This window comes from uncultured Flavobacterium sp. (assembly GCF_963922255.1).
Lineage (GTDB): Bacteria > Bacteroidota > Bacteroidia > Flavobacteriales > Flavobacteriaceae > Flavobacterium.
In genome coordinates, this window is the sequence record NZ_CAWUIC010000001.1 from 1 (window position 1) to 57,671 (window position 57,671).

At 30.4% G+C, this 57,671-nt stretch carries 46 protein-coding genes and 1 tRNA gene (1 of these 47 running past the window's edge); 25 read left to right on the top strand and 22 right to left on the bottom strand.

All coding sequences use genetic code 11. From position 1 onward, the window contains the following. Position 1 precedes the first annotated feature (1 nt). From AABJ49_RS00005 to AABJ49_RS00020, 4 genes are all read left to right on the top strand, one after another. Positions 2-73 (top strand) — tRNA-Glu (locus AABJ49_RS00005). A gap of 154 nt (positions 74-227) precedes the next feature. Then, positions 228-479 (top strand): 30S ribosomal protein S20, encoded by a 252-nt coding sequence (gene rpsT / locus AABJ49_RS00010; RefSeq protein WP_338374877.1) that lies wholly within the window; start codon positions 228-230, stop codon positions 477-479. Between the two features lie 150 nt (positions 480-629). Further along, positions 630-2,426: a translational GTPase TypA gene (gene typA, locus AABJ49_RS00015; RefSeq protein ID WP_338374880.1), complete on the top strand. Its 1,797-nt coding sequence runs from the start codon at positions 630-632 to the stop codon at positions 2,424-2,426. Between the two features lie 82 nt (positions 2,427-2,508). After that, positions 2,509-3,528, top strand: coding sequence for a quinone-dependent dihydroorotate dehydrogenase (locus AABJ49_RS00020; RefSeq protein WP_338374882.1), 1,020 nt, complete (start codon positions 2,509-2,511; stop codon positions 3,526-3,528). Between the two features lie 40 nt (positions 3,529-3,568). Here AABJ49_RS00020 and AABJ49_RS00025 read toward each other — a convergent pair whose 3' ends face one another. Genes AABJ49_RS00025 through AABJ49_RS00035 form a run of 3 tightly spaced genes read right to left on the bottom strand, consistent with a single transcriptional unit; the run spans position 3,569 to position 5,433 of the window. Next, entirely contained in the window at positions 3,569-4,060 is a 492-nt protein-coding gene (locus AABJ49_RS00025; RefSeq protein WP_338374883.1) for a hypothetical protein, read from the bottom strand. Between the two features lie 48 nt (positions 4,061-4,108). Continuing rightward, a complete protein-coding gene (locus AABJ49_RS00030) occupies positions 4,109-4,825 on the bottom strand; it encodes a DUF3307 domain-containing protein (RefSeq protein ID WP_338374885.1) in 717 nt (238 codons plus the stop codon). Then, positions 4,822-5,433, bottom strand: a complete 612-nt coding sequence (locus AABJ49_RS00035) for a hypothetical protein (RefSeq protein WP_338374886.1) — start codon at positions 5,431-5,433, stop codon at positions 4,822-4,824. Before AABJ49_RS00035 ends, AABJ49_RS00030 begins: the two co-directional genes overlap by 4 nt. A gap of 199 nt (positions 5,434-5,632) precedes the next feature. On the opposite strand from AABJ49_RS00035, the gene AABJ49_RS00040 reads away from it, so the two are divergent. From AABJ49_RS00040 to AABJ49_RS00060, 5 genes are all read left to right on the top strand, one after another. Then, the gene (locus tag AABJ49_RS00040; protein ID WP_338374888.1) at positions 5,633-6,499 is read left to right on the top strand and encodes a hydroxymethylglutaryl-CoA lyase; all 867 of its coding nucleotides are present in this window, start codon (positions 5,633-5,635) and stop codon (positions 6,497-6,499) included. A gap of 143 nt (positions 6,500-6,642) precedes the next feature. Next, complete coding sequence (gene guaB / locus AABJ49_RS00045; RefSeq protein WP_338374890.1) at positions 6,643-8,115, top strand: IMP dehydrogenase; 1,473 nt, start codon at positions 6,643-6,645, stop codon at positions 8,113-8,115. Between the two features lie 165 nt (positions 8,116-8,280). Then, complete coding sequence (locus tag AABJ49_RS00050; RefSeq protein ID WP_338374891.1) at positions 8,281-10,068, top strand: ABC transporter transmembrane domain-containing protein; 1,788 nt, start codon at positions 8,281-8,283, stop codon at positions 10,066-10,068. 241 nt (positions 10,069-10,309) lie between these two features. After that, positions 10,310-11,098: a HipA family kinase gene (locus tag AABJ49_RS00055; protein WP_338374893.1), complete on the top strand. Its 789-nt coding sequence runs from the start codon at positions 10,310-10,312 to the stop codon at positions 11,096-11,098. Beyond that, entirely contained in the window at positions 11,095-11,967 is an 873-nt protein-coding gene (locus AABJ49_RS00060) for a DUF3037 domain-containing protein (RefSeq protein WP_338374895.1), read from the top strand. Before AABJ49_RS00055 ends, AABJ49_RS00060 begins: the two co-directional genes overlap by 4 nt. Before the next feature lie 153 nt (positions 11,968-12,120). Here the strand turns inward: AABJ49_RS00060 and AABJ49_RS00065 are convergent, their stop codons facing one another. The 8 genes from AABJ49_RS00065 to AABJ49_RS00100 all read right to left on the bottom strand — a co-directional run bounded on the left by AABJ49_RS00065 (position 12,121) and on the right by AABJ49_RS00100 (position 22,070). Beyond that, positions 12,121-13,572 (bottom strand): NAD(P)/FAD-dependent oxidoreductase, encoded by a 1,452-nt coding sequence (locus AABJ49_RS00065; RefSeq protein WP_338374897.1) that lies wholly within the window; start codon positions 13,570-13,572, stop codon positions 12,121-12,123. A gap of 170 nt (positions 13,573-13,742) precedes the next feature. Continuing rightward, complete coding sequence (locus tag AABJ49_RS00070) at positions 13,743-15,587, bottom strand: cystathionine beta-synthase (protein ID WP_338374899.1); 1,845 nt, start codon at positions 15,585-15,587, stop codon at positions 13,743-13,745. A 127-nt stretch (positions 15,588-15,714) separates the two neighbouring features. Continuing rightward, the gene (locus AABJ49_RS00075; RefSeq protein ID WP_338374900.1) at positions 15,715-17,946 is read right to left on the bottom strand and encodes a cation:proton antiporter; all 2,232 of its coding nucleotides are present in this window, start codon (positions 17,944-17,946) and stop codon (positions 15,715-15,717) included. A gap of 129 nt (positions 17,947-18,075) precedes the next feature. Continuing rightward, positions 18,076-19,422 (bottom strand): adenylosuccinate lyase, encoded by a 1,347-nt coding sequence (gene purB / locus AABJ49_RS00080; protein WP_338374902.1) that lies wholly within the window; start codon positions 19,420-19,422, stop codon positions 18,076-18,078. Between the two features lie 99 nt (positions 19,423-19,521). Then, on the bottom strand, positions 19,522-19,917 hold the full coding sequence (locus AABJ49_RS00085) for a hypothetical protein (protein WP_338374903.1): 396 nt from the start codon (positions 19,915-19,917) through the stop codon (positions 19,522-19,524). Positions 19,918-19,962: 45 nt separating this feature from the next. Then, positions 19,963-20,652, bottom strand: a complete 690-nt coding sequence (locus AABJ49_RS00090; RefSeq protein ID WP_338374905.1) for an NAD-dependent deacylase — start codon at positions 20,650-20,652, stop codon at positions 19,963-19,965. A gap of 112 nt (positions 20,653-20,764) precedes the next feature. Then, positions 20,765-21,547, bottom strand: coding sequence for an anti-sigma factor (locus AABJ49_RS00095; RefSeq protein ID WP_338374908.1), 783 nt, complete (start codon positions 21,545-21,547; stop codon positions 20,765-20,767). Further along, positions 21,540-22,070 carry an RNA polymerase sigma factor gene (locus AABJ49_RS00100; RefSeq protein ID WP_338374910.1) on the bottom strand — a complete coding sequence of 177 codons (531 nt, stop codon included), beginning with the start codon at positions 22,068-22,070 and terminating at the stop codon, positions 21,540-21,542. The genes AABJ49_RS00095 and AABJ49_RS00100 overlap by 8 nt, the downstream gene beginning before the upstream one ends. A 165-nt stretch (positions 22,071-22,235) precedes the next feature. Here AABJ49_RS00100 and AABJ49_RS00105 point away from each other — a divergent pair, with 165 nt between their 5' ends. The 5 genes from AABJ49_RS00105 (at position 22,236) to AABJ49_RS00125 (ending at position 27,854) form a co-directional block, all read left to right on the top strand. Next, positions 22,236-22,883 (top strand): DUF4331 family protein, encoded by a 648-nt coding sequence (locus AABJ49_RS00105; protein ID WP_338374912.1) that lies wholly within the window; start codon positions 22,236-22,238, stop codon positions 22,881-22,883. Positions 22,884-22,911: 28 nt separating this feature from the next. Then, positions 22,912-23,466: a DUF4331 family protein gene (locus tag AABJ49_RS00110; RefSeq protein ID WP_338374915.1), complete on the top strand. Its 555-nt coding sequence runs from the start codon at positions 22,912-22,914 to the stop codon at positions 23,464-23,466. Between the two features lie 84 nt (positions 23,467-23,550). Next, on the top strand, positions 23,551-24,855 hold the full coding sequence (locus tag AABJ49_RS00115; RefSeq protein WP_338374917.1) for a hypothetical protein: 1,305 nt from the start codon (positions 23,551-23,553) through the stop codon (positions 24,853-24,855). A 9-nt stretch (positions 24,856-24,864) separates the two neighbouring features. Then, positions 24,865-27,075: a TonB-dependent receptor plug domain-containing protein gene (locus AABJ49_RS00120; RefSeq protein ID WP_338374918.1), complete on the top strand. Its 2,211-nt coding sequence runs from the start codon at positions 24,865-24,867 to the stop codon at positions 27,073-27,075. 122 nt (positions 27,076-27,197) lie between these two features. Then, positions 27,198-27,854 carry an RNA methyltransferase gene (locus AABJ49_RS00125; protein WP_338374919.1) on the top strand — a complete coding sequence of 219 codons (657 nt, stop codon included), beginning with the start codon at positions 27,198-27,200 and terminating at the stop codon, positions 27,852-27,854. On the opposite strand, the gene AABJ49_RS00130 is transcribed toward AABJ49_RS00125, so the two are convergent. Both AABJ49_RS00130 and AABJ49_RS00135 read right to left on the bottom strand, forming a co-directional pair. Next, positions 27,849-28,628: a carboxypeptidase-like regulatory domain-containing protein gene (locus tag AABJ49_RS00130; protein WP_338374920.1), complete on the bottom strand. Its 780-nt coding sequence runs from the start codon at positions 28,626-28,628 to the stop codon at positions 27,849-27,851. The two genes, AABJ49_RS00125 and AABJ49_RS00130, sit on opposite strands and share 6 nt — an antisense overlap. Positions 28,629-28,699: 71 nt before the next feature. After that, positions 28,700-30,568, bottom strand: coding sequence for a DEAD/DEAH box helicase (locus AABJ49_RS00135; protein ID WP_338374921.1), 1,869 nt, complete (start codon positions 30,566-30,568; stop codon positions 28,700-28,702). Positions 30,569-30,737: 169 nt separating this feature from the next. Between AABJ49_RS00135 and AABJ49_RS00140 the strand changes: the two genes are divergently transcribed. Beyond that, positions 30,738-31,343 (top strand): trimeric intracellular cation channel family protein, encoded by a 606-nt coding sequence (locus tag AABJ49_RS00140; protein ID WP_338374923.1) that lies wholly within the window; start codon positions 30,738-30,740, stop codon positions 31,341-31,343. Here AABJ49_RS00140 and AABJ49_RS00145 read toward each other — a convergent pair. Beyond that, the gene (locus tag AABJ49_RS00145; protein ID WP_338374925.1) at positions 31,340-31,915 is read right to left on the bottom strand and encodes a non-canonical purine NTP diphosphatase; all 576 of its coding nucleotides are present in this window, start codon (positions 31,913-31,915) and stop codon (positions 31,340-31,342) included. The genes AABJ49_RS00140 and AABJ49_RS00145 overlap by 4 nt on opposite strands. Before the next feature lie 398 nt (positions 31,916-32,313). On the opposite strand from AABJ49_RS00145, the gene AABJ49_RS00150 reads away from it, so the two are divergent. Both AABJ49_RS00150 and AABJ49_RS00155 read left to right on the top strand, forming a co-directional pair. After that, on the top strand, positions 32,314-33,570 hold the full coding sequence (locus AABJ49_RS00150) for a pyridoxal phosphate-dependent aminotransferase family protein (RefSeq protein ID WP_338374928.1): 1,257 nt from the start codon (positions 32,314-32,316) through the stop codon (positions 33,568-33,570). Between the two features lie 156 nt (positions 33,571-33,726). After that, positions 33,727-34,944, top strand: coding sequence for a hypothetical protein (locus AABJ49_RS00155; protein WP_338374930.1), 1,218 nt, complete (start codon positions 33,727-33,729; stop codon positions 34,942-34,944). Positions 34,945-34,998: 54 nt separating this feature from the next. Here the strand turns inward: AABJ49_RS00155 and AABJ49_RS00160 are convergent, their stop codons facing one another. Both AABJ49_RS00160 and AABJ49_RS00165 read right to left on the bottom strand, forming a co-directional pair. After that, positions 34,999-36,117, bottom strand: a complete 1,119-nt coding sequence (locus AABJ49_RS00160; protein ID WP_338374933.1) for a GTP cyclohydrolase — start codon at positions 36,115-36,117, stop codon at positions 34,999-35,001. 15 nt (positions 36,118-36,132) lie between these two features. Beyond that, complete coding sequence (locus tag AABJ49_RS00165) at positions 36,133-37,146, bottom strand: transporter (RefSeq protein WP_338374935.1); 1,014 nt, start codon at positions 37,144-37,146, stop codon at positions 36,133-36,135. A gap of 88 nt (positions 37,147-37,234) precedes the next feature. Between AABJ49_RS00165 and AABJ49_RS00170 the strand changes: the two genes are divergently transcribed. The 4 genes from AABJ49_RS00170 to AABJ49_RS00185 all read left to right on the top strand — a co-directional run bounded on the left by AABJ49_RS00170 (position 37,235) and on the right by AABJ49_RS00185 (position 42,868). Next, entirely contained in the window at positions 37,235-37,498 is a 264-nt protein-coding gene (locus tag AABJ49_RS00170) for a DUF4834 domain-containing protein (protein WP_338374937.1), read from the top strand. An 85-nt stretch (positions 37,499-37,583) separates the two neighbouring features. Further along, positions 37,584-40,046, top strand: coding sequence for a YfhO family protein (locus tag AABJ49_RS00175; protein ID WP_338374939.1), 2,463 nt, complete (start codon positions 37,584-37,586; stop codon positions 40,044-40,046). A gap of 58 nt (positions 40,047-40,104) precedes the next feature. Further along, positions 40,105-41,403, top strand: a complete 1,299-nt coding sequence (locus tag AABJ49_RS00180; protein WP_338374941.1) for a glycosyltransferase family 4 protein — start codon at positions 40,105-40,107, stop codon at positions 41,401-41,403. 1 nt (position 41,404) lies between these two features. Beyond that, positions 41,405-42,868 carry an oligosaccharide flippase family protein gene (locus tag AABJ49_RS00185; RefSeq protein WP_338374942.1) on the top strand — a complete coding sequence of 488 codons (1,464 nt, stop codon included), beginning with the start codon at positions 41,405-41,407 and terminating at the stop codon, positions 42,866-42,868. 42 nt (positions 42,869-42,910) lie between these two features. On the opposite strand, the gene AABJ49_RS00190 is transcribed toward AABJ49_RS00185, so the two are convergent. From AABJ49_RS00190 to uvrA, 6 genes are all read right to left on the bottom strand, one after another. Then, entirely contained in the window at positions 42,911-43,165 is a 255-nt protein-coding gene (locus tag AABJ49_RS00190; protein ID WP_338374944.1) for a type II toxin-antitoxin system RelE/ParE family toxin, read from the bottom strand. Next, positions 43,153-43,386 (bottom strand): hypothetical protein, encoded by a 234-nt coding sequence (locus AABJ49_RS00195; RefSeq protein ID WP_338374947.1) that lies wholly within the window; start codon positions 43,384-43,386, stop codon positions 43,153-43,155. The genes AABJ49_RS00190 and AABJ49_RS00195 overlap by 13 nt, the downstream gene beginning before the upstream one ends. 110 nt (positions 43,387-43,496) lie before the next feature. After that, positions 43,497-44,183 carry a hypothetical protein gene (locus AABJ49_RS00200; RefSeq protein ID WP_338374948.1) on the bottom strand — a complete coding sequence of 229 codons (687 nt, stop codon included), beginning with the start codon at positions 44,181-44,183 and terminating at the stop codon, positions 43,497-43,499. Positions 44,184-44,372: 189 nt separating this feature from the next. Then, on the bottom strand, positions 44,373-44,672 hold the full coding sequence (locus AABJ49_RS00205) for a type II toxin-antitoxin system RelE/ParE family toxin (protein ID WP_338374949.1): 300 nt from the start codon (positions 44,670-44,672) through the stop codon (positions 44,373-44,375). Further along, positions 44,662-44,898 carry a hypothetical protein gene (locus AABJ49_RS00210; RefSeq protein WP_338374950.1) on the bottom strand — a complete coding sequence of 79 codons (237 nt, stop codon included), beginning with the start codon at positions 44,896-44,898 and terminating at the stop codon, positions 44,662-44,664. The genes AABJ49_RS00205 and AABJ49_RS00210 overlap by 11 nt, the downstream gene beginning before the upstream one ends. Before the next feature lie 92 nt (positions 44,899-44,990). Next, complete coding sequence (uvrA, locus tag AABJ49_RS00215) at positions 44,991-47,783, bottom strand: excinuclease ABC subunit UvrA (protein WP_338374953.1); 2,793 nt, start codon at positions 47,781-47,783, stop codon at positions 44,991-44,993. A gap of 423 nt (positions 47,784-48,206) precedes the next feature. Between uvrA and AABJ49_RS00220 the strand changes: the two genes are divergently transcribed. The 4 genes from AABJ49_RS00220 to AABJ49_RS00235 all read left to right on the top strand — a co-directional run. Further along, the gene (locus AABJ49_RS00220; RefSeq protein ID WP_338374955.1) at positions 48,207-49,775 is read left to right on the top strand and encodes a T9SS type A sorting domain-containing protein; all 1,569 of its coding nucleotides are present in this window, start codon (positions 48,207-48,209) and stop codon (positions 49,773-49,775) included. Positions 49,776-49,957: 182 nt separating this feature from the next. Continuing rightward, complete coding sequence (locus AABJ49_RS00225; protein WP_338374956.1) at positions 49,958-52,771, top strand: triple tyrosine motif-containing protein; 2,814 nt, start codon at positions 49,958-49,960, stop codon at positions 52,769-52,771. Positions 52,772-53,119: 348 nt separating this feature from the next. Further along, positions 53,120-56,236: a glycoside hydrolase family 2 TIM barrel-domain containing protein gene (locus tag AABJ49_RS00230; protein WP_338374958.1), complete on the top strand. Its 3,117-nt coding sequence runs from the start codon at positions 53,120-53,122 to the stop codon at positions 56,234-56,236. Between the two features lie 19 nt (positions 56,237-56,255). Then, positions 56,256-57,671: the 5' portion of a glycosyl hydrolase family 16 gene (locus tag AABJ49_RS00235; RefSeq protein ID WP_338374961.1), read on the top strand. The gene runs 501 nt beyond the window's last position; only the first 1,416 of its 1,917 coding nucleotides appear in the window; the start codon lies at positions 56,256-56,258; the stop codon falls past the right edge of the window.

A 57,671-nucleotide genomic window follows, 5' to 3' on the forward strand; every position in this document is an offset into this window, starting at 1 on the left:
TGGCCCGTTCGTCTATCGGTTAGGACGCATGGTTTTCATCCATGTAAGAGGGGTTCGATTCCCCTACGGGCTACAAATTAGTTGTAAATAAGTTTTGTAAAATAGAAGCGGGTGTCTTAAGTTTTTATTTTATTAGTTAAAACCAAAGTGATTGGTAACAATTGTGGGAGGTTTTTCTTTTTTAACTAGTAGTTTATAAATAATTATTACAATTAAATTAAGAAAAAATGGCAAATCACAAGTCAGCTTTAAAAAGAATTAGAACAAGCGAAAAGAAAAGAGTAATCAACAAATATCAGCACAAAACTACACGTAATGCTATAAAAGCAATTCGTCTGGCTACTGATAAAGCTGATGCTCAAGCGAAATTAAATGATGTGTTTTCAATGATTGATAAATTAGCGAAAAAGAATATTATTCATTCGAACAAAGCTTCTAACTTAAAATCTAAGTTAACTAAACACGTAGCTTCTTTATAATTAGAAACGTTGTTAAAAAAATATAAAGCCTTCTTTTGAGGGCTTTTTTTGTATCTAAAAGTTAAGAAATAGTAAAAATATTTAAAGTAATTCATTGGGTTGTATTTTATTGCAAAATAAGTATTACCTTTGCACCACTAAAAAAATAAGATGGAATCTATCAGAAACATTGCAATTATTGCACACGTTGACCACGGTAAAACTACTTTGGTTGATAAAATTATGTATCACTGTCAATTATTTCGTGATAACGAAAACACAGGTGATTTAATATTGGACAACAATGATTTAGAGCGTGAAAGAGGAATTACAATTACTTCTAAAAACGTTTCTGTTACTTATAAAGGAACAAAAATTAACATCATTGATACTCCTGGTCACGCGGATTTTGGTGGTGAAGTAGAACGTGTATTAAATATGGCTGATGGTGTGTGTCTTTTAGTAGATGCTTTTGAAGGACCAATGCCTCAAACTCGTTTCGTATTACAAAAAGCTATTGACTTAGGGTTAAAACCATGTGTTGTAATCAATAAAGTAGATAAAGAAAACTGTACTCCTGAAGAAGTTCATGAAAAAGTCTTCGACTTAATGTTTGAATTAGGAGCTGAAGAATGGCAATTGGATTTTCCAACAGTATATGGTTCTGCAAAAAATAATTGGATGTCTGACGATTGGAAAAATCAAACAGAAAACATTGAGCCATTATTAGATATGGTTATCGAAAATGTTCCAGCTCCTAAAGTTTCTGAAGGAACTCCTCAAATGTTAATTACATCTTTAGACTTTTCAAGTTTTACAGGTCGTATTGCCATTGGACGTTTAGAAAGAGGTGTTTTAAAAGAAGGAATGCCAATTTCTTTAGTTAAAAGAGACGGTAAAATAATAAAATCAAGAATTAAAGAATTACATACTTTTGAAGGTCTTGGACGTAAAAAAGTAGAACAAGTTATAGCTGGTGATATTTGTGCGATTGTAGGAGTTGAAGGTTTTGAAATTGGTGATACTATCGCTGATTTTGAAAATCCAGAAGCTTTACAAACTATTGCTATTGATGAGCCAACAATGAGTATGTTGTTTACAATTAACGATTCTCCTTTCTTCGGTAAAGAAGGAAAATTTGTAACTTCAAGACACATTAGAGATAGACTGACTAAAGAATTAGAGAAAAATCTTGCTATGAAAGTAGGAGAAACTGATTCTGCCGATAAATTTATGGTATTTGGTCGTGGTGTATTACACTTATCTGTTCTTATTGAAACAATGAGAAGAGAAGGTTATGAATTACAAATCGGTCAACCACAGGTAATTATCAAAGAAATTGATGGGCAAAAATGTGAACCAATTGAAGAATTAACTATCGACTTACCTGAACATCTTTCTGGAAGAGCAGTAGAATTTGTTTCTGTTCGTAAAGGAGAAATGCTTTCAATGGAAGGAAAAGGAGATAGAATGGTTGTGAAGTTTAACATTCCTTCACGTGGAATTATTGGTTTACGTAATCAATTATTAACGGCTACTGCTGGTGAAGCTATCATGGCTCACCGTTTCATAGGATATGAACCATACAAAGGAGAAATTCCTGGAAGAAATAGTGGTTCTTTAATTTCTATGGAAAACGGAAAAGCTATTCCTTATTCAATTGATAAATTACAAGATAGAGGTAAATTCTTCGTGGATCCAAATGAAGAAATCTATGAAGGTCAAGTAATTGGTGAAAATACACGTAGTGATGATATGGTTATTAACGTAACTAAAACTAAAAAATTATCAAACGTTCGTTCTTCTGGAGCAGATGATAAAGCGAAAATTATTCCTGCCATAAAATTCTCTTTAGAAGAAGCTTTAGAATACATTCAAAAAGATGAGTATGTGGAAGTAACACCAAAGTCGTTACGTTTACGTAAAATCTATTTAAATGAAAACGATAGAAAACGTTACAAAATGTAATATTAAATTTTTAAAAAATGTCTCACTTTTTTAGTGGGACATTTTTTTTATATGCTTATTTTTGCACTTCAACACAACCACTATGTATCGATTATTAATTCGTCCGATTTTATTTCAATTTGATCCTGAAAAAGTACATCACTTTACTTTTTCATTAATTCGTTTTTTACATAAAATTCCTTTTGTAGGAAGTTTAATTAATTCGTATTATGAAGTAAAAAATCCAAAATTAGAACGTGAAGTATTCGGATTAAAATTCAAAAACCCAGTTGGATTAGCCGCAGGATTTGATAAAGATGCAAAACTCTACCAAGAATTATCAAACTTCGGATTCGGATTTATTGAAATCGGAACATTAACACCAAAACCACAAGACGGAAATCCAAAAAAGCGACTTTTTAGATTGCAAGAAGATTCGGCAATCATTAATCGAATGGGTTTCAATAATGGAGGAGTTGAAGATGCAATTGTTCGACTTAAAAAAAACAAAGGAGTTCTAATTGGTGGAAATATTGGTAAAAATAAAATTACACCAAACGAAGAAGCAGTCAATGATTACGTTTTTTGTTTTGAAGCTTTGTTTGATTATGTAGATTATTTTGTGGTAAATGTAAGTTCTCCAAACACTCCAAACTTAAGAGAACTACAAGAAAAAGAACCTTTAAAAGCGTTGTTGAATACTTTGCAAAATCTTAATAATTCTAAAAGAAGCCCAAAACCAATCCTATTAAAAATTGCTCCAGATTTAACAAACGAACAATTATTAGATATTATTGAAATTGTAAACGAAACCAAAATTGCAGCTGTAATTGCATCAAATACAACAATTTCTCGTGAAGGATTAGAATCAGCAAACCAATCAGAAATGGGTGGTTTGTCAGGAAAACCTTTGACAAATCGATCAACAGAAGTAATTCGTTTTCTTTCCGAAAAAAGCAATAAATCATTTCCAATTATTGGAGTAGGAGGCATTCATTCTGCAAAAGACGCTTTAGAAAAATTAGAAGCTGGTGCGAGTTTAGTACAATTATACACAGGTTTTATTTACGAAGGACCAAAATTGGTTAAGGAAATTAATAAGGCTTTGATTAAGAAAAACTAAAATGTTATATAGGATTTTAAACTTTAAATGAAATAATTCTCTAAAGTTTATTGACAATTTCAAAGCCATATTTTTCTTTTAATTTTGAACAGATTTCAATAGCTAAATTTTTATTTTTAGTTGTATATAAAGTTATTGGTTTTTGATTATCGATAAATAAGTTTATTAAAATTACTTTTTCTGTAATTCTTGCAGTTGCTGTAGATTGTAATCCGATTCCACCTAATGTCTTTGTTGTATTTGTTCTAAAAATGGAGATATAATTTATTTCTGGAAACTTTTTCCAACTTCCAAGTTTTAGACCAAAAATTGTATTAATATTTCTATATAGGTTATGTTTTAAGTCTAATTCAATTCCTTCATTTGTTAATGTTATAATTCCACCAGTTATCAATGCTATCCAAAATAATAGATAAATTGGGTTTATTTTAATGTTAATAAAAATTAATAACAATAAACCTGTGAACAAAAGTAAATATCCAATTATCAGTCTTATTTTGGTTATTTGTTCTAGATAGAGATATTTTTCCATTAATAAGATTGTTTTTTATTTTCTTGGATTAATAGTTTTGTCTAAAATTTAATTTAATCCAATTCGAGTTCCCAATTCGACTAAAAGTCCAACTAAAATCGCAATTCCAAAACTCAATAAAGTTCCAATTAGCACATATTCTGTGAGTTTTCGATCTTTTGCTTCTTTCAAATCACCAAATCTAAAAATAGATTTTGCGGCCAATAAAAAGCCAATAGCTTCAAAATGATTGGTTATGATGAAACAAAACACAAATAAGCGTTCCAAAACTCCAATATAATTTCCAGCGTTTTGCAACGAATTATCTTCTTTGTTTTTGCTTTCTGGTGTCCAAATTGAAATTATATTCTTAATTATTATCGAAGTTGGTTTCGTCAATAAAATAATTCCAGTAATTAAAATCCAAATGCTATTATCAATATTTTGAAAATCTATTGAAGTGTTTGTGTAAAGTAATACAATTAGAAAAATCATTACTAAATGCAACAATTGATCTATTGAAAACCAAATTCGTTTTGTCTTTTTCTTTTGAAATTTCAGTTTAAGAAAATCAATAATTCCGTGTGAAACGGCTAGCATTATTCCATAAACTATAAAATCAGCTTCAGCTACAAAAAGCAACATCAACACCAAATGAAGAGCAGTGTGTAAATACAAATAAGTGCTTTTCTCTTTCTTTTTTTCTTTGTCTACAACCCATTTGTTTGGTTGCAATATAAAATCACCAATCAAATGTGCTAATAAAAGTTTTGTGAATAGAATCATACTACAAGCATTTTTAGTTTTTCAACATAAGCCGAATTTATTTCCAGTAATAAATCAAAATTAGCTCTTTTTCTTCTTCTGCTAACGGCTGCTTGATTAATTCCTAATTTACTACCAATTTCTTCTTGTGAAAGTGTAGGGTTTTGAATTGTAACCAATACAAATTCAGCAGATTGTGCCAACCAATTATTCATAAAAGATAAACCCAATCGCAAAATTAAATTCATTTCCTTATCAAAAGTTTTGTTAGAACTATTAATCGATAAAGTGGTTTTGTTTTTCTTTAAACTTTCAAATCCAACACCTGAATTTACAAAAGCAGTTCCATTACTTTCTGAAATTTTCTTGGCTTTGTACGTTTTATCACCAAAACCAATACTCATTCTAGCATCTAATTTAATACTTCTCAAATAGGCTTTAACCTGAAAAGCTACCAATAAAGCCTCTTCACAATTTTTTACTTCCAACTGGAATTCATCACCACGGTAAATTTCCCAATCTTTTGGAGTTTTTCCAAATTGTTGAAATAGTTGCTTTAAACCGTCAAGCCAATTTTGCGATTTTGCTCTGCGTGAACCTTTTACGTCTCCTGTAATTATGCAATTCATAGTTCAAATCTATAAAATATTTTTTAAAATGCAAAATATATTACCAAAAAATGTAATATTTAAATATATTACCAATAAGTGTAATATTTTAAATTATTCCACATTTAAGGAATATATTTATTTATTCCCTATTTAAGGAATATTTTATTTTTTTTTATCCATCAAATTCTTCCTATCTTAGCATTTTAAAAGCAAATCATTGAATCCAAAAGTCAAAATAATTGAATGTCCAAGAGATGCTATGCAAGGCATTAAGACATTTATTCCTACAGAGAAAAAAGTACAATACATACAATCTTTATTGCGTGTAGGTTATGATACTATTGATTTTGGAAGTTTTGTTTCCCCAAAGGCAATTCCTCAAATGGCTGATACAGCTGAAGTTTTAGCTCAATTAGATTTGTCTCAAACGCAAAGCAAACTTTTAGCTATAATTGCTAATACAAGAGGTGCAGTAATGGCAGCTGAACACAAAGAAATTCATTATTTAGGGTTCCCTTTTTCGATTTCTGAGAATTTTCAAATGCGAAATACGCACAAAACTATTGCTGAATCTATCGTAACCTTAAGTGAAATTCTTGAAATTGCTGATAAAAGTAATAAGGAAGTTGTTGCTTATTTATCAATGGGTTTCGGAAACCCTTATGGTGATCCTTGGGGTGTAGAAATCGTAGGAGAATGGACTGAAAAAATGGATAAAATGGGAGTAAAAATTCTTTCACTTTCCGATACTGTTGGAACTTCAACTCCAGAAGTGATTGATTATTTGTTTTCAAACTTAATTCCAAAATATCCTAATATCGAGTTTGGAGCACATCTACATACCACTCCAGACAAATGGCATGAAAAAGTAGATGCAGCTTACAAAGCAGGTTGTCATCGTTTTGATGGAGCCATTCAAGGTTTTGGTGGTTGTCCAATGGCAGCAGATGACTTAACTGGAAATATGCCAACCGAAAAATTATTGTCGTACTTCACAGTAGCAAAAGTAGATACCAATTGTCATGCTATGAGTTTTGAAAGTTCTTATAATGAATCTTTGAAGATTTTTACGAATTATCATTAATTGAGCGCTTAGTAAAGAGTAATTAGTAATTAGTTTAAAAAAGGTCATTTCAATTCTAGCTAAAAAACTGATCACTTATTACTTATAACTAATTACTTTTTCTTATATTTGCATGCAATTTAACACGACTACAACAAATTGCAATGAACGCACACACAACAAAAATCATCGGAGAAGGACTTACTTATGACGATGTACTATTAGTTCCTAATTACTCTCAAGTTTTACCACGCGAAGTAAGTATTCAATCTAAATTTTCTAAAAATATTACGCTTAACACTCCTATTGTATCTGCAGCTATGGATACCGTTACCGAAAGTGCTATGGCAATTGCTATGGCTCAAGAAGGTGGAATTGGTGTTTTGCACAAAAATATGTCTATCGAAAAACAAGCCGCTGAAGTTCGTAAAGTAAAACGTGCTGAATCTGGTATGATCATCGATCCAGTAACGTTACTTTTATCAGCAACTGTTGGTGATGCCAAAAGAGCCATGAAAGAACACGGAATTGGTGGAATTCCTGTTGTGGATGAAGAGATGACTTTAAAAGGAATTGTTACGAACAGAGATTTGCGTTTTGAACGTAAAAATGATCGTCCAATTACGGAAGTAATGACTTCGGAAAATTTAGTTACGGCAAAAGCAGGTACAACGTTGCAACAAGCCGAAGAAATTCTACAAGATCATAAAATTGAAAAATTATTAGTCGTTGCCGAAAATAATAAATTAGCTGGATTAATTACATTTAGAGATATTACAAAACTGACTCAAAAACCAAACGCTAATAAAGACCAATTCGGACGATTACGTGTAGCTGCTGCTCTTGGAGTAACGGCTGATGCTGTAGAACGTGCAACGGCTTTAGTCAACGCTGGTGTTGATGCAGTTATTATCGATACAGCTCACGGACACACAAAAGGAGTGGTTGATGTTTTAAAACAAGTTAAAGCTTCATTTCCTAATTTAGATGTTGTGGTTGGAAATATTGCTACACCTGAAGCAGCTAAATATTTAGTTGAAAACGGTGCAGATGGAGTAAAAGTTGGAATTGGACCAGGTTCCATTTGTACCACTCGTGTTGTGGCAGGAGTTGGGTTTCCTCAATTTTCTGCTGTGATTGAAGTGGCTGCTGCTATAAAAGGTAGTGGTGTTCCTGTTATTGCTGATGGTGGAATTCGTTACACAGGTGATATTCCAAAAGCGATTGCTGCTGGTGCTGATTGTGTAATGTTAGGTTCCTTATTAGCTGGAACCAAAGAATCTCCTGGTGAAACAATTATTTTTGAAGGAAGAAAATTCAAATCGTATAGAGGAATGGGTTCTGTAGAAGCGATGCAAGAAGGTTCAAAAGACCGTTATTTTCAAGATGTGGAAGATGATGTTAAGAAATTAGTTCCAGAAGGAATTGTAGGTCGTGTGCCTTACAAAGGAGAATTAAACGAAAGCATGCAACAATTCGTTGGTGGTTTAAGAGCTGGAATGGGATATTGCGGTTCAAAAGATATTGCAACGTTACAAGATTCTGGTCGTTTTGTTAGAATTACAGCTAGTGGAATAGGGGAAAGTCATCCTCATAATGTTACGATTACTAAAGAAGCTCCTAATTATTCTAGATAGATAATAAATTTAGAATTTTGAATTCAGAATTTAGAATTTTTAAAAAACATCAAAACTTCTCGTTTTTCGGGAAGTTTTCTTTTTTACGCACTTTAGAATCTCATTTTTAACTTTATCTTTGAAGTGTAGGAAAAGGATAGAAAAATCAAAAAATTAAAACACTAAATGGCTCGATTTAAAGAGAATGATTTACCCAAATCAAAACTTAATGCTAATACCTTAAGCAAAGCGCTTCAAATATTCAACTATGCTGATAATCATAAATGGAAATTCTATCTTGGCTTACTATTTTTACTTTTAACAGGTGGAACTGCTTTGGCTTTCCCAAAGTTATTAGGAATGTTGGTCGATTGTGTGAATGATAAAGATTTAGTCAAAGCTAAAAATATCGCTTTAGGATTGATGGTCATTTTATTACTGCAATCTTTTTTTTCGTTTTTTAGATTATCGCTGTTTATTAATTTTACCGAAAATACCTTAGCTAATATCCGATTGGCTTTGTATAGTAACCTGATTAAGTTACCCATGACATTCTTCTCGCAAAAAAGAGTAGGAGAATTGAATAGTCGAATAAGTTCAGATATTACGCAAATTCAAGATACTTTAACGACAACTATTGCCGAGTTTTTAAGACAATTTATTTTAATTATTGGTGGAGTTATTTTTCTAGCAACTATAAGTTTGAAATTGACTTTAATGATGCTTTGCATTGTTCCTGTTGTTGCGGTTGCAGCTGTTATTTTTGGTAGATTTATCCGAAAATTTTCTAAAAGTGTACAAGATCAAGTAGCCGAAAGTCAGGTTATTGTGGAAGAAACGATGCAAGGAATTTCTAATGTGAAAGCTTTTGCTAACGAATGGTACGAAATTGCACGTTACAGAGGAAAAATTAACGAAGTTGTAAAATTAGCCATAAAAGGAGGAATTTATCGCGGTTATTTTGCTTCATTCATCATATTTTGTTTGTTTGGAGCTATCGTGGCTGTTGTTTGGTATGGGGTTACTTTGTGTATTAATGGTGAAATAAAAGGAATTGGAGAATTAATTTCATTCGTGTTGTATTCTACTTTTATTGGAGCTTCTTTTGGAGGAATTGCCGAATTGTATGCCCAAATTCAAAAAGCCGTTGGAGCAACCGAACGTGTTTTTGAATTGTTAGACGAAGTTCCTGAAAAAATAAATGCGACTCAAAATCATTCTACTCAAAAAATAAAAGGTACAGTAAGTTTTAAAAACGTTGGTTTTTCGTATCCTTCACGGCCAGAAATTGAGGTGTTGAAAGATGTAAACTTTGAAGCAGGTTTTGGTCAAAAAATTGCTATTGTTGGACCAAGTGGTGCAGGAAAATCAACTATTTCGTCTCTTTTACTTCGTTTTTATGACATTGATAAAGGAGAAATTTTAATTGATAATAAGAGCATTTACGACTATGATTTAGAAAATCTTCGTGGAAATATGAGTATTGTGCCACAAGATGTAATTCTTTTTGGTGGAAGTATTCGAGAAAATATAACTTACGGAAAACCTGATGCTTCTGAAGAAGAAATTCGTATTGCTGCCCAACAAGCCAATGCGCTTGATTTTATAAATGGTTTTCCTGAAAAATTGGATACACTAGTTGGTGAACGAGGCATAAAACTTTCTGGTGGACAAAGACAACGTATAGCCATTGCTCGTGCTTTGTTGAAAAACCCAAGTATTTTAATTTTAGATGAAGCTACTTCTTCATTAGACAGTGAAAGTGAGAAATTAGTACAAGAAGCTTTAGAAAACCTAATGAAAGGTAGAACCAGCATTATCATTGCACACCGATTGTCAACGATTAGAAGTGCTGATGCCATTTTGGTTTTAAACGATGGAAAAATAGTAGAACAAGGAACCCACAAAGAATTACTCGAAATAGAAAACGGAATTTATAAGAATTTAAGTAGTTTGCAGTTTAGTGAGTATTAAGCTTTTTTAGTTTTTAATGTTCAGAGAATTATAAAATTAAAAAAGTCTTTTGATTGAGTTTTTTTGGTAAACAAACTGACTGTTAAATAATTTATGAAGAAAAGCACATAAGGTAATTTAATGAAATATTATTCTGTAGATAGATATAAATTTAATAATTTTATTAAGAATAAATATAAATTAAATGTGTTTTAAATATATAAATAGATATTTTTATTAAGTTTAACAATAAAATCAGTGAATGCATCAGTTAAAACTTGTATCGATTGGAAACATTATTGTAGGTGGAACCACTAAGCCCGTAAATATTATCGCTTTAGAGGAAGACGAAAATCATAGTAGATACATTATGAAAGTGTTTAAAGAGAAATATATTTTACAAAATGCATCAGTAGCTAAAGAGATTATTTGCTCAGAACTTGCTAAAGAGTTTGACTTAGTTTGCCCTGAATATGGTATAATTAATGTAGAGCATGATGATTTAATAAATTTATATGATGAAGAAATACTAAAGAGTTTAGATACAGGTTATAAGTTTTGTAGTAAGTTTATTGATCAGGCTGTAATATTTAATCCCAATACTACAAATTCCTTTTTAAAAGATTATGAATTTGCTAATGTTTTTGCTTTTGATGTGTTGATACATAATGTAGATAGAGGAGGTCCTCATAATAAGCCTAATATGCTAATTACAGATACTGAGTTAATATTAATTGATCATGAATTAACTTTTCCTTTTATAAATAATACATCTCAAGAAATCGACTATGAACTTTATTTAAGAATTTATAGATATGATAGGCATGTTTTAATAAAAAATCTAAAGTCATTGAGAAATAAAGAAGGAGTGTTTGATGATTTTATTGAAATGTTAAAACATTTGAATATAAATAAATTAAGTATTATTTTTGATAAAATGAATAAATTTAATATACCATTCATTGAAAGACAAAAATTTATGTCTTACTTTGCATGGGCTAAAAATAATCCAGATATTTTTGAACGTTACTTAAAGGCAATGTTAAAATGAAAACTAATTTTTATACATATTGTATTTTAAAATATAAGCACTCACCTTATTTGGATGAGAGTATAAATATTGGTGTGTTAATATATTTTGCAGATACGAAAAGATTTTCATTTAAATACTCTAAAAATTTAAGCAGAGTTAAGTGTATTTATGATAATGTTCCTGAAAAAACTATAAAAGAATATATAAGACAAATAGACAAACATTTAAAAATTCATCAAGAAGTTACTAATAATTTATTTCCTTTAAATGACTTAAATTTAAAGAATTTTTTATCGAGTTACATTTTGCCTAATGATGGTACTGTATTGCAATTTTCTCATTTTAAAACTGATTTATTAAGAGGTTATTCTGAAGATTTTATCGAAAGAATAATTTTAGAAAAGGTTTTTATTGATGATATAAAACACTCAGTTCAACAACAACAAGAACCAAAACTATTATCAAAATTTAAAACCAATTTAAAAGAACATGGGCTCAATAATTTTAAACATAATTCTAATAGATATATTGAAGAGTATGTTTTAATTAATGAAACTGGAAGTGAATTTAAATTCGATATTGCTTGGCAAAATGGAACTTTGAATCTTGTAAAACCTGTCGGGTTTGATTTGAAAGAGGGAAGAGGTATTTTGGATAAAGCTCATAAAAATTTTGGACAATTTTATGATTTAGAAAAGGAGGCAGAAGAAAAGAAATTACGTTATGATTTAATTATTGGAAAACCAAAATCAAAAGATTTATTTAGAGATTTTGATCATGCCATTAAATTATTGCAAAAAGTTAATCATGTATCTTTAATAGATGAAGATGAATTAGACGCTTATTCAATAAAAGTTATAAAAGAAATTTCAAAAACCATCCTTTAATTTTAATAAAGAGGGTTTGTTTTTGTAATTTTTGTAAGAGCCTTATCTACAATTTGTATATATATTTATGACAAGCATCATACTTTTTGTTATCCCAAATGCAATAAAAATCCTAACAATTAAACAAAATTATAATTTTAATTACTTCAATAACTATTTCCCCTTCAAACAACTACCTCTAGGTTGATCATTTTCCTGCAATACAATATCAGAATGTAAAAATTGGGCTGCTTCGGCTGAGTCTTTTACTTTTTTGGCACTTCGTTTTAGCATTTCGGTTTCAAAATCCGTTATGACACTTTTTCTAATTCCAGTTACTTTCCAATTAGAAAATGGGCCACAACCTTTGTATATTTCTCGTGCTAAAGAAAGTGCATCTAACAACGCTTGATTAGCTCCTTGTCCTTTAAAAGGACTCATGGGATGTGCTGCGTCTCCGATTAAGGTTATTTGGTTTCCTTTGGCAAATTCTTCGGGTTTCAATACTTCTCGGTCATACACAGGATAACCAGAAACTTGTGAAGCTTTGGTAGCTTTTAAAATCTGTGGAATAGGGGAGTGCCATTGGGTTCTTTTACAGGCTTCTTCTTTTAAGGCTTCGCAACCTTTGGCACTTAAGGCTTTGGCTTCTTCTTCTAACATTGGAAAACTCAATTGCCACATTACAGAATTAGCATCATAAGGCATCATGTAAATGCGTTCATTGCCATTTCCCGTTTGAAAAACCGTAGCTGAATCCAACAAAGAACTTTCAACACCTTCAAGAGCTGACAAAGGACAAATGCCCAATATCACTATGCAATCCAAATAACGCAAAGGAGTAATTTTATCACCAATTAATAATTTTCTCACAGCACTTCTAATGCCATCGGTTCCAACTACTAAATCAGCTTTGGTTTTTTTTATTGTTCCATTAACTTGAAAACTTAGGTCAATAGTTTTATCGTCATTTCCCTTAAAATCAACTAATTGATGGTTCCATTGTACAGCATTATTTCCTCCCAATTGTTCTAACAAAGCCAAACGCAACGCTTGTCGAGCAATATGAATGTTGGTTTTTTTTGGAGTTTTTTTGGAATCGGATGCCATCCATTTTCGCATTCCCCATTCCCCAACGACTTTTCCTTCTGGAGTATGTACCAAATGTCTTGTGGAAACGACACCTTTATCTAACGAAAAAATTCCGAATCCAACTATAGCTTTACTGGCTTGTTGTAAAGTCAGACCATACCCTTGTGAACGTGCTCCAAAGTTGGCATCGCGTTCATAAAGTGTGAAAGGAATGCCACGGTGCAAACAAGCAACTGCCAAAGCTACACCACCAATTCCAGCACCAATAATGGCTACATGTGGATAATTTTCTGCATCTGGAATAGGATGATTTTCACTAGGAATTAATCCAGAACCTGAACAATTTAAACAAGAACTCAAGTGTGCTTTTGGTTTAATTGGAGCAATTTCTTGCTTATCTGTTTTTTCAAAAGCTTCTAATTCTCTTTGGAACTTTAAACGCACTTTCTTTTTAAGCTTCTGGCTTTTTTTGCCTCGACCTTTGCATTCGGGACAAACTTTCCAATGGGCTTTATTGTTTGTTGCGTTATTCAATTTGTTTGTTTTTTTAACCGCAGATTCGCAGATTTTTAATTTTTTAGCATGTTGTGCTTGATATCATTTATATTTTATTCACAAAGTCTAAAAAACACTTTTTTGTACAATTTTAAATAATTTATTCACTCTAAAAATCTGTGAATCTGCGGTCAATTTTATAATTAAGTTTAAATTAATTTCACAAAATCTAAAAACACTTTTTTGTGCAATTCTAAATCCATATTGGCAGAAAGAGCAACACGAGCAATATAATCTTTGTCTCCTTCTTTAGTTGTTCCTTGGGTTGAAGTTGCTGGAATGGTCCAATAGCAACCTTTTAATTGGCCATAACTCACACAATATTTGCTTTCATTTGGAATTTCAGTAATCATTAAATTAATTAATTTATGATTTAAATCTCTTTTGTAAGTTTCTCTTTCTGCATCAGTTGCTCCTTTGGTAGGAAGATCTAATGAAAAAACAGAAGGTGTAAATCCTTGATTAGCCAATTCTTCTGAAACAAAATTGATTTTTGCAGTAGGTAACACTTCGTGAATATAGTTTACAAATTCGCGTGTTTTCTTATACGCATCGCTAATTCGTTGATTCATAGAAGGTAATTGTTTGGCTAATATTTCATATTGTAAAGCCGTTGCTTCGTTATCGCAAAGGGTTAAATGTTCTTCGATTTTGGTCATTAAAGTTTGGGCTTTTTCGTTCCCAACACAATAACCAGCAGTACATTTTCCACCACTTGGAAATTTTGAACCACTTGCATAAGAAATTCCTCTAACGCTTGAAAGCAATTTTCCTTCTCCTAAAAAGTGAACATTTGGGCAAAACGTTTGATCTAAAATAAAAACAGGAGCAATAGCAATTTCTCCAGTTGAAGTTTTTCTTTCTTTGCTTAAAACTTCTTTTAGTTGCTCTAAATCTGGAACTTCAACTCTTGGGTTGGTTGGAATTTCTGCAATTATGTATGGAATGGCATCATCATGGGCAATTTGGTTTAAAACTTTCTCGGTGCTTTGAACCATATCGTTTTCACCATCTACGGGTAAATCTACAATTTCGACATTATCGATGCACGCTGCAACTCGTCTAGCTTGATCGTTTGTACCACCATAACAATTCGGTGGAACTATAAATTTGATGGCTTTTCCTTTGTGATTTTCCAAAGCATCGTGAATTAAACCCATCATAATGGCATATTGAATCGATAAACCACTGGAAGCCACCAAAGGTTTTGAATTCGTATCCGTAATTTGTTTAATGGAATTTAAAACAGATTTTTTGTTTTCTTCAGCTGTATTTGCAATTGCTTTAAAACTAGAATTTTGAACTAAAATATTTAATGCTTCTAAAGAATTTGAAGGAGTCATTGCAACGGTTTCTCTTCTTCTAACGTGTTGGATTTCTGAAACATAATTTTCATTTTGTGTTCCGTTTACCAATAAAATACTTCCTAAATGTGCATAATTAGAAATATAAAAATCAATATTTGGATTGAAATCTATTGGTGCAAAATCTTCTTGATTTAAAATGAAAACAGTGCTTCCGTCAAATTTTGAAATTTCAGTTGGATTTGCAACTTTATTTAGTTCAAAGTTATAACCATAAACAGTTCTTATAATTTCAGCATTGAAAGATTCTGGTAATTCATTGGTATAAACGATTTGAGTTTTTTTATTTTCCAACAAGTTTTTTCTCAAAATAGCCAAAACAGAAACTGTCTTAGATTGAAAACTGATTACGTTTTCAGGTTTTATATCGTTAATTTTAGCAATTCCCCATTCTAAAACACAAGATAATGGATGCCCTAAACGAATGTAATCATAAGCCGTTGGCAATTCGTTTAAAGCTTCTGTATCGTAAATATTTTTGCTATATAATTTTTCAAACTCAACTAAAAACTCTGTTTTAGCTAAGGCTTCGTTGTAAATATCCAATCGATGAGTTGTAATTTCTAACCAACCTGATGGCTTATTTTTTAGTACGTTTTTTATGAAATTTAGTATGTTATTGTCTTGCATTATTTCTCTTTTAAATCAGGCTGCAAGTTACGTTATTTTGGTTGGTTTTGAAAGTGGGAATTTGAGGTTTTGTGTTCGCTTTTATGGAGTATTTTGTATTTCAATATTTTTCATTCATCAACAAATGTTACCCAAAAAAAGCAGCAATCTTTTTACGATCACCAACTACCCAAACAATATCGTTTTTACTCAAAATAAAATTAGATTCTGGATTTAAAATTCTTCTTCCGTTATGTTCAACGCCAACAACTAGACCTTTTGTTTTTTCTCTTAATTCGGATTCTCTAATGGTTAGACCAATGAAATCTTGGTTTTCCAATTCAAATTGTTGCAAAATAATGTCTGAATCTTCTTCTTCGATGACTTTTACTTCATGTTTCTTCAAATAATCCCCAAATTCTTTGACTTGAGCGTCAGTTCCAATAACAAAAATTTCATCGCTTGGATATAGTTTTTCATACTTGGTTGGAACATTAATATGTAAATTTCCACGTTTAATGTAAGCGATATTTACACCAATATCTTCTCTAATTTTGATTTCTTCCAAAGGTCTTCCCACCAAATCAGATTCGGGAACAATTAGGAAATTTGCTAAGTGACCATCCCAAGGAGAAAGGTTATTACGATTAAGTTTCTTTACAGAAAGTTCTCTTTGATTATAATTTTTGACAAATCTATTTTCAATTTTCACATAAAGTCTGTTGATTTTTTTTGGAAAAACTAAAATCATAATAACAGCAACCACAAAGGCTAAAACAGCTGTTCCTGGTGAGAAGAAATTGTTTAACATCATTCCAATAAAGAATAAGCCAATAACGATTCTAATAAAGACTAAAACCGCAATAGGACCATAATGTTTTTTGTTTTTTAATAATTCTTGCACTTCGTTAGGTGCAATTCTTCGCAAGGATAAAGCCCATAAAAAAGGAGCAATAATTATGAATGTAATTATAGCAGTTACTACATTGCCATAACTATATTCGTCCATCAAAGGCATCAAAAAACGTTTAGACATTTGAATAATTGCAAGTAAAATAATCGAATGAATGGCTATTTGAAAAATATAATCTTTTATGACTTTCCTCCAAGTACTAACTGTTTTTATAGCTTGAGCATTGGCACTATAAATTTCAATTCGTTTAGCCCATCTTTTGGGTAGTTTCTTTTCAATAAAACCTGCAACTGGTGTGGAATATTTTATCATAAAAGGAGTTGTAAATGCAGTAACTGCAGAAACCGCAACAACAATAGGATACAAGAAATCACTAGTGACATTTAAAGAAGCTCCAAGGGTTGCAATAATAAATGAAAATTCACCTATTTGTGATAAACTCATTCCAGTTTGAACCGATTCTTTTAAGGGTTGCCCTGAAATTATGGTTCCAATAGTAGAAGTTATTGATTGACCAAAAACCGTTACTAATGTTAAAATCATTACTGGAAAAGCGTATTCTACCAATGTTTCTGGATTGATCAGCATTCCAACTGAAACAAAGAAAACGGCTCCAAATAAGTCTTTTACAGGTTTTACTAAATGTTCGATGTGTTCGGCTTCATTAGTTTCAGCTATAATGGAACCCATAATAAAAGCACCTAAAGCAGGAGAAAATCCAACACCAGCTGCGAAAATTACCATGAATAAACAAAGAGCTAATGAAATTATCAAAAGCATTTCATCAGTAAATAAAGGTTTTAATTTTCTTAATAAAGTAGGAATAAAAAAGATTCCTGAAACAAACCAAATGATTAAAAAGAAAGCTAATTTAAATAACGATTGAATTAATTCAGCACCAGAAAATTGTTGACTCACTGCAATAGTTGACAATAAAACCATCATTAAAATGGCTACAATATCTTGAACAATTAAGGCTCCAATTACATTTCCTGTAAATTTTTGGGACTTTACACCTAATTCATCAAAAGCTTTTAAAATAATTGTGGTAGATGATATTGATAAAATTACACCTAAAAAAATAGAGTTCATTTCATTCCAACCCATAAATTTTCCAGCATAGTACCCAATAATTATCATCGAAACAATTTGCGTCAAAGCAGTTATGGATGCTGTTCCTCCAACTTTTAGTAATTTTTTGAAACTAAATTCGAGTCCTAGACTAAATAAAAGAAATATTACTCCAATTTCTGCCCAAACAGTAATGCTATTTGTGTCTTTTACTGTTGGGAAAAATGAAAAATGTGAACTAGCTAAAAATCCAGCTACTAAATATCCTAATACTAAAGGTTGTTTTAACTTTCTGAAAATCAAAACTGCAACAGCTGCTGTAATTAGGATTAGTCCTAAATCATTTATCAAGTTTGGAATATGAACAGTAGTTGTCGCAACTAATGGTATTAGCATAAAGTTTTTTTCTAAAGTTATGTATTAGCTTAAATATCTACAATATTTTTTAAATATAATTAACTTTTTTCAATAAAAAAATCCTGTTATTCATTTGACAGGATTTTAAATATTTTAATTTAAATGAACTTATATTCCTAAATAATTACTTGGTGTAATTTGTTTTAATTCAATTTTAATTTCATCTGAAATCTTCAACGTTTCAATAAAAGCATGAATTGATTCTTTATTGATAACCGTATTAGTTCTAGTTAAGTCTTTCAAAGCTTCGTAAGGATTTGGATAGCCTTCACGTCTTAAAATGGTTTGAATAGCTTCAGCTACAACTGCCCAATTTTTCTCTAAATCTTCAGTAAATTTGTCTTCGTTCAACAATAATTTATTTAATCCTTTCAAAGTCGCTTCAAAAGCAATTAAAGTATGACCGATTGGCACACCAACATTTCTTAAAACTGTACTATCAGTCAAATCACGTTGCAAACGAGAAACTGGTAATTTAGCTGAAAGATGTTCGAAAATGGCATTTGCAATACCTAAATTTCCTTCACTATTTTCAAAATCTATTGGGTTGACTTTATGTGGCATCGCTGAAGAACCAATTTCACCAGCTTTTATTTTTTGTTTAAAATAGTCCATTGAAACATAAGTCCAAATATCTCTGTCTAAATCTAAAATAATATTATTGATTCGTTTCAAACCATCAAAAAAGGCAGCAAAATGATCGTAATGTTCAATTTGAGTTGTTGGAAATGAATGATGTAATCCCAAAGCATTTTCTACAAAATCAGTTCCAAATTGTTTCCAATCTTGGTTTGGATAAGCTACTTTGTGAGCGTTATAATTTCCTGTTGCACCACCAAATTTAGCAGCAAAAGGTACGTTGAATAATTGACGCATTTGCTCTTCAATGCGCTCCACAAAAACTAAAATTTCTTTACCTAAGCGAGTAGGAGAGGCTGGTTGTCCGTGCGTTCTTGCTAACATTGGAATGTCTTTCCATTCCACACTTAGTTCTTTTAATTTTTGTACTAATGCAACAAGAGTTGGTAAATAACAATCTTCAAAAGCTTCTTTTGTAGAAAGGGGAATCGCAGTGTTGTTAATATCTTGAGAAGTCAAACCAAAATGGATGAATTCTTTGTAAGCTTCTAATCCTAAAGCATCAAATTTACTTTTGATGAAATATTCAACCGCTTTTACATCGTGGTTTGTGGTTTTTTCGGTTTCTTTAATCCAAAGTGCATCTTCTGTACTGAAGTTTTTGTATAAATCACGTAAAGCTGCATATTTTTTAACATCTACAGTTTCTAATTGAGGCAAAGGCAATTCGCACAAAGCAATAAAATATTCCACTTCAACTAAAACTCTATATTTTATAAGAGCTTCTTCCGAAAAATAAGGAGCTAATGATTTTGTTTTGTTTCTATAACGACCGTCAATTGGTGAAATAGCGTTTAATTCAGTAAGATTTTGCATTTTGTTGTGTGTTGTGTTTTAAAGAAATGCAAATTTAGTGATTAGTGATTAGTTATCAGTAATTAGTTTAAAACTTTTTATAAATAGTTTGCAAAGTATTTATTGAGTAAACTCAAAACCTTCTAATTTAATTTTTAATGTATCGGTAATTTTTTTTGAGGGATTAACTATTATGGATTCAGGATAATTTTCATTAAATTTTGCTTCGTAAAAAGCATTTATTTCTAGATTATTTATCAAATTAGTTTCTTCTTCTGAATTCAAAATAGAATATTTAATTCCAGAGCTTAAAGTTTCAATATATTTTCCTTTAAAATAATATCCAAAGTAAAAGTGAGTCGTTTTAGGTTTGCTCTTTTTTTTAATAAATTTTACAATGATATCTTTTCCATCATTTTTAATTTTTTCTTGAATTAAATATCCACGAATTCCCAATATAGTAAATAAAGTCACAAAAAAAATAATATAATAATGACCAAATTTTAATTTTTTCATTTTTCTAAATCTGTTTTATAACTTGAAATAAACTTTAATTATCAGTTATATAAGTCTTCTAAACTCCTCACGAACAATTTTCATTCCTTCAGTTGCAGAAAGCGGAATTACTTTTAATGGATTGTCTAAATCATAAATAGTAGCCGGTTTTGGATCAATATAATACACTAAAACATCTTCGTTTACGTAGTTAATCAAACCAGCTGCAGGATACACTTGTAAAGACGTTCCGATAACTAATAAATAATCAGCATTTTCAATTTCTATCATTGCTCTTTCCATTTCTGGAACTTCTTCTCCAAACCAAACAATGTGAGGTCTTAATTGAATATTGTTTGCATCTAAATCACCTAAATGAATGTCTTTTTTCGAATCTATTATTGAATTGACATCTTTTTCATTTCTGGCTTTTAATAATTCTCCATGCAGATGTATAACTTTTGAACTACCAGCTCGTTCATGTAAATCATCTACGTTTTGAGTGATTATGGTTACATCAAAATCGGTTTCCATTTCAGCTAAAATAGTGTGAGCTAAATTGGGTTGTACTTCGAAAAGTTGTTTTCTTCGTTTGTTGTAAAAATCTAAAACCAATTCAGGATTATTTTGATAACCAACAGGTGATGCTACTTCCATGATGTCATGACCTTCCCACAAACCGTCAGCATCTCTGAAGGTTTTGATACCACTTTCAGCACTTATACCAGCTCCAGTGAGTACAACTACTTTTTTCATATTAATTTCCGTGAAAATTTTAATCTTTTGTTTTTACCTTATCAAATATAAAAAAATCTCTCAAAATAAATAAGATTATGATGAGAGATTGTAAATAAATCTATTAAAAGTTTTAAACTTTACCTAAAGTATATAATTGTTCTAATGTTGGAGAAACACTACCACCAGCAGGTTCTAATGTAATTCCGAAAGCTTCAGCATCTTGTGCATTATCTACTTTGAAAACCTTTGTGTTATCAACAGTAAAATTATCTAAAACTCCAATACTTGTAGGTGTTAAAGGACTAAGTTTTAAAGCCCAAACTTGATATACTTTTCCTTTTGGAGGCGTTGGTAAACCTGCAACGTCAACATATACTTCTTTGGTAACTTTGTTGTAATACGCTTTTGCATAGGATTCAGGTGAAACAGCTTGTCCTGCAAGTGCCACCGCTTGGTTATTGTTATCTCTAACGATTGCCAATACGGTTTCTGCTTCTTTTTTCTTCAATTCTAAATCAACTATAGATTCTTGCATAGCTGATTTTTCGCTGCCTAATTTGTCTATCACTTGATTGGATTCGTTTAGTTTATTGAACTGTAGACCAAATCCAACTACAAGTACAGCAGCGGCTGCCCATCCAACATATGATGACCAACTTGATTTAGATTTCATTTCAATTACTTTTCGTTTTTCTAAGATCTGATTTCTAATCTTCTCATAATTAATTGCCGATAACCTTGGAGCAACACTTTGTGATAAATTAATTACAGCATCTTCTATTGCTACAACTTCCTGTCTAATGATAGGATGTTCAGCCATCATTTGTTGGACTTCTTGATTTTCTGCTTCTGAAAGTTTTCCAAAAACATATAATTCTAAGATTCCTGATTCTATATACTCTTTACTAGTCATGGATCATTTTTCTTAATTCGTTCATACAATTTCTATTGTTCGTCTTCACTGTTCCTAAAGGCATTTCTAATTCGTCTGACGCTTCTTGTTGGGTATAGCCCTTGAAGAATAATAGATCTATTATTTGAATGCATTTTGGTTTTAGCTTCATGATAAACTCTTTAATACCAATTGCATCGATTCTGTTGGTAGTTTTTGAGCTATCTTCAAGCACATGTACGAAATTATCGGCAGATAAGTTTTTTTGACTATTGTTAAAGTTTTTAGAACGAAGCTTATCAATGGATGAATTTCTAGCAATATTAAGCATCCATGTATATAATCGTCCTTTAGATTCGTTATAAGAATCTATGTTTTTCCAGATTTTAACAAATACTTCTTGCAGCACATCTTCGGCTTCTTCAGTGTTTCTAATAAGATTATAAATAACTCCATAAAGACTTTTTGAGTAATTGTCATATAATAGAGTAAAAGACTTGTCGTCTTTTTTAAGCAATTCTTTTATTAATTCTTCTTGTTCCATATTGGTAAAAGTAATAAAAAAAACAAAGAGTTAATTTTTTTTTTCTTTTTTTAAAACCAAAAAGTTATTTCTCTCGTAACTGTAGTTATAAATCAATTGTAGATGTTTTCAAATACATTTAAAATTGATTCATAAATATTAATTAATAATTTAAAAACTAACAAAATGAAAAAATCAAAAATTTTATTAGGGTTGGCTTTAACAGGAGTTTTAGCTATTACTTTAATTGCAGCGGATCACATTGATGCTCCGGCTGTTGCAGGAGGAAAATCAGACATTACTGATTTTTATGCTTTTCAAGGTTCTAATACAAACAATATGGTGTTTGTAGCAAATGTTCAAGGTTTGATTGCTCCAGGCTCTACTGCAGCAGCAACATTTGATGAAAATGTTTTAATTGAATTCAACATTGATAATAACGGAGACAATGTTGAAGATTTGGTGATTCAAGCAATTCCTAGAAATGGAAAAATGTATTTCTTTGGACCTGTTGCACCTTTAGCTCCAGGTACTCAAAGTTTTGTTAAAACTCAGAATCCTTTGGGTAGTGTTGATATCACTGAATATGGTAGCTCAGCAGTAATTTCAACTCAAAACGGAGCAAGTATGTTTGCAGGACCTAGAGATGATCCTTTCTTTTTCGACTTTGGTCAATATTCTGCTATCATTGGAGGAACAGCGACTTCATTTAATAATCCAGGTACTGATACTTTTGCTGGAACTAATGTTATGTCTGTTGTAGTTGAGGTTCCAAAATCTTCTTTAGGAGGTTCGGGAACATTAAATACTTGGGTTGAAACTAAGAAAAAATAAATTTTTAAAAACTTAAAACAATATTATTATGAAATCAATAAAAAACAAATTAGTAATAGCTGCTGCATTAGTTGCGCTTCTATTTGTAGGATGTAATGCTGAAGAAGAAACAACAACTGTAGTTAAATCAGATGTCTTAGATTTTAGTGGAGCTTACACGCAACAAGATCAAATGGGTAGACCAGCTATCAATACAGTGTTTGTAAATTCTGGAAGTAAAGACAATTTTAACACAACAGTTCCTTCTGCTATGGGATCTAGTTTTCAATCCGCTTTTCAATCTAAATTATTAGCATTAAATGCAGGATATACAACAAATTTATTAGGTTTAGATGCTCAAACGTTCACAACTGTTTTAGCAACTGATGTATTAAATGTTTCTACAACAGCTCCAACAACTTTTTATGATGGAACAAATGTATTAACAGGTAGAGCTTTGGCAGATGATGTTATCGATGTAGAATTAATTCTAATTTTTGGTGGACCAAATGCTACTCAAAACCCTGGATTAACTTCTGATAATGTAAGTTCAAATGATAAAGCGTTTTTAGCGTCTTTCCCATACTTAGCATCTCCTTGGTAGAAATTGCCTTTTTTAAAAGAGCGTAGTTTTTAATTACGCTCTTTTAATTTTAAACAAAACAAAACTAATAAATCCTACATAATTATGAAATCTAACAAAATAAAAAAACTACTCCTATTTTTAATTGTTCCCTTAATGTTTTTTAATTGCACATCTAAAAAATCAAATAAGGTTACCAATAAAGAAGATTACAAAGCTTATTTAGAAGTAAATGACAATAAAAAAATACAAGATATTAATAAAGAAATCGAATTTTGGCAAACGAAATTTGATGCTGCACCAAACCAGTCTTCTTATTTAATCACATTAGCTGCTCAATATTCTCAATTATTTGAAATCACAGGAAAGATTGATGATTTGTACAAAGCTGAAAAACTATTATTGGAAGCTAATGAAAAATTTGTTGAAGAAAATGCTGGAATTCACAGAGCTATTGCTCGTAATTATATTTCGCAACACCGTTTTAAAGAAGCTTTAACACATTTAGAAAAAGCAGATGAATTAGGTGAAAATAAAATAGGAACTCAAAAGATGCTTTTTGATGTTCATATGGAATTAGGAAATTATGATTTAGCAAAGGAAAAGCTTACAGTTATTCAAAACCCTAATGATTTTGATTACCTTATCAGATTAGCAAAATGGAATGATCACAAAGGTGATTTGGATACAGCGATTTCAAGCATGGAAAAAGCTCTAAAGATTGCTGAAGATGAAAAAAATAAAGAATTAAAAATATGGGTTTATTCTAATATTGGAGATTTTTACGGACATGCAGGAAGAATTGAAGACTCATACAAATATTATCTAAAAACTTTAGAAGAAGATAATCACAACACTTATGCTCTAAAAGGCATTGCTTGGATTTCATTTTCACACGAAAGAAATTCTGAACAAGCTTTAGAAATAATAAATAATATTGAATCAAAACATTTAGTACCAGATTTATATTTATTAAAAGCTGAAATTGCAGAATTTCAAAATAATAAGGATGAAGAAACTAAAGCTATAAAAAAATATAACGAAATTTTAGCTTCTCATAATTATGGTGATATGTATAACAAATACAATGTTCTACTTATGGCAGAAAATCCTAAACAAGTTGATAATGCTATAAAAATTGCCCAAAAAGAAATTGAAAATAGACCAACACCAGAATCATATGATTTATTAGCTTGGAGCTATTTTAAAATGGGTGAAAAAGAAAAAGCTTTAGAAATCATTGAGAAACATACTATAGGAAAATCATTTGAACCTAATATTGTATATCATAACGCCGAAATACTAAAAGCAAATAATAAAACGGCAGAAATTGCCCCTATGAAAGAAGAATTATTAGCTAGTGTTTATGAATTAGGACCAGGTTTAGAAAACAAAATAAAAAACTTGTAAACTAACATCATGAAATTATATATAACAGTATTGCTGTTGTGTTGCTACTCAATAGTTTCAGCACAAATAGCGAAAGGAAAAATTATGGATTCTGATGAAAGTATTTTGAGTGAAGCTTACATCTTAAATCTGACAACAGATTCACATTCTCATACTAATGATTTAGGTGAATTTAGTATTGATAGAACTAATAATGGTGATGCTTTGCGAATTAGTAAATTAGGATATAAAACAATTGTTATTACTGTTGCAGATATTAATGAACCTTTATCAATTACACTTGAAGATGATATTATTCAATTAAATGAAGTGGTTTTAAGTACAGGAATAAACACTACCAATAACATTGCAAAAATTGATTTAATGACAAATCCAGTGAATTCCTCTCAAGAAATTCTTAGAAAGGTACCAGGTTTATTCATTGGTCAGCATGCTGGTGGTGGAAAAGCAGAACAAATATTTTTAAGAGGTTTTGATGTGGATCACGGAACAGATGTTGCATTAAGTGTGGATGGAATGCCAATTAATATGGTCTCTCATGCTCATGGACAAGGTTATTCAGATTTACACTTTATCATTCCAGAAACGGTTAACAAAATTGATTTTGGAAAAGGTCCTTACAAAGCCAATCAAGGAAATTTTGCTACAGCTGGTTATGTAGGTTTTCAAACTAAAGATAAATTAGACAACAACTCTATCACGTTAGAGGCTGGACAATTCAATACAACTCGTATGGTTGGACTTTTTAATCTTTTGGAAACTAATAAAAAACAAAACGCTTATATAGCTACAGAATATATTTTGACTGATGGTCCATTTGATTCACCTCAAAACTTTAACCGATTTAATGTTTTTGGAAAGTATAATGTGCAATTAGATAACTCGTCAAAATTGACCTTACAAGCTTCAAGATTTTCAAGCCGTTGGGATGCATCAGGACAAATTCCAAATCGTTTGGTTGAAAACGGAACAATTTCAAGATTTGGAGCAGTTGATGATACTGAAGGTGGTTTTACTAGTAGAACAAACTTCATCGTTTCTCATCAAAAATCAATAGATGAAAACACATTTGTGAAAACGAATGTTTTTTATTCAAAATATGATTTTACACTTTTTTCAAACTTTACCTTTTTCTTAGTTGATCCAATAAACGGTGACCAAATCAGACAAAAAGAAAGTCGAAATTTATATGGAGCGAATACTGAATTCAATAAAAAAATATTTTTAAACAATAGTGTTGTTTCTCTGCAAAGTGGAGTAGGGTTTAGAGCTGATGAAATTGATGGAATAGAATTATCTCGTACTTTAAATAGACAGGAAGTTCTTGAAAACATTCAGTTAGGTGATATTGATGAATCGAATATGTATGGATATTTTAATTCAGAATTTAAGTTCAATAAATTTAAAGTTGCACCAGCTATTCGTTTAGATTATTTTAAATTTAATTACCAGGATGCTTTAGCACCAATGTTTAAAACTTTATCCACTTCAGTAGTAAAAGCTTCAACAAAATTGAATGTGAGTTATTCACAGAATAATAATGTTGAATATTTTATTAAATCTGGATTCGGATTTCATTCAAACGATTCACGTGTAGCATTGCAAGAAGACAAAGAAGTAGTGCCAAGTGTTTTTGGAGTTGATGTTGGAAATGTATGGAAACCAACGAGTAATTTAATTATTAATACAGCTTTATGGACGTTATTTTCTCAACAAGAATTTGTTTATGTAGGTGATGCTGGAGTAGTAGAAGCTTCAGGAAAATCGAGAAGATATGGAGTTGATTTAGGTTTTAGATACCAATTAAGCGATTATGTTTTTGCTGATTTTGATGGAAATTATGCTTTCGCAAGAAGTGGTGAAGATTTTGAAGAATACATTCCTTTAGCACCAAAATTTTCATCTACAGGAGGAATTACTTTAAAAGATTACAAAGGATTTACAGCAGCGATCAAATATAGATATTTAGGAGATAGAGCAGCAAATGGAGATAATTCAGTTATTGCAAAAGGGTATTTTGTTTCCGATTTTAATGTAAATTATAAAATCAACAAATTTAATATTGGATTCGTTGTCGAAAATATTTTTAATACAAAATGGAACGAAACACAATTTTTAACTGAATCTAGGTTGCAAGATGAAGCACAACCAGTAGAGGAAATTCATTTTACACCTGGAACTCCTTTTTTTGCAAAAATAAAAATAGGGTATAATTTTTAATAATCGGTAGGATGATTATTATTGATTAGTTTTTATTTTGTTTGCGTCAGTTTAAGTAATGTTCATACATCTTAGGCTGACGTTTTTTTTGTAATAGAGTCTAATTAGCTATCTTTGCCAAAATGGAAAATTCAGACTTACTTACTTATCTTGAAGGGTTTCTTTCAGAAAATAGAAAACAACGTTTTTTAGATGTTTTATCGAAGAGAACTAAACACTTTACAATTGCGGTTGAAGATGTGTTTCAAATGCATAATACTAGTGCTGTAATGCGAAGTTGTGAAGTTTTTGGTATACAAGAATTAAATATTGTGGAACAGAAATTTGGTAAATCAATAGATAAGCAAATTGCCATGGGTGCTCAAAAATGGGTTGATATTATTGAACATCCTTCAAGTCAAGCTTGTATAGATAATTTAAGAGCAAAAGGCTATCAAATTATTGCAACAACTCCACACAATGATTCCTGTACGATTGAAAATTTTGATATTTCAAAACCTTCTGCTTTATTTTTTGGAACGGAAAAAGAAGGGCTTTCTGATGAGGTAATGCAACAAGCGGATGGTTATTTAAAAATTCCTATGGTTGGTTTTACCGAAAGTTTAAATATTTCTGTTTCTGCTGCCATTATCATTCAAGATATTACAAACAGATTAAGAAATTCTACTATTGATTGGAAATTATCAGAAGAAGAAATTTTTGAAAAAAGAATTGATTGGGCCAGAAAAACAATAAAAGACATTAAAAATGTTGAAGCTAGATTTTACGAAAATCTATAATCGTTTCAACATTTTATATTCTTCATAACAACCACTAATTGCATCAAGAATTTGCAAATCATTAGCTGAATTGATAAAATCTTTTGAATAATTACATTTTTCTAAAATTAAAGGAATATCATCTTTACTAATTTCTAATAAAGATGCTAATGTTTCTCTATCATATTTAGTAGCTAAAAGCTTTCTGATATCATCATTTGCTTTCATTTGCTTTAGCTTTTTCATCTCTTTAGATTTATTACTAAAGGTGTTATACAAGAAATCAGCTGGATTTAAAACAGACCTAACAACCCTTCCTAAAGCATTTGGAGAACGATCACCAACTTCATAATAAGCGAGTAAACCATTAATATTACTCCTATAATTATCATTTACAGGTATGATTTTAGTATCAACTTCAAGATAACCAGTAAGATTATATTGAGAAAGTTTAATTTCGTCTAATACATAAATCTTTTCTGTAAGTTTAATTTTGGTAGTATTGTTTTTTATCCAGTCATTGGTTATAACTGTTTTTACGGTTTCAAAACCTAGAAAAGTAAAAATAATAGTATCATTTACAACACCTTCAATTTCAAATTCACCACTACCATTTGTAACTGATCCTTTTACTTGAGTTGTATTTATAACATGCACATTTTTCATTGGAAGTGATGTCTCAATATTCACAACTGTTCCCTTAACTTTTTCAACATCAGCTATAGAATCCTTTTTAGTTTGAGAAAAACTAAAAGAAGTAATAAAAAGACATAAAAAAACTACAAAATACCTCATTTCTTAAATATTGATTCAAAAATACGAATCAATTAGAGATATTTTGCAGTTTTATAAGAAAATTAACTTATTTATTCGCTTCTTCTTGAGCGTTTAGCTTTTTCAAAGAACCCTTTTGATTCTCCACCAGAGCTTCTTCTTTCTCTTTTTGGTGCATCTGAAGATGATGATGTTCTTCTTCTTCTTTCTCCACCACCAGGACTAGCATTAGAATCTCTTTTAGTAAATGTTCTGCTTCCACCATCACGATTTCCTCTAAAACCACCAGAACTTCTATCGCTTCTTCCTCTACCGTTATGGTCTCTTCTTCCTGAGTTTCTAGAGCCACCATCGTTTTTAGAAATTTCAACGTTGATTCTTCTTCCATTCATGTCATAACCATTGATTACTGACATTACTTTGTCCATGTGTTCAGCATCTGTATTGAAGAATGAGAATCCTTCTTTTACATCAACTTTGAAAACATCATCTCTTCCTAAATCTAGGGTTTCTTTTAAGAAGTCTTTTAATTGCATCCAATCGAAATCATCTCTAGCTCCAATGTTGATAAAATATCTAACAGCATCACCAGCTTTAAATTCTCTTGGTTCAGAACTATTTCTTTCGCTTCTTTCACCAGAACCTGATAAATCGCGTTTCTTTTTATAGTATTCTAAAAATCTATTGAATTCTACAGAAACAATTTTTTTGATTAATTCGTCTTTATCTAAATCAGATAAAACATCATTAATAGCAGGTAAATAGTTATCAATTTCGTGATCAACCTCTGTGTCTTTGATTTTATTAGCTAAGTGTAATAATTGAATTTCACAAATTTCTATACCTGAAGGAATTGTTTTTTCTTCAAATTTTTGTTGGATGATTCTTTCAATAGCTGAAATTTTACGCAATTCACTTTTTGTGATAATTACGATAGAAGTACCCGTTTTTCCGGCACGACCAGTTCTTCCAGAACGGTGATTGTACGTTTCAATTTCATCAGGTAATTGATAATTTACAACGTGAGTAATATCATCAACGTCAATTCCACGAGCAGCAACATCAGTCGCAACAAGCATTTGAATTTGTCTTCCTCTAAAAGATTTCATTACACCATCACGTTGTGCTTGAGATAAATCTCCATGCAAAGCTGCAGCGTTGTAACCATCTTCAATTAACTTTTCAGCAACCGATTGTGTATCACGTTTTGTACGACAGAAAACTACAGAAAAGATATCTGGGTTTGAATCGGCTAAACGTTTTAAGGCTTCATATCTATCACGAGCATTTACTAAGTAAAATTCGTGAGAAACTGTTTTTGATCCTGAGTTTTTGTGTCCAACAGTAACTTCTGCTGGTTCTTTCATAAACTTTTTAGCAATACGAGCTACTTCAGCTGGCATTGTTGCAGAGAATAACCAAGTGTTTTTGTCTTCTGGAGTGTCAGATAATATAGAAACAATATCCTCATAGAATCCCATATTTAACATTTCATCAGCTTCATCTAAAACACAAATGTTTATGTTTTTAATGTTTACCAATCCACGATTGATCATGTCTTGCATTCTACCTGGAGTTGCTACAATTACTTGTGCTCCACGTTTAATTTCTCTGGCTTGTTCTGTGATGCTTGCACCACCATAAATTGCAACGGTATTTAAACCTTTGATGTATTTTGAATACAGTTTAATTTCGTTGGTAATTTGTAAACAAAGTTCACGTGTTGGAGATAAGATTAATGCTTGAGTGCTTCTGTCTTCAACATCTATTTTTTGAATTAGCGGAAAACCAAATGCTGCTGTTTTCCCTGTTCCTGTTTGTGCTAAAGCTACTAAGTCAGTGTTTTGTTCCAATAGTACTGGAATCGCTTTTTCTTGCACTTCTGACGGATTCTCAAATCCTAGATCCTTGATCGCCAGCAGTAACGATTCATTCAGACCTAATTGTTCAAATTTATTCATAAAGTATTTTAAATTGGGTGCAAAGGTACTGATTATAAGTGGTATATACTAATTATATCTAAAATGTTCAATTTCAGCTCTTTTTATGTTTAAAATTAAGTATTTCTATTCTTTGATGAAGTTAAATATTATCTATTTTTGTCGAGTTTTAATTAATTAAATTCAAAAAATGTTTGAAATTTTAGATGGTATTGGGGTTTTTGTTTTTAGTATTTCTGGAGTTTTGTCTGCTTTGAATAAGAAACTAGATGCTTTTGGTGTTATAATTATTGCTTTTGTAACTGCCCTTGGTGGAGGAACCTTACGTGATGTTTTAATTGGAAAAACTCCTGTGAGTTGGATGGAAAACTTGACTTATTTGTATATAATTGTATTAGCCTATTTTATTACTATTTTTTTTAAAAGACATTTAGAAAAATTGAGAATTTCTTTATTCTTATTTGATTCAATTGGGTTAGGTGTTTTTACTATAATTGGTATAGAAAAAGGAATTGAATTTGGTCTGCATCCTATAATCTGTATTATTTTAGGAACTATTACAGCTAGTTTTGGAGGCGTTATTAGAGATATTCTGTGTAATGAAATACCAGTAATATTTAGAAAAGAAATTTATGCAACTGTTTGTATAGCTGGTGGAATTTTGTTTTTTCTTCTAAAAAGAATTCACTTGAATCAAGATGTTTTGTATTTATTTACCTCTTTGTTTATGATTTCTTTTCGACTCTTAGCAGTAAAATACAAATGGTATTTACCTTCTTTATATGCAAAAGATTAAATCTTAGAGAGAAAATTAATAAGTTGTTTTACTGCAATTCCTCTATGGCTAATAATTGCTTTTTCTTCTATTGATAATTGTGCAAAAGTTCGAGTATCGTTTTCTGCAACAAAAATTGGGTCGTACCCAAAACCTTGATTTCCAATTTTTTCTTTGATGATATTTCCTTTTACAATTCCTGTAAAAAGATATTGGTTTTTGTTAATATTTAGTGCAATGACGGTTTTAAATTGCGCATTTCTATTGGTTTTGTTTTCCAAATTTGAAAGCAATTTATTCATGTTTTCATTGGCATTTTTTTGTTCTCCTGCATATCTTGCTGAATAAACTCCAGGTTCTCCATTTAAGGCTTCAACTTGTAGTCCAGTATCATCTGCAAAACAATCATAACCATATTTTTCGGTAACATAATTCGCTTTAAGAATTGCATTTCCTTCAATAGTTTCGGCTGTTTCTGGAATATCTTCTGTACACCCAATATCTTCTAAACTCAAAATAGTAATAGATTCAGGAAGCATTTGCTGAATTTCTTTGATCTTGTTTTTGTTGTTGGATGCGAAGACTAATTTCATAATTTTTAGTTTCAGAGTTTTTCTTTGGTTTCAGGTAGTTTCAAAAGTATTGGAATTTCCTAAAAAGTACAAAAGCCGATCTGGAGCGATCGACTTTCATGGTGAACGTGTAACCACATTGCTGTGTCGTTCGGTGCAAATATACGTTCATTATTTAATATATATCTAATTTTTTATTCTTTTTTTGCGTTAGTGATAGTAACGGCATCCTTTTGTAGTTTTCTTTTTTTTCTAAAAAAAAGGAAACTACAAAAGATATAGTGGATAGCACGTTGCAAAACAAACAGTTAGTGTTTTTAAATGTATTTTGATGTTTTGCAAACTCCCAAAAATAAATTATTATAATCTCTTTTTTATTCGTACTTTTGCCGGGTTTTTAAAACTATATTTAACATATTATGGTAAAAGATTTATTTGCAAGAATACAAGATAATAAAGGGCCATTAGGGAAATGGGCTTCACAAGCTGAAGGTTATTTCGTTTTTCCGAAATTAGAAGGAGAACTTGGACCAAGAATGACTTTTAAAGGAAAAGAAGTGCTTAACTGGTCAATCAATGACTATTTAGGTTTAGCTAATCATCCTGAAGTTAGAAAAGCAGATGCTGATGCAGCTCTAGAGTATGGTGCTGCTTATCCAATGGGTGCTAGAATGATGAGTGGGCACACTTCTATTCACGAACAATTGGAAAATGAATTGGCAGCTTTTGTACAAAAAGAATCAGCTTATTTGTTGAATTTTGGATACCAAGGAATTATGTCATGTATAGACGCTTTGGTAACAAAAAATGATATTATCGTTTATGATGTTGATGCACATGCATGTATTATAGATGGTGTTCGTTTGCACATGGGAAAACGTTTTACTTACAAGCATAATGACTTGGAAAGTATGGAAAAAAACTTACAACGTGCTACAAAAATGGCTACTGAGACTGGTGGAGGAATTTTATTCATCACAGAAGGTGTTTTTGGAATGCGTGGACAACAAGGTAAGTTGAAAGAGATTGTAGCTATGAAAGAAAAGTACAATTTCCGTTTGTTAGTTGATGATGCACATGGTTTTGGTACCCTAGGTAAAACAGGTGCTGGAGCAGGTGAGGAGCAAGGCTGTCAAGACGGAATTGATGTTTATTTTTCAACTTTTGCAAAGTCTATGGCAAGTATTGGAGCTTTCTTAGCGGCTGATAAAGATGTTATTGATTATTTAAAATATAATTTACGTTCTCAAATGTTTGCTAAGTCTTTACCAATGATTCAAACAATAGGAGCCATAAAACGTTTACAATTATTACGTGAAAATCCAGGTTTAAAAGATAAACTTTGGGAAAATGTTACTGCATTACAGAGCGGATTAAAAGAAAAAGGCTTTAATATTGGAGACACCAATACTTGTATTACACCAGTATATTTAGAAGGTTCTATTCCGGAAGCTATGATAATGGTTAACGATTTACGTGAAAATTATGGTATTTTCTTATCTATTGTTGTTTATCCTGTGATTCCAAAAGGTATAATTTTATTACGAATGATTCCTACTGCTTCACATACTTTAGAGGATATTAACGAAACTTTGTCTGCTTTTGAAGCAATTCGTGAAAAGTTAGTTAATGGAACTTATAAGCAAATTGCTGCTACTACTGTAGAAAATGTATAAAAGATGTTAAAATAATAATTATATAACTATAACTTTTAATGTTTAAAAAAAGTCTGTAAAATTTTTTTCAGACTTTTTTTTTTGGACTAATAATTTTATCTTTATGCCATAGACACTAATTTAAATAAGGACTCTACTAATTTAAATATAGTAACTATGGTTAAAAAAATTAACTTTTTTTGTTTTTCCTTTATTTTTGTTTTTACATTAATAGGAAATGCACAAGTTGGAATTGGAACAACAAATCCAAATGCAGCTTTAGACATTACATCAACTAATGATGGTCTTTTAATTCCTAGGGTAGCTTTGACTATTACAACAGCTGCTGCACCTTTAACAGCACCTTCAACTTCAGAAATGGTTTACAATACTGCTACTGTAGCGGATGTTACTCCAGGGTATTATTACTGGGATAGTGCTAAATGGGTTAGATTAGCTGTTGGACAAAACTGGTCCACAACAGGAAATGGAAATACGACTGCAGGAACTAACTTTTTAGGAACTACAAATGCTCAGGATTTAAGAATTAAGACAAATTCAACGGATAGGTGGAATATTTCCAATGCAAATAACGGGCAACTGCAATCGTATTCATTAGGTACTGAGGCATTACCTACATATTCTTACCAAGGTGATCAAAATACAGGTATTTTTAGTCCAAGTGCTGATGCGATTGGTGTTTCAACCAATGGTACAGAAAAACTACGAGTAGACAATAATGGTGTGGCAATTGGAGCAGGTACTCCAGACGCTAAATTACATGTTAAAGGAGTAGGTAATACCATTAGGGTTGATAATTTAAATAGTACAAATAACCCATCGAATAATAACACAGGTTTAGATTTATCTGTAGTATATGCAAATGCTACTGGAGATTTAGTTTTAGGAGGTACTTCTACTAAAACACTTGTAAATGCTTCAGGAGCTACTGCAATACCTCAAACAATTATATCTTCAAATGCTGATGGTGATATTGCTCAAGGTGTGCTCTACACTGGATCAATAACGTTAACTCGTAAAGCTATGGTGAGTATTAATTATCAAACATCGGTTCTTTTGACAACTAATAACGGAAGTAGAATTGATGATGGAAGACCTAGGTTGTATGGAGGATTAGTTAGAGTAAATGGCGTTGGTGCTTACGGATATTACGCTGGTAGCTACACTAATACTATAACGACAGGAACAGTTTACAACGGTTATTATAGTGTAAATGGAACTGCTTATGTCGAATTAGCAGCAGGAACACATAGTATAACTGTAATCGGTTTTGTTGCTGGAGGAATTGATGCTCTATTATTTGATGATGATGGAGTAAGAGGTACATTTGGAGGTCAAAGTTTTGAGAGTGTCCAAGTTATAGCAACTTATTGAGAATAAAATATTAATAATTATAAAAAAAGGCAGAATTAAAAATTCTGCCTTTTTTTATAATTTGATTGAATAAGTTCTTCTTCGTTTCGTTATCCTACTGTTAAAATGCTTCCATAAGTTATGTATTGCATGATTTTCTTCTAACTCTGGTGTTCTAACACAAGTTTCAATTCCTTTAGCTTGGCATACTTTATAATATTCATCAAAAATAATAGCTGTAACACCTTTACTTTGATACTCTTGCGTAATTCCTATTAAATAAAAAACAACTTCTTTAGAGTGTTTTTTTGCTTTAAGTAAATGATAAAATCCAAATGGGAATAATTTTCCATTGGCTTTCTTTAAAGCATTACTAAATCCGGGCATTACAATGGCAAAAGCAACCATTTTATCATCCTTGTCGACTATAAATTTTATGAATTCAGGATTAATGAAGCTAATGTATTTCTTTTTGAAATATTCTTTTTGAATGTCATTAATGGCAACAAAAGACTGAAGCTTGGCATAAGTTTCATTAAACAAATCAAACATTTTATCCACATATGGCATAATGTCTTTAGTTTTTGTGAAATTTAAACACCTTAATTCGTATCTTTTTTTAATTAATACACTTGCTTTTTGAAAAGGTTCTGGATTTATACCATGAAAGGAAAAATCACTTTCTATGTATTCTTTTTCTTTGGTTAAACCCAATTTTTCAAAATGATCTTTGTAATAAGGTAAACTATACCAAGTAACCATATTTCCCATTTGATCAAAACCTTCTACTAAAACACCAACCTTATCTAAATTTGAAAAACCAATAGGTCCTTCAGCCATTTCTAAATTGTGTTTATTTCCTAATTCATATACTTTTTCCAAGAGAGCCTTAGTAACTTCAATGTCGTCAATAACATCAAACCATCCAAAACGAACTTTACTCTTTTTTAGAATATTTACTTCATCCCAATTGATTATGGCAGCTAATTTACCTACAATTTTATTATCTTTATAAGCCAAATAAAAGTAAGCTTCTGCAGTTTGAAAAGCTGGATTTTTATCTCTATCAAAAGTTTCTAATTCTTCTGCTATTATTGGTGGAATCCAATAAGGATTGTCTTTATATAATTCGAAAGAAAACATTACGTAATCTTTCATTTCCTTTTTAGTTTTGGCTTCTTTTATTTCAATCATTATAGTTTGTTGAAATTATTCTTCGTCTTTTGACTTTTTTAATTTCTTTTCTTTATTCTTATTTAATTTAGGTTCTTTCTTTTTAGCACTTTTATTGGCTTTGTCTTTTTTTCTGTCTTCTGGAGATTTTATTCTAACTTCTTGATAATTACCATCGAAACGCCAAGAAACTCCAACGCCACCATACATTATTGAAGGTGTATTTTTAATGTTTTTTGAAAATGAAGCATCAACTTGCCAATTAGGAGAAAAAAGATACGCTCCACCACCTCTAAAAATAATATCACTATATAAATCACCTTTATAACCTTGATTTTCAATAAAAACTGACCATTGTTGATTTATACCATGAGTTAATGTCGCAATGTACTCTAAAGATTTAAAATCAGAAGTGAATTTATTATAAATTACATTTCCTACTAAAACCCACCGTGTACCAAAAGTATTTTGTGTAATTAAGGCTACTTTAGGACTAACTTTTGGTTCAATTAGTTTTGAATTGTAGTTAAAAGGATTGTCAGAAAAATTAAGGTTTACACCAGCAAAAACACCAACAGCTGGAATTAATTGTCTCCATTTAAACCCTTGATTGGCTTTCCAACTTTTAATATTTATTTTTTGTTCGTAATATTTATTTGGATCATAAACCAAATATTTTGCACCAATAACTGTTGTTCTTAATGCACTTCTTTTGTATTCTTCTAATGGACTTGTATAGGTGTCATTTTGATATTGAATTTCTACTACAGCTTCCATTTCTTCTTTGATTACACCCCAACGTAAAGCGAAATCTACTCCAAAACCATTTGCGTCATAATCTATTAAATCGTGATTTTCATTAATTGCAAAAAAACCAGATTCTAATTGAATAACAGATTTTCCAACAGAGAAGGCCATCATCGATTTTCCAGGTCGGTTGGAGTTTATTACGTCGGTATATTGAGCTGAGACTATTTCAGTAGTGAGTAAAGCAGTTAGAAGGAGTAATTTAAGAATGTTTTTCATAATTGGCTTAAATAAGTTTTTCAAAAGTAGTTATTTTATCATAAATTTAAGAAACAATTTATGGGTTTTTACTACTTATAGTCGTATTTTTGAATTTTAAAATTAAATTACAATGATAGAAGCATCATTTGCAGGTTTATTAAAAACGTTAGCTTACATAGTTTTATTTTACTACTTGTTTAAATTCTTATTGCGAATTTTTGCACCAATACTTATGCAAAAAGCAATGAGTAAAGTCCAACAAAAAATGGAAGACCAAATGAGTCAACATCAAAATAAACAACAATCAACTACTCAAAACACATTTCAGTCAAAGGTTAACCCTAAAGAAAAGAAGAAAGTAGGAGAGTATATTGATTACGAAGAAGTAGATTAATAACATTTAAACAATAACAGAAAGGATATTTTAACAATATCCTTTTTTTATTTACTTTAGCATCATTAAAATTTTAATTAGTAGCATGAAAAATTTGCAAAAATATTCTTCTCATTTATTGGCAGTTCTTGGGTTTGTAATTGTAGCCGTAATTTATTTTTATCCTGTTTTAAAAGGAGAACAAATTTACCAACACGACATTGCAGAATACACTGGAATGGCAAAAGAACAAAACGATTTTAGAAAAGAAACAAATGCAGAACCATATTGGACAAATAGCGCTTTTGGAGGAATGCCAACGTATCAATTAGGAGCAAAATATCCTAATGATTTTATAGGTCATTTTGATGATGTTTTGCGTTTTTTACCAAGACCAGCTGATTATTTATTTTTATACTTTTTAGGATTTTATATACTATTACTTGTTTTAAAAGTTGATCCCTTAAAAGCCTTTTTTGGAGCTTTAGCATTTGGTTTTTCAACCTATATGATAATTATTATTGGTGCTGGACACAATGCAAAAGCTCATGCTATTGCTTATATGCCTATGGTTTTGGCTGGAGTTTTATTGGTTTTTAGACGAAAATATATTGTTGGTGGATTACTAACTATGATTGCTGCTGCTTTAGAAATTCAAGCGAACCACTTTCAAATGACTTATTATTTATTGATTTTGCTTTTAGTAGTTTCTATTTATTATTTTGTTCAGTTTATCAAAGAAAAAGATTTTAAAGGTCTAGCCAAAGTTGTTGGAGTGTTTGCCATTGCTGGAATTTTTGCAGTTGGTTCAAACGCAACAAGTTTATTAGCAACATCAGAATATGCCAAATTTTCAACAAGAAGTGATAGTGAATTAACTTATGAAGCTGATGGATCTAAAAAAGAAAACTCAAACGCAATGAGTTATGAATACATTACAGATTATAGCTATGGAATTGCAGAAAGTTTAAACTTAATTGCTCCTAGGCTTTTTGGTGGTGCGAGTTATGAAGATTTAGGTAAAGATTCAGAAATGTTTCAATATGTCATTTCGCAAGGTGCAAGTGAAGCAGAAGCTACAATGATTACTAAACAATTGAGAACTTATTGGGGTGATCAACCAGGAGTTTCTGGACCAGCTTACATTGGAATTATAGTTTTCTTTTTGGCCGTTTTAGCTTTTTTTGTGGAGAAACGAAAAGTAAAATATACTTTATTGGCAGGAATTATACTTTCATTATTCCTTTCTTGGGGAAAAAATTTCTCATTATTAACAGACTTTTTTATTGATTACGTTCCTTTATATAATAAGTTTAGAGCAGTTTCTTCTATTCAAGTTTTATTGGAATTATGTATGCCTGTTTTGGCAATTTTAGGATTGTATTCCTTCTATAAATCGGATGATTCTCAAAAATGGAATGCCTTATGGAAATCTGGAGCAATTGTTGGTGGAATTCTAGTTTCGTTATTACTTTTCAAAGGAATGTTTAACTTCTCTGGACCAGCTGATGGTTATTATGCAGAAGCTTATGGTTATGAATTTATGAGTGTGCTAAAAGAAGATAGAGCAGCAATGTATTCTTCTGATGTGTTCCGTTCTTTTGGGTTTTTAATTATTGTATTTGCTGTAATGTACGCATCAATCAAGAATAAGATTTCTCAGAAAAATGCTATTATTGTAGTAGGATTAGTTATGGTTTTTGATTTATTTTTAGTGGATAAAAAGTATGTAAATGATGAAAACTTCAAGTCAAAAAGAGAAATTGATATACCTTATCAAATGACTGAAGCCGATAAAAATATCTTACAAGACACAACACATTTCAGGGTTTTTGAAGTGGCAGGAAATATGAGTAGTGCTAGAAGTTCATATTTTCACAAATCGCTTGGTGGTTATAGTGCTGTAAAGCCGAAGAGAATGCAAGAATTGTTTGATTACCAAATTGCAAATAATAATCTTCAGGTGTATAATATGTTGAATACTAAATATATTATAAAAGCTGACGAAAAAGGTGAAGATGTAGCTTTATTAAATCCAGATGCTAATGGAAATGCTTGGTTTATTGAAAAATTAAAAGTGGTAAAAACTTCTGATGAAGAAATGAAAGCATTGGATAGTTTACGAACTAAAGATGAAGCGGTGATTCTTTCAAGTGAAACAGAAAAATATAATAAAGGTTTTGTTACAAATCCATATGCGAAAATTCAGAATTTTGATTTTAAAAGTGATTCTTTAGCTAAAATTGATTTAATCGAATACAAACCAAATCATTTGAAATACAAATCAACTAATTCAAATAAAGGATTTGCGGTATTTTCCGAAATGTATTATGAACAGGGTTGGAAAGCGACAATTGATGGAAAAGAAGCTCCGATTTATAGAGTAAATTATGCTTTAAGAGGATTAGAAGTTCCTGCAGGAAATCATACTATTGAATTCAAATTTGAACCACAAGTTGTAAAAACAGGAAGTACGATTGTGTTGTTTAGTTCCATTGGAATGTTGTTGTTATTGATTGGTGGGATTTATTTTGAGACAAAAGAAGAAAGAGCAAAGAAAAAAGAATAAAGATTTTTTCATATAATACCTTTTAATCAAATAACCTTTTAAACTTCTAACCAATAACTTGAAACCTGAAACAAATAAAACCTTAATTATTACTTATTATTGGCCTCCAGCCGGTGGACCAGGTGTACAGCGTTGGTTAAAATTTGTAAAATATTTACCTGATTTCGGAGTTGATCCCATAGTTTATATTCCAGAAAATCCAACTTATCCTTTGTGGGATGAGAATTTGGTTCAAGAAGTTTCTGATAAAGTAACAATTATCAGACAACCCATTTTAGAACCTTATGGTTTTGCTTCTTTTTTGTCGAAAAATAAAACTAAGAAAATAAGTTCTGGAATAATTCCCAATAAGAAAAAACAATCTTTTGTTGAAAGAATGTTACTTTGGATAAGAGGAAATATGTTCATTCCTGATGCACGAATTTTTTGGGTGAAACCATCCATAAAATTTCTTCATAACTTTATTCAAGAAAACAATATTGAAACCATAATTACAACTGGTCCACCACATAGCGTTCATTTAATTGGATTAGGTTTGAAAAAGCAAAATAACATAAAATGGATAGCTGATTTTCGTGATCCATGGACAACTATTGGATATCATAAAGCTTTGAAATTATCAAAAAAATCAGCTCAAAAACATAAAGATTTAGAGAAAGAAGTCATGAATAGTTGTGATAAACTAATTGTAACATCACCAACTACAAAATCTGAATTTGAAAAAATCACCTCAAATCCCATCGAAGTCATAACAAACGGTTATGATGTTGAGAATATTTCCAAAAAACCAATGGATTCTATATTTACTTTGGCACATATTGGTTCATTTTTATCAGAAAGAAATCCTAGAATTTTATGGAAATCTTTATCCGAATTATGTAAAGAAAATAAAGACTTTGCCAACGATTTTCAACTGAAATTAATTGGAGCTGTAAGTAAAGAAGTTTTGGAAACCATCAAGGAATTTCGATTAGAAGGTTATGTAAATCATTTAGGTTATGTTTCACATAATGAAGCTTTACAAGAACAAAAAAGTTCGCAGGTTTTATTATTAATTGAAATTGATTCAGAAGATACAAATTGCATAATTCCAGGGAAACTGTTTGAATACATGGTTTCCGAAAGACCAATTTTAGCTATTGGACCAGAACATGCAGATTTCAAAAACATCATCAAAGAAACCAATACAGGAACTTTCTTTACATACGAAGAAAAAGAAGCTTTAAAATCGCAAATAGAAACGTATTATAATCAATTTAAACAAAATACGTTACAAGTTAATGCTGTTGGTTTGCAGAAATACAGCAGAAAAAAGCTAACCGAACATTTAGCTCAACTCATAACTCATAAGTCTTAAAATGGGAATCGTTTTAAAACAGTCTTTTAACAATACGATTATCACTTACATTGGTTTTGCCATTGGAGCGATTAATACGTTGTATATGTATGTTCAGTTTTTGGGTGATACTTATTATGGTTTGGTGGGTTATGTCTTGTCAGCAGCAAATATTATGATGCCTTTGATGGCTTTTGGAGTGCATAATACGTTGGTAAAGTACTTTAACGAATATAAAACAGAAGAAGAGAAATCTACTTTTTTGACCTTTGTTTTGTTACTTCCTTTGTTGCTGATTGTTCCTTTTTCATTGATAGGGTATTTTGGCTATCATCAAATTGCGACTTTATTATCAGAAGAGAATCCTATTGTTTATGATTATGTATGGCAAATTCCTGTAATCGGACTTTGTATGGGATATTTTGAAATTTTCTATGCTTGGGTAAAAGTACATATGCAATCGGTTTTAGGAAATTTTATTAAAGAAGTTTTCTTGCGAATTCTGGTTAGTATAAGTCTTTTTGCAGTTTATTTTAATTGGATAACACCAGTTGAATTTGTCTATTCTTTAATGGGAATTTATTTTTTAGCTATGGTTTTGATGAAAATTTATGCTTATAAAGTTAGATTTCCGTCTTTGAAATTTAGACTTCCAACGAATGCAAAAGCGATTATTACTTATAGTTTATTCATTATTTTGACAGGTGGAATTGCCAATTTGTTTTTAGAAATTGACAAATTCATGTTGAACAACTATGTTAAAATTGAAAACATTGCTTATTATTCAGTTGCGATTTTTATTGCTACGGTAATTGCTGTTCCAAGTCGTGCCATGCATCAAATTACGTATCCAATTACAGCCAAATTGATGAGTGAAAATAAACATGATGAATTGAATGACTTATACAAAAAGACATCCGTTACATTACAAATTGTTGGTGGTTTGATATTTTTGGGGATTTTGGTAAACATCAATCAATTGTATTTATTGTTACCAATTGAATATTCAGAGGGGATTTTTGTGGTGTTCACAATAGGTTTATCTAAATATTTTGATTTAATATTAGGAAACAATAATGCCATTATTTTCAATTCAAAATATTATAAAACCGTTTTGTTTTTAGGAGTTTTGTTGGTGATTTTAACCGTTGTATTAAATATGATTTTCATTCCATTATATGGATTAAACGGAACTGCTTTTGCAACTATGATTTCGATTACTTTGTATAGTATAGCAAAATTATTATTTGTTGTTAAGAGAATGAATTTATTTCCATTTACACAAAATACAATTATTTCATTTGGGATATTAATTGGTTGTTTTTTATTGTTTTATTTTTGGGAATTTCCGTTTCATCCTATAATTAATATCGTAATGAAATCTATATTAGTTTCCATAGTTTATTTGACTTTGAGTTATAAATTGAAATTGTCAAATGATATTAATGAAGTTATAGATAAAGTTTTAAGTCGTTTTAGATTTTAAAAACTCTAATAATTTTTCTGGGTTTTGACGATTATCCCAAATCTAAGTTATGTATATTTTAGATTCAATAAAAGTATAAATAATACTATAATTTCCTAATGAAATTGCTCTGTAATTTGCTATTGAAGTAATTTTTCCAATTTCAGGATTTTTGATTAAAATTGAAATTCGTTCTATTATTTTTTGATTTAATTTTTTTGAATATGAATATGATTTATTTCTTGTATTCCAATAATTAAAAATGTAATTTCTCTGATTTACAGCTGTTTTAGTCCAAAGAATTTTTATTTTAGCCATTCAAAATCAGATTTATCTAAATCTTCTTGAGATATAACATCACCATTTTTAATATCTAATTCACTCATTCTTATCATTTCAATTTGTGCTGAGGATAAGTTTACCATTTCCTTTTCATTTGAAGAAATAAATATAGTTTCAATTGCTTTTAAAAATTTTTCATTTGAATTGGCTAATATTCTATCAATCAAATTGTTTTTGGTTATTTCTAAATTGCTCATGGTTATAAATGTTTAAACAAATTTAAGCAAATGTTTCAAAATAAAAAAATCCTGTTTCATCTTTTCAGAATCCACAGGATTTTCAACAAACTAAACTAACTAATCAAAAACTATCTTTTTCTTTCTTTTTCGTCTCTTTTAATTTCTATTATGTCTGAATCATCCATTTTTACTTTGCTACCATCTTTTCTGTAGTAGTAGAAATCTTCATCAGAATCATCATTATTGTAGTTTCCGTTTCCATAACCGTTTCCGTTGAAGTTATATCCATTTCCATAGCTTGAACTGTTTACAAATCCAACTACATCAACGATTTGACCTCTTCGGTTGTAGAAAATTTTCATTCCACCAACTTGTTTCAAAGCGAAGCTATTGTATTTCATATATACAGAACCAACTCTTTTCACTCTTCCATAAGCATCATAGTTGATAAAAACATTTCCAACTCTTCTTACTCTTCCAAAGTTATCGTGTTCAACACGTACTCCACGAGCAGGACCATAATAGGTATTTGAAACAGTTACAGATCTAACACCAGGTGCTCCATAAGTTCTGTTCATATTTTCAGTACGATATCTTATGCCTGAAGTTGTTGGTTGTGTATTAAAATCAAATTGACCATCTAAAAAGATGAAGAATTCAATTCCTCTCTCTTTAAATACAATTGGGTCAGCATCTCTATAATCTGTAATAAAGCGATAACCTTCATCATTTGCACCGAACACATTTTTTTCTGATGCAATAGTTACATTACTGATGAGTAATAAACTTGCTACTAAAAGTGTAATTTTTTTCATGACTTCTATAATTTAAGGTTAAACAATGCAACAATTTTTAAATCTATTGTTGTTTAATTACCTAAATCCAATAGCTGTGCCAGAATAAGTTAAGCAGTTGTCAATGAGTTGTTAATGAGTTTTAAGTAGTTGTAAATTAGAATTTTAAATTTGTTTTAGATAGTTTTTTAGTTTCAGATTGTTTCAGAATTACATTTTAGAAATCTTATCAGGGTTTTGTGAAGTATGAAAAACAGCATTTATTAAAACATTTTTATTAGATTCATCTAAGATATAAAATGCAATAAAAGGAAATTTTTTAAAAGGAAGAAAACGATAATTACGGTCATGAATTTGATAAAAAGGATTTTTTTCTAATGCTTTATATACATTTTGAAAGTCTTTTAAAAAATCATGTGCTACTTTTTTATTTACTTCTTTAATATAATAATCAATTGCATCATCAATATTTTTTATTGCAATTGGTGAAAGAGAAACCTTAAAGTTCATGCTTATCTTTCAAATTAGAATATACTTTGCTTGCTTCTGTATATTCTTTCATATTAAGACCAACTTGTTCGTTAAGAATATTTTGTTGTTCGTCTGTTAATAAATAGGTTTTAGTTTCTTTAGAATTTTCCAATAACGCATCAACATAACCCATAACACGCTCAATAACACTTTGAGGTGCATTTTTTAATTTTTTGGTTAAAGTGGCTAAAGAAACGGTTTCCATACTAAAAAGTTTATTTATCAAAATTAAGAAAAAAATCAAAATAAAATCAATAAATGGAAACAAATTATACCTGAAACCATTTGAAACAAAGCCTAAAGTTTCTCCTTCAAATATTTCCCAGTAACTGAATTTTTGTTCTTTACAACTTCTTCTGGAGTTCCAAAAGCCATTAGTTTTCCTCCAAATTCTCCACCTTCTGGACCAATATCAATGATGTAATCAGCGCATTTGATTAAGTCCAAATTGTGCTCGATAACTATAATAGAATGGCCTTTTTCTAATAAAGCTTCGAAAGAGGCTAATAATTTTTTAATATCATGAAAATGTAAACCTGTAGTTGGTTCATCAAAAACGAATAAAGCTTTGTCTTTGATTGTTCCTTTAACTAAGAAAGAAGCTAATTTAATACGTTGGGCTTCACCACCAGAAAGAGTTGATGAAGATTGGCCTAGTTGTACATAACCTAAACCAACATCTTGTAAAGGTTGTAACTTTTGTACGATTTTCTTTTGTTCAAATTTTGTAAAGAAAGCTAAAGCATCATCAATTGTCATGGTTAATATGTCATCGATGTTCTTCTCTTCAAATTTGACTTCTAAAATTTCTTTTTTAAATCGTTTTCCATTGCAAGTTTCACAAATTAAATTCACATCAGCCATGAATTGCATTTCTATAGTTACAGAACCATCACCTTTACAAGTTTCACATCGTCCACCATCAACATTGAAAGAGAAGTGTTTGGCTTGGTAATTACGTAATTTAGAAACGGGTTGTTTCGAATACAAATCACGAATATCATCATAAGCTTTGATGTAAGTCACAGGATTAGAACGCGAACTTCTTCCAATTGGATTTTGATCTACATATTCAATATGTTTGATATGCGAATAACTTCCAGCTAATTCAGTAAATTGTCCTGCTTTTTCACTGATTCCTTCTAAACTCTTTTTTATGGCTGGAAATAAAATCTTTTTGACCAAAGTACTTTTTCCACTTCCTGAAACTCCAGTAACAACTGTTAGACATTCTAAAGGAAAGGTAAAGTTTTGGTTTTGAAGATTATTTTCACGAGCTCCAATTACGTCAACGTGATTTTTGAATTTTCTACGTTTTTTTGGAAGTTCAATTTGTGCTGAACCATTTAGATATTTGGCTGTTAACGAATCTGCTTTTAGAATTTCTTCATAAGTACCTTGTGCCACTAAATAACCACCATTGGTTCCTGCTTCTGGACCAATATCAATAATCATATCAGCCGCTTTCATAATGTCTTCGTCGTGTTCCACTACAATGACTGTATTTCCTAAATCACGAAGATTTTTCAACACTTCAATCAATTGTTCTGTGTCTTTTGGATGTAATCCAATACTTGGTTCATCTAAAATGTACATTGAACCTACCAAACTACTTCCTAAAGATGTAGCCAAATTAATTCTTTGCGATTCACCTCCAGATAAACTTGCTGAATTTCTGTTCAAAGTCAAATAACTTAATCCAACTTTATGTAAAAATTCTAATCGACTATTGATTTCGATTAATAAACGTTTGGCTACAATTGCATCGTATTCGTTTAAAGTCAATTCCTTGAAAAAAGTAATCAATTTCAAAATTGGTAAATCCACCAAATCTGAAATGTTTTTACCAGCAATTTTAACATAAGTTGCTTCTACTCGAAGACGTTTTCCTTTACACGTATGACATTTGGTTTTTCCACGATAACGTGAAAGCATCACACGATTTTGGATTTTATAGTTTTTTTCTTCTAATTCGGTAAAGAAATCATTTAAACCTGTGAAGTATTTATTTCCTTCCCAAATTAGGTTTTTGTGTTCTTCTGATAGTTCGAAATAAGGTTTGTGAATAGGGAAATCAAATTTGTGTGAATTGTTGACCAATTGATCACGATACCAACTCATGCTTTCTCCTCTCCAAGGAAAAATGGCATTTTCATAAACTGATAAAGCTGTATTAGGCACTACCAAATCATCGTCAATTCCGATTACATTTCCATAACCTTCACAAGTAGGACAAGCTCCATAAGGATTATTAAAACTGAATAAATGGATATTTGGTTCCAAGAAAGTCATTCCGTCAAGGTCGAAATTATTGCTAAATCCAACTCTTTTATTCGAATTAACTTCTTGTAAATAGCAAGTACCTTTTCCTTCAAAAAAAGCAGTTTGAATGGCATCAGCCAAGCGATTCATGAATTCTTCATCATTTTGTTTGACGACGATTCTATCAATAATCAATAAGACTTCTTTTTTAGCGAAATTCATTCCTTCAATTGCATCCAAACGAATCATTTCGTTATCGACTAATATTCGGGCAAAACCTTGTTGTAATAGTACTTTAAGTTTATCTTCTAAAGCTCTTCCATCTTCTAAATGAATAGGAGCAATTAGAAGCCATTTGCTATCTTGTTCTAATTCTTGTATATATTTAACAACATCTGCTAAAGAATCTTTTTTAACTTCATTTCCAGAAATAGGAGAGAAGGTTTTGCCAATTCGAGCAAATAGTAGTTTTAGGTAATCGTATATTTCTGTTGAAGTTCCTACTGTGGAACGTGCATTTGTGGTATTTACTTTTTGTTCAATGGCAATCGCTGGAGCAATTCCTTTAATGTAATCTACTTTTGGTTTATCTAAACGACCTAAAAATTGTCGTGCATAAGAAGATAAGCTCTCAACATATCTTCTTTGTCCTTCAGCATAAAGTGTATCAAAAGCTAAACTCGATTTTCCTGAACCGGATAAACCAGTTATAACCACTAATTTATTTCTAGGAATCGCTACATCAATGTTTTTCAGATTGTGTAATTGTGCTCCTTTTATTAAAATGTTTTTTTTTGGTTCTAATTTTGAAAAATCGGTTTTAATCATAGCTTTTTGAAAAGAAATGCAAATTTACATAAATTAAACCTTTGAGCATAAATATTTAGAGAAGTATAATCATAAAGTTTCTTAAAAAAAATGAATAATTAAAAATGTATTATTTGAAAAAATAAATTTAAAACAAGATAGAATTGGCTTTTTTTAATGTTCTTAACTATTTTATTATGTAGTTAATTCAAAATCTACCTATACATTACCTATACGAAACTGTTATAATTCTTGTTATAAAGTTTTTACAAGTAAAAATTATAGGATGTGTAACATTTTGTTTTTCTTTTGTTTATTGACTTTTTTTATTGTTTTTTGGGTTTTAAATTTTGTATAGTTTCTATAACACCTATTATGGATATGGTAATTATTTATGTAATATATTTGGAATAATAAAATTTTTAACTCAAAAATATATATATTATGAAAAAAATTACTTTGATTTTGAGCTTGCTATTGAGTTTCGGATATGCATATGCTCAGCCAACAACAAATGCACCAACACCTACAAATGCTGCTGCGGATGTTAAATCTGTTTTTAGTGATACTTACACTAATATAGCAACGAACTACAATCCTAATTGGGGTCAATCAGGAGGAGTTAATACTACATTTGATCCAACAGGTACAGGAACTAATTTTGTTATGGCATACACTGGTTTTAATTACCAAGGTACTGAATTAACACAACAGAGTTTAACTAATATGGAGTTTTTACACGTTGATGTATGGACAAATGCTAATCCAGCAAATAGTATTTTACAAGTTAGTCCAATTAACAATGGAACAGGTGCAGGAGAAGTTTTAACGACAATCAACTATACGTCTGGTACATGGACAAGTGTTGATATCCCTAAGAGCGCTTTTACTGGAATGACATGGGATTCTGTATTTCAATTGAAATTTGCTGCAAATGGACCAGGAAGTACTGTGCCAATAACTATTTATTTAGATAATATTTATTTTTGGAAAACTCCTGTTGCACCGGGTTCAGATGCAAATTTGAGTGATTTAAAAGTTAATGGAGCAACAGTTCCTGGGTTTTCACCAAATACAATTACTTATAATGTTGGAGTCGTAAACGGTTCTCCAATTCCTCAAATTACATCTGCTGTTACAAGTGATGCTAATGCAACAAGTGTTATAAACCAAGCTACAGCAGTTCCTGGTACAGCATCAGTTGTTGTAACTTCTCAAAATACAAGTGTTGTTAAAACTTACACAGTTAATTATGTAATACAAGGTCCAACAGGCCCTGCACCAACACCACCTGCAAGACCATTAGCTGATGTAAAATCATTATTTAGTAATGCATATTCAAATGTAACTGTAGATACATGGTCAGCACCATGGGATGATTCAAGTGTTGAAGATATTCAAGTTGGAGGTGATGATGTTAAGAAAATAACCTTTACAAATTTCTTAGGTGTAGATTTTTCTACTAATTCTTTTGATGCAACTGCTTTTACACATTTTCATATGGACTATTGGACAGATGCGTCTAATTTAACAGGCAAAGTACTTAATCCGAAATGGTCTAACCATACTAATGGTGTTGAAAGTAGTGCGTTTTTATATACTGGTATAGTTACCACTTCAGGTGCTTGGGTATCAGTAGATATACCTTTAACAGCATTTGATAATGCACCACAGACTAGAAATAATTTAGCTCAATTTATATTATCATCAAATTTAGGAGTTGTATATGTAGATAATATTTATTTGCACAAAAACACTGTACTTAGTAATGCTTCTTTTGAAAATAATACTTTCAATGTTTACCCTAATCCATCAAACAATGATTGGAATGTAAATTCTAAAGAAATTATTAATTCAATTAGACTATTTGATATATCAGGAAAACAAATTTTGGGTTTAAATCCAAATACTTCTTCAGCTACAATTAATGGAAATGATTTAGCAAATGGAATATATTTTGCTAATATTGAAAGTGCAAATGGTACTCAAGTAATCAAGTTAATTAAAAACTAATTTTTTTAAATATTAAAAAAAAGACTGTCTGCAAGGACAGTCTTTTTTTGTTTTCAATATCTTCATAACGATCATAATATTTTTGAGATTAAAAAAAACAGTTGTTAAAAATGTAATATTATTAATTATCATTTTTATTTATCAATATTTATTAATTATCTTTAGTTTTATTTAACATACCAATGCAAATTAATAAATCCAACGCTTACTGTTCATTTCTATTATTTTTTTATATTTTTTTTGGTTTTAGCCAAGAATTACCACCTATTGTCAAATACACACAAAGTAGTTATCAAGCAGGAATACAAAATTGGATGATTTCTCAAGACGAGAATCATTTTATGTTTTTTGCAAATAATGAAGGATTACTTGAATATAATGGTTCGACTTGGACCTTATATCCTTCACCAAACGAAACTATTATTCGTTCTGTAAAATGTATAGATGATAGAATTTATACAGGTTCATACATGGAATTTGGTTATTGGATAAGACAAAAAAATGGTCAATTAGAATATACTTCTCTAAGTAAAAATATAAATAGTAAACTTGTAGATGACGAGCAGTTTTGGGGGATTTTAAATTATGATAACTGGGTTTTGTTTCAATCTTTGCAAAAAATTTATGCTTACAACACTAAAACAAATAGTTTTTCTATAATTGATCCAAAATCTGCAATTAGTAAAGCATTCAAAATTAGTAATGGAATCTTTTTTCAAACCTCAAATGGCTTATTTGAAATTGAAAAAGGAAAAAGTAAACTCTTTTTGAACGATGCAATAGTAAAAGAAAATAAAATAATTAATCTAATTGACTCCAACGAAGGATTGTTTTTAATCACCCAAAAACAAGGTATTTATTCTTATTTGAATGGTGAATTAAAAAAATATACAACAAATGTTGATGATGAATTGAAGCAAAGTAGTATTTACAATTCTGAAGTTTTACATGATGGTAGCATTACTTTGGGAACAATTTCTAATGGAATATTCATCTTAAATAGTGAAGGTCAATTAAAATATAAAATCACTCAAAACAATGGGTTGAGTAATAATACTGTTTTATCCTTGTTTGAAGATTTAGATAGGAATTTGTGGATTGGTTTAGATAATGGTATCAATTGCATTAACCTTCAATCTCCTATAAAAAGCTATACGGATAATACTGGATTAATTGGAACTGTTTATACATCAGCTATATATAATGAAAAACTCTACATAGGAACGAATCAAGGTTTGTTTTATAAAGCAATTAACTCTAATTCAGGATTTACTTTTATTCAAGGTACTAAAGGTCAAGTGTGGTCTTTATTTGTTCACAACAATACTCTTTTTTGTGGGCACGATTCAGGAACTTTCATAATTAAAAATGATACTGCCTCACTGGTTTACAATGAGACTGGAACATGGAAATTTGAACCATTACCTAATAACAGAAATATAATTCTTCAAGGGAACTATTTAGGGATTTCAATATTGGAATTTGTAAATGATAAATGGGTTTTTAAAAATAAAATAAAAGGATTTGATTATTCCTCTAGATATTTCGAAATTTTAAACAATGAAATCTATGTAAGTCATGAATATAAAGGAATTTATAGATTTCAGGTTAATAAAGAATTAACTTCTGCTTCAAATTTATACGAATACAAAAAACCACTTAAAGGCAAAAATGCAAGTTTGATCAAATACAATTCTCAAATTTACTATGCATCACGACAAGGAGTCTTCAAATTGAATAAAAAAACAAAACAGTTTGAGAAAGATACCCTTTTGAGTAGTGTTTTTGAAAAAGATGAATATGTAACAGGGAAAATGGTTGTAGATAAATCAAATAATCTATGGTTTTTTACCAAAAATTACATTCATTATTTTTCTTCAAGTAAAATGACTCAAGATTTAAAGAAAAATAGTTTGCCAATTCCAGCTTCGTTAACTAATTCGATGCCAGGTTATGAAAATATTAACCAAATTAGTGATGAAACTTTTTTAATTGGAACAACAGATGGATATTATGTTCTTAAAAACAAAGAAGTAAAATTTACCAATTATAAAGTTTCCATAACTGGAGTTTCTAGTAACGTTTTGAATAAAAAAGCAGTTACTTCTTCCATTGCTGATGAAGGAATTTTTAACTATAACGATAACAATTTGGTATTTAATTTTACAGTTCCAGAATATGATAAATACATAAATGCAGAATATCAATATAAATTGGAAGGTATTCAAAATGAATGGAGTGAATGGAGTTCCAAAACAAGTGCTGTTTTCAAGAACTTATCTTCAGGAGATTACGTTTTCAGTGTTCGTGCAAAAGTTACCAACTCTATTACAAAAAATATTGCTACCTATTCTTTTACAATTAAAAAAGCATGGTATTTAAATAATTTTGCCATGATTTTTTATGTGATATTGTTCTTAATAATGGCATATTACATTAATAAGTTTTATAATAATTTTCACGAAAAGAAACACGAAAAAATTATAGCAGAAAATAACCTTTTATTAGAGTTAAAAGAATTAGAAAGTTCGCAAGAGATAATGAAAATCAAAAATGAGCAATTGAGTCAAGCTGTTGATGAAAAAAACAAAGAACTAGCTGTTTCAACGATGAATCTAATCAAGAAAACAGAACTTTTAAATATAATCAAGGAAGACTTAAAGAGTTCTACTGAAGATAATTCAAATAGAAGTATAAAATCTATAATTTCAACCATTACAAGAAACGTAAAAGAAGAAGATACTTGGAATGTTTTTAAAGAAGCTTTTGATAACGCTGACAAAGATTTTATTAAGAAAGTTAAAGAATTACATCCTAGTTTAACTCCAAACGATTTGAGACTTTGTGCTTATTTAAGATTGAATTTATCCTCTAAAGAAATAGCTCCATTAATCAATATTTCGGTTAGAAGTGTAGAGATTAAACGATATCGTTTGCGTAAAAAAATGGATTTACCCCATGAGCAAGGCTTAGTTGAATATATCTTATCAATTTAACCTATACATTTTTTACCTTTTCACCTATACATTAGTACAACATAGCTGTATTTAAAACCTTTGTTTCTTATCTAATTGATAAATTAGAAGTGTCATAAAATATTGTTAATAGAGGACTTTTAATGAATTTATGACAAAAAAAATCGTAATTAATTACAATGTATGTTTTTTGTTGCGTCTAATTTTAACTTTTTTACAATTATTAGATTAATTTTAAAATTCAATTTTTGAGCTATTTAAGAAAAGCTTTGTAGAATGATAAATGTTTAAAAAAACAAAATATCATAAAAAACAATTTTCTTAAATCTGAACAATAATTACATTAAAATCTAAACACAAGTATATCAAATGAGAAAAATTATTTTTTTACTAATTATTGGATGTTTTTCATCTACCATTTATGCACAAGCTGATAAGGTTATGGTTGAAAGTAATTCTGAGGGCATGAAATTAGTTGTCAATGGCAAAGATTTTCTTATCAATGGAATGAATTGGGATTACGTTCCAATTGGAACTAATTACTCCTATAGTTTATGGAATCAATCCGATGAAGTTATTAAAGCTGCATTAGATGATGAAATGAGTCTTTTGAAAAATATGGGTGTAAATACAATTCGTCAATACACAGGAATTCAACCAAAATGGATTACATACATCTACGAAAAATATGGAATTTACACAATGTTAAATCATTCATTTGGTAGATATGGTTTAACAATAAATGGTGTTTGGACTCCTAATACCAATTATTCCAATTCAGCAACAAAAGAATTACTTCTTAAAGAAGCTAAAGAAATGGTTGACGAATATAAAAATACACCAGGATTACTATTGTTTCTATTAGGAAACGAAAATAATTATGGATTGTTTTGGGATGGAGCAGAAACTGAAGATATTCCTTTAGAAGATAGAAAATCTACTATCAGAGCAAAAGATATGTATGCACTGTTTAATGAAGCAGTAGTAGAAATGAAAAAAATAGATAAAAATCACCCAATGGCAATTTGTAATGGTGATTTACTGTTTTTAGATATTATTGCCGAAGAATGTAAAGATATTGACATATTAGGAACTAACATGTATAGAGGTGTTTCTTTTGGAAATGCTTTTGATGAAGTAAAAAACAAATTAAATAAACCAATCTTATTTACAGAATTTGGAGCAGATGCTTTTAATGCCATTGATAATGCTGAAGATCAAAAATCACAAGCTTATTACATGGTAAATAATTGGAAAGAAATATATGAAAATGCAGCTGGTTTAGGAAAAGCTAATAATTCATTAGGTGGATTTACTTTCCAGTTTAGTGATGGTTGGTGGAAATACGGACAAACAACTAACTTAGATGTTCATGATAATAATGCTTCATGGTCAAATGGTGGTTACCAATCAGATTATATAGTTGGTGAGAACAACATGAATGAAGAATGGTTTGGAATCTGTGCTAAAGGTCCAACAAATGCTAGAGGATTATATACTTTATATCCACGTGCAGCTTATTATGCTTTGAAAGACGCGCATAATATTAATCCATATGAGAAAGGAACTTCTTTAGAAAGTATTGATAGATATTTTAGTAATATTCAACTAATGGATGCTGTTTTAAGAGCAAGAGGCGATAAAGCTGCTCTGGGTGGAAATGACTCAAATATTCTAAAAATCAGTAACTTAAGAGCAGAATTCACAACTTTTAGTACTGGAGGAAGTTTAATTACAACTCCTGAAAATGAAGATCCAAACAACACAACCTATCCTAATAAACTAGGTTTTGATCACATGCAATCTTATTATGTTGGTGTAGAAGGAAATCCAGCACCAAACATGAAAGCAAATGTGAATGTTAATATTTTAGGAAATGTTGCTCAAAATCCAATAAACGAAATATTTTATGAAAATAGAGGTAGACCAATTACAGTAAATACAGATAATGGAAATGTAACCCTTAATGATGTAAATAGAGTTCAAATTTATAATGCTTCATATACATGGAATGCTAAAGATTTTGAAATTAGAGGTTTTTACAGAACAGGTCATTACCATTGGGGTTATGAAGGAGATTTCTTTGGCTTATATCCAGAGGCAAATTATGGACCTAACTTGGATATTTACAACGGAGAAACTTTAGGTTTTGAAGTAGATGGAAAAAGAAGCTTAAAAGGATTAAAAGCGGCTTTTGGACCACAACTTTGGTGGGGAGCAAATCCAGCATATTTATTAAAATACAATAGAAAAATAGGGGTTTTTGATGCAGCAGCTGTATATCATGAGGATATTTCAAAAGCTTCAGCAGCATTGACTTCCATTGCAATTCCTTTACCAAAAACGAGGAGAGCAACTGTTTATTTTAAAACTAAGGTATCAGACTTCGGATTTGAATTTGGTGGTATTTGGGGAGGACAACCATTAAATGGAAGAGAATTTCAAGTAGTAGATAATGGAGTAGTAAAAGTTGATAAAATCAATACAAAAGACAATTGGGGTGGAAAAGCTAAAATAACTTTTTCAAGTGGTGCATTTAATGTTTATACTCAAGGAGCAATAATGGGACTTGTTGCCAATGGAGGTGCTGATAACACTCAAACTTTTACAGGTTGGAGATTGAAAGATAGTGGAAGTGGAAATCAAACCAACTTTTTAGCAGGTTTTACTTATGGAATTGGTAATTTCCAAATAGCTCCAAATTTCTTATGGCAAAAACCTATAGTTGAAGCCATGCCAAATGATGTTGAAGCTCCAGGAAGATTAAGAAATATTCAAGATGATCCTTTTGTGGTTCGAGCAAATAGAGAAACAGTTGGTGGAGAATTACTTTTTACATATGATCCAACTCCAGGAACTTGGTTTTACGAATGGGATAATGATAGAGCTGAAGACGCAAAATTTGCATTTAGTAATGATTTTGTTTTCCGTCATTTGCCAACAACACAAGATGCGGCTATTGGTTTCTTAAGCAATCGTAGTTCTTTTGCTTTTGAAAATTCTGCACCAGCTCATGATTTATGGGAAAATAATACTCGTGTAGTTTCGAAAATTAGTCCAGAATTAGGATTAATAGCTAACTTTTATTTTGGAAATGCACAAGCAAACGGTAGTGATACTAGATTAATTGAAAGATTTGGTGGTGATATTAGAGTAGTGTATAAAAAAGTTAAAGTAGTTTCTTCATTAAAAATTAATGATTGGGGACCATTTGATTACCACAGAGATTTTAACTTAACATACCCAGTACAATCTTCATTAGATATTTCAACTTCAGTTGGAAAACCAGATTGGTTTATTTTACCTGATACAAAAATTGGAATCATGGGGATTTGGCGTTCTTTAGACCAATATTCTCCTAGATATGCTCCAAATTTTGTTCCACCAAATACTTTTCCTGCCGTTCCAGCAATTAGTCCAGTAGGATTTGGAAACGGTTCAGAATGGGAAATAAGAACATATGTTCACATTAATATTGGAAAATAATTTTAAAAAAATTGAAAAAATGAAAAATAGAAAGTTTAATTATTTAAAAAATACACTTCTTTTGGGATTGGTTTTGATAATCAGTATTAATTGTGAAAGAGATTTGTCTGATGATGCAAGAGTTGCAACTTTTTCAAAAACTGCTGAAATCTTTACAGATGATTTTGTAGCAATGGGAAGCGACTTTTATTTTCCTTACGGAGATTCAAAATTTACTGCTTTTTCTGTTGATAGAGAAGTTGGATATAACAGTTCAGCTTCGGTAAGAATTGATGTTCCAAATGCTAATGATTCAGAAGGTGCATATGCAGGAGGAATTTTCAGAATTGATGGAGCTGGTAGAGATTTATCAGGTTATGATGCTCTTACTTTTTGGGCTAAATCATCTCAAGGTGTAACTGTGGGAGAAATAGGTTTTGGAGAAGATTTTATACTTAATAAATACATTGCAACAATTACCAATGTAAGTGTTGGAACAAATTGGACAAAATATGTTATACCAATTCCAGATGCTTCTAAATTAGTACAAGAACGAGGTATGTTTAGATATGCAGCTGGTACTCAAGGAACAAATGGTTTAGGATATACTCTATGGATAGACGAAATTAAATTTGAGAAATTAGGAACTATCGCACAACCTATGCCAGCCATAGCCAATGGGACTAATTTAACAGTTGATTCTTTTATTGGAGTTTCAATACCAATTACAGGATTAAGAGAAACTTTTAATTTAGGTTCTGGAGCCAACCAAATTGTTGTTCCAGCAATAGGATATTTTATTTTTAAATCTTCAAATTCAAGTGTAGCAACTGTAAATGCAAATGGTCAAATTAATGTTGTAGGCTCAGGAAATGCTATCATAACTGGTAATATAGGAGGAACTCTAAATCCTGCAACTAATGAATTTGAAGGTGGTGTAAACTCTGTAGATTCTATAACAATTAATTCTCTAGGTAATTTTACATTAGCACCAACACCAACTAGAAATCCAAATAACGTAATTTCAATTTTTAGTGATGCTTACACAAATGTACCTGTAGATTTTTTTAATGGTTATTGGCAACCTTTTCAAACGACTCAATCTGCTGATTTTGTTATTAACGGAGATAATATTTTAAATTATACTAATTTTAATTTTGTTGGGAATCAATTTTCTAATCCAACTGTAGATGCAACTCAAAAATCAAATCTGCATCTTAATATGTATATTCCAGGACAAGTACCATCTAATCTTGATTTCTTAATTACAATTAAAGACTTTGGTCCTGACCAAGCTGATGGAGGTGGAGATGATACATTCCAACAAGTCTTTTTTAATGCCTCTAACTTTACTGCTAATACATGGAGTACACTAGAGATTCCAATTACTTTAGCAACTAGAAATAATATTGGACTTATCATTTATGAAAATGTGAACGGATCACCTTTAACTAAC

What these genes read in the sequence shown, in the direction of transcription:
- rpsT (WP_338374877.1), top strand. Translation starts at nt 228, where the DNA reads ATGGCAAATCACAAGTCAGCTTTAAAAAGAATTAGAACAAGCGAAAAG.
- typA (WP_338374880.1), top strand. Translation starts at nt 630, where the DNA reads ATGGAATCTATCAGAAACATTGCAATTATTGCACACGTTGACCACGGT.
- AABJ49_RS00020 (WP_338374882.1), top strand. Translation starts at nt 2,509, where the DNA reads ATGTATCGATTATTAATTCGTCCGATTTTATTTCAATTTGATCCTGAA.
- AABJ49_RS00025 (WP_338374883.1), bottom strand. Translation starts at nt 4,060, where the DNA reads ATGGAAAAATATCTCTATCTAGAACAAATAACCAAAATAAGACTGATA.
- AABJ49_RS00030 (WP_338374885.1), bottom strand. Translation starts at nt 4,825, where the DNA reads ATGATTCTATTCACAAAACTTTTATTAGCACATTTGATTGGTGATTTT.
- AABJ49_RS00035 (WP_338374886.1), bottom strand. Translation starts at nt 5,433, where the DNA reads ATGAATTGCATAATTACAGGAGACGTAAAAGGTTCACGCAGAGCAAAA.
- guaB (WP_338374890.1), top strand. Translation starts at nt 6,643, where the DNA reads ATGAACGCACACACAACAAAAATCATCGGAGAAGGACTTACTTATGAC.
- AABJ49_RS00050 (WP_338374891.1), top strand. Translation starts at nt 8,281, where the DNA reads ATGGCTCGATTTAAAGAGAATGATTTACCCAAATCAAAACTTAATGCT.
- AABJ49_RS00055 (WP_338374893.1), top strand. Translation starts at nt 10,310, where the DNA reads ATGCATCAGTTAAAACTTGTATCGATTGGAAACATTATTGTAGGTGGA.
- AABJ49_RS00060 (WP_338374895.1), top strand. Translation starts at nt 11,095, where the DNA reads ATGAAAACTAATTTTTATACATATTGTATTTTAAAATATAAGCACTCA.
- AABJ49_RS00070 (WP_338374899.1), bottom strand. Translation starts at nt 15,587, where the DNA reads ATGCAAGACAATAACATACTAAATTTCATAAAAAACGTACTAAAAAAT.
- AABJ49_RS00075 (WP_338374900.1), bottom strand. Translation starts at nt 17,946, where the DNA reads ATGCTAATACCATTAGTTGCGACAACTACTGTTCATATTCCAAACTTG.
- purB (WP_338374902.1), bottom strand. Translation starts at nt 19,422, where the DNA reads ATGCAAAATCTTACTGAATTAAACGCTATTTCACCAATTGACGGTCGT.
- AABJ49_RS00085 (WP_338374903.1), bottom strand. Translation starts at nt 19,917, where the DNA reads ATGAAAAAATTAAAATTTGGTCATTATTATATTATTTTTTTTGTGACT.
- AABJ49_RS00090 (WP_338374905.1), bottom strand. Translation starts at nt 20,652, where the DNA reads ATGAAAAAAGTAGTTGTACTCACTGGAGCTGGTATAAGTGCTGAAAGT.
- AABJ49_RS00095 (WP_338374908.1), bottom strand. Translation starts at nt 21,547, where the DNA reads ATGACTAGTAAAGAGTATATAGAATCAGGAATCTTAGAATTATATGTT.
- AABJ49_RS00100 (WP_338374910.1), bottom strand. Translation starts at nt 22,070, where the DNA reads ATGGAACAAGAAGAATTAATAAAAGAATTGCTTAAAAAAGACGACAAG.
- AABJ49_RS00105 (WP_338374912.1), top strand. Translation starts at nt 22,236, where the DNA reads ATGAAAAAATCAAAAATTTTATTAGGGTTGGCTTTAACAGGAGTTTTA.
- AABJ49_RS00110 (WP_338374915.1), top strand. Translation starts at nt 22,912, where the DNA reads ATGAAATCAATAAAAAACAAATTAGTAATAGCTGCTGCATTAGTTGCG.
- AABJ49_RS00115 (WP_338374917.1), top strand. Translation starts at nt 23,551, where the DNA reads ATGAAATCTAACAAAATAAAAAAACTACTCCTATTTTTAATTGTTCCC.
- AABJ49_RS00120 (WP_338374918.1), top strand. Translation starts at nt 24,865, where the DNA reads ATGAAATTATATATAACAGTATTGCTGTTGTGTTGCTACTCAATAGTT.
- AABJ49_RS00125 (WP_338374919.1), top strand. Translation starts at nt 27,198, where the DNA reads ATGGAAAATTCAGACTTACTTACTTATCTTGAAGGGTTTCTTTCAGAA.
- AABJ49_RS00130 (WP_338374920.1), bottom strand. Translation starts at nt 28,628, where the DNA reads ATGAGGTATTTTGTAGTTTTTTTATGTCTTTTTATTACTTCTTTTAGT.
- AABJ49_RS00135 (WP_338374921.1), bottom strand. Translation starts at nt 30,568, where the DNA reads ATGAATAAATTTGAACAATTAGGTCTGAATGAATCGTTACTGCTGGCG.
- AABJ49_RS00140 (WP_338374923.1), top strand. Translation starts at nt 30,738, where the DNA reads ATGTTTGAAATTTTAGATGGTATTGGGGTTTTTGTTTTTAGTATTTCT.
- AABJ49_RS00145 (WP_338374925.1), bottom strand. Translation starts at nt 31,915, where the DNA reads ATGAAATTAGTCTTCGCATCCAACAACAAAAACAAGATCAAAGAAATT.
- AABJ49_RS00150 (WP_338374928.1), top strand. Translation starts at nt 32,314, where the DNA reads ATGGTAAAAGATTTATTTGCAAGAATACAAGATAATAAAGGGCCATTA.
- AABJ49_RS00155 (WP_338374930.1), top strand. Translation starts at nt 33,727, where the DNA reads ATGGTTAAAAAAATTAACTTTTTTTGTTTTTCCTTTATTTTTGTTTTT.
- AABJ49_RS00160 (WP_338374933.1), bottom strand. Translation starts at nt 36,117, where the DNA reads ATGATTGAAATAAAAGAAGCCAAAACTAAAAAGGAAATGAAAGATTAC.
- AABJ49_RS00170 (WP_338374937.1), top strand. Translation starts at nt 37,235, where the DNA reads ATGATAGAAGCATCATTTGCAGGTTTATTAAAAACGTTAGCTTACATA.
- AABJ49_RS00175 (WP_338374939.1), top strand. Translation starts at nt 37,584, where the DNA reads ATGAAAAATTTGCAAAAATATTCTTCTCATTTATTGGCAGTTCTTGGG.
- AABJ49_RS00185 (WP_338374942.1), top strand. Translation starts at nt 41,405, where the DNA reads ATGGGAATCGTTTTAAAACAGTCTTTTAACAATACGATTATCACTTAC.
- AABJ49_RS00190 (WP_338374944.1), bottom strand. Translation starts at nt 43,165, where the DNA reads ATGGCTAAAATAAAAATTCTTTGGACTAAAACAGCTGTAAATCAGAGA.
- AABJ49_RS00195 (WP_338374947.1), bottom strand. Translation starts at nt 43,386, where the DNA reads ATGAGCAATTTAGAAATAACCAAAAACAATTTGATTGATAGAATATTA.
- AABJ49_RS00200 (WP_338374948.1), bottom strand. Translation starts at nt 44,183, where the DNA reads ATGAAAAAAATTACACTTTTAGTAGCAAGTTTATTACTCATCAGTAAT.
- AABJ49_RS00205 (WP_338374949.1), bottom strand. Translation starts at nt 44,672, where the DNA reads ATGAACTTTAAGGTTTCTCTTTCACCAATTGCAATAAAAAATATTGAT.
- AABJ49_RS00210 (WP_338374950.1), bottom strand. Translation starts at nt 44,898, where the DNA reads ATGGAAACCGTTTCTTTAGCCACTTTAACCAAAAAATTAAAAAATGCA.
- uvrA (WP_338374953.1), bottom strand. Translation starts at nt 47,783, where the DNA reads ATGATTAAAACCGATTTTTCAAAATTAGAACCAAAAAAAAACATTTTA.
- AABJ49_RS00220 (WP_338374955.1), top strand. Translation starts at nt 48,207, where the DNA reads ATGAAAAAAATTACTTTGATTTTGAGCTTGCTATTGAGTTTCGGATAT.
- AABJ49_RS00225 (WP_338374956.1), top strand. Translation starts at nt 49,958, where the DNA reads ATGCAAATTAATAAATCCAACGCTTACTGTTCATTTCTATTATTTTTT.
- AABJ49_RS00230 (WP_338374958.1), top strand. Translation starts at nt 53,120, where the DNA reads ATGAGAAAAATTATTTTTTTACTAATTATTGGATGTTTTTCATCTACC.